Below are 57,671 nucleotides of genomic sequence, written 5' to 3'. Positions count from 1 at the left end.
ACGGAGGCGGGCGTGGTCGGTTCGTCGGTGGACGCCCACGGCAGGAACAGCGCGAACAGGACCACGGTGGTGAGGATGTTGGCGATGTAGGGGGACCCGTGCCGTGCGTGCACGCGCCCGACCGTGCGCTTCAGCACGCCGTCCGCGCCGAGCGCGTGGAAGTATCTCGACAGGATGCTCTGCTCGGAGATGACACCGGCGAGATAGCTCATGACCAGCATCACCGACACCACGTGGACGGCGACGGAGCCCAGATACGTCTGGACCGAGGCGGTGAAGAACTCGTCCGGGTTCTGCTGGGCGGCCCCGGTCACCGAGCCAGGGCCGTACGCGACGACCGCCGCCCAGGACGCGAGGACGTAGAAGAGGCCGATGGTGCCGATCGCGAAATAGGTGGATCGGGGAATCGTCCGGTCCGGATCCCGCATCTCGTTGCGGAAGACCGCCGTTGACTCGAAGCCGATGAAACCGATCGCGGCGAATGCCACGCCGAGCGAGAGCGAGCCGTCGCTCAGACCGGCCAGCGCGAAGGAGTCCAGCGGCCTGCCCTCGGGGCCGCCCTGCAGGAAGACGGCGGTGTCCCAGATCAGGATCGCGATCACCTCGATCACCATCAGCGTGCTGAGGATCCTGGCGGACAGCGTGATCCGGAAATGCCCCAGCGCGGCGGTCAGCACCAGCGAGCCGATGGCGAGGACCTGCCAGGGGACCGCGGGGCCGCCGTATTCCGCGATGAGGACCTTCAGCACGATCGCCAGACCGGCGTGATAGCCGACGCCGAGCAGGCAGTACGTGAGAATGGCGAGGAACGCCGCGGACAGGCCGGCCGGGCGGCCGAGTCCGGCGGTGACATAGGTATAGAGAGCGCCGGGTCGGGGGAGATGGCGGCTCATCGCGACGTACCCGACCGCGAACACGAACAGCCCGGCCGCCACGAGCGCGAAAACCAGGGGAGTCGCCGGTCCGACACCGAAGCCGATGGCGAACGACATGAACAGCCCGACCATCGCCAGCGGACCCGCGTAGGCCAGGACCATGGTGACGATATCGAAGGTGGAGAGCTTTCCGCTCAGCTGGGTGCCGGACCCCGCCGTCGCGGCGGGGCGCGCATCGAGTTGCTCGGTCATGGCCTGACTCCTCTGTGTCTCACCGCGTTCTCCGGGCGTCTTCCTGGTGGCGGCCCGGATAGCTGGGAGAAGGGTTACACTCGCGCCCGCCCCGTGAACGGGGGAGAAATACCTGTGTGCGTGCCCGGTCGCCCGATTGTGGGGTGGCGGGATCGGCATCGCCTCAGCCAGCCAGTCCTGCCAGCACGGCGGCCACGGCGAGCACGGTCCTCATGGTCCTGGAAGCGAGCATGGGCTCAGATTCGCGCGTCACCCGCCGTCCGCGATTCCCCCGAACGTGCTGACCTCGCCACCCATATCGGGGGGATCGACAGAACGGCGGCCGTCCGCTAGGCGCTGCGAGCCAACGCTTGCGTACCAGGTGCCTGTCCAGGACTGGTGCTATGTGAGTTCTATGGGCCATGGTGTCTTGATTGCCGGGTTCTTGATGTGGCGTCCACCTTCACCGGCGTTGGTCGCTATGCGTGAACACAAACACTCGCCTGGTATCGGCTAGGTGTTGATTTCACGGGGTGTAGAGGCCATAATCCAAAAATAGCCGAGCCAATACCCCGGAAACGGTGAATATAGCGCTCGGTAGGTGCTCTGCCTGCCATCCCGTGAGGGGGCGGAAGCGCGAGACCGAGTCTGGGTTACCAACCAGCTCGTGTTCCGGCCTCCGCACCCCGGCTGAGGGGATCTTCCCTGGCCGCTGGCATGAGCCCTTACGAGAGGAACGAGGTATGGCGGAAAGCACGCGAACGACCGGAACGGCCGTGACCGACGCGCTGCGGGCCAACGGTGTGACCCTGGCCTTCGGCATCCCCGGCACGCACAACCTGGAGTTCTACCGGGGGATGGCCGCCTGCTCGATCGATCACGTGGTCACCCGGCACGAGCAGGGCGCGGGGTACGCCGCCGACGGATACGCCCGATCCACCGGCAGGCCCGGCGTCGTCGTCGCCACCAGCGGCCCCGGCGTCATGAACGTCATGACCGCCGCCGCCACGGCGTATGCCGACTCCGTGCCGATGCTCGTGCTGTCGCCCGGAGTTCCCACCGGGTTGGAGCGTTCGGGTTTCGGATGGCTGCACGAGATGAAGGACCAGCGGGCCGCCGTCGACGCCGCGGTGACCCGCAGCCTCCGTCCCGGCACTCCCGAGCAAGCCGTGGACGCCATCCACGAGACCTTCTCCCGGTGGGCGGTGGAGCGGCCTCGTCCCGTGCACATCGAGGTGCCGCTCGACGTGCTGGAGACGCCCTGGTCCGGACAGATCCCTCCCGTCTGGCCGTCGGCCTGCCCGGCCGCCGCCGCGCCGGAGGCCGTCGACGCGGCGGTCGCCCTGCTCGGCGCCGCGTCCGCCCCGCTGATCGTCGCCGGTGGAGGTGCGGTGGCGGCCGCCGCGGCCCTGCGTGCCCTGGCCGAGCGACTGGATGCCCCCGTCGTGACCACGATCGGCGGGAAGGGCGTCCTCGACGAGGAACACCCGCTGGCGGTCGGCGCGTTCATCGGCAATCCCGGGGTGAAGAGCCTGGTCGAGGCGGCCGACGTGCTGCTGGTGGTCGGCAGCGAGTTCGGCGACGCGGAGATCCCCCGGGGCAGCCTGACCCCCGCGGCCCAGGTCATTCGCGTGGACCTGGATCCCGGGCAACTCCACCGGAACCTCCGGGCCACGCTGCCGATCCACGCCGATGCCCGGCTGGCCCTGCGGGCACTGCTGGCGGGCCTGACCACGACGGCGGCCTCGAACACCTCGGGAGGCGCGCGACGGGCCCAGAGCGCCCGGGCGAACTGCCTGACCCGGGCGATGGAGTCGGGGGGCCGCTGGCGGGCGATCCAGGAGGCGCTCCGCGCGGAGCTGCCCGCCGATGTGATCGTGACCGGTGACAGCTCGCAGGTCTCCTACCTCGGCACCGCCCCGTTCTGGCCGTTCGCCGCGCCGCGGCGGTACCTGGCGCCGATCGGTTTCTCCACACTCGGGTACGGCCTGCCGGCCGCGATCGGCGCCAAACTGGCCGATCGCGACCGTCCGGTGCTGGCGCTCATCGGCGACGGCGCCCTGATGTTCAGTGTGCAAGAGCTGGTCACCGCGGCCGAACTCGGCCTCGCGCTGCCGGTCGTCGTCCTGGACAATCACGGGTTCGGCGAGATCCGGCAGGACATGATCGACCGCTCCATCACTCCGTACGCCGTCGACCTCACCCGCCCGGACTTCGTGCGGCTGGCCGAGTCGATGGGCGCGCACGGAGTCCGGGCGGCCGACGAGACCGAGGCCGCCAAGCAGGCGGCCGCGGCCCTGGGCGCGGACCGGCCGACGCTGATCGTCTGTGAGGTCGGCGCATGACCGTCCTGAACCTGATCGGCGGACGTGCCTGCCCCGCCGCCGACGGGCGCACCAGCGACATCGTGGACCCCGCCACCGAGGAGGTCGTCGCAGCCGCACCGTGTTCACTGGGCGCGGATGTCGACGCGGCCTGCCGCGCGGCGGACCAGGCGTTCGCGACCTGGCGGCGCACCACACCCGCCGAGCGGCAGGATCGGCTGTTGAGGCTCGCGGACGCGGTCGGGAACCACTCCGCCGAGCTGACGGAGGCCGAGGTCCGTAACACCGGCAAGCCGTTCTCGGCGGTGCGCGAGGAGGTCGCCGCGGTCGTCGATGTGCTGCGCTTCTACGCGGGCGCGGCCCGGCTGCTGGAAGGCCGATCGGCGGGTGAGTACACGGCCGGCCACACGTCCATGATCCGCCGCGAGCCCGTCGGGGTCTGCGCCCAGGTGACGCCCTGGAACTATCCGCTGCTGATGGCCGCGTGGAAGATCGCTCCCGCGCTGGCGGCCGGTAACACCGTGGTGCTCAAGCCCGGCGACACCACCCCGGTGAGCTCGGCCCTGCTGGCCGGACTCGCCGCGGAGATCCTGCCTCCCGGCGTGTTCAACCTGGTCTGCGGTGACCGTGAGACCGGTCGCCAGTTGGTCGCCCACCCCATCCCGCAGCTGGTTTCGGTCACCGGCTCGGTACGGGCCGGCGTGGAGGTGGCTCAGGCGGCGGCGCCCGGGCTCAAACGGCTTCACCTGGAGCTCGGCGGCAACGCGCCGGTCCTGGTCTTCGCCGACGCCGACCTCGAACGGGCCGCCCGGCTGATCGCGCAGGCCGGATACGCCAACGCGGGCCAGGACTGCACGGCCGCGGCCCGGGTGCTGGTGCACGGCGACGTGCACGACGCGTTCGCCGAGGCGCTCACCGCCGCCGCGGCCGCCCTGCGCCCGGGGCCGCCAGCCGACCCGGGGGCAGCGTTCGGGCCGCTCAACAATCCCGGGCAGCTGGCCCGGGTGGCGGGCCTGGTCGACAGGCTGCCCGGGCACGCGCGCGTCACCACCGGCGGTCGCCGACTGGACGGAGCCGGATACTTCTTCGCCCCGACCGTGGTCTGCGGCCTGCGCCAGGACGACGAGATCGTGCTGGAAGAGGTGTTCGGCCCGGTGATCACCGTGCAGCGGTTCGACTCCGAGGACGAGGCCGTCCGGCTGGCCAACGACACCCCGTACGGCCTGGCGGCCAGCGTGTGGACCCGTGACCACGCCCGCGCGCTGCGGACCACGGCCGGGCTGGACTTCGGGGCCGTGTGGGTCAACAGCCACATGACCATGGTCTCGGAGATGCCGCACGGCGGTTTCAAGAAATCCGGGTACGGAAAGGACCTCTCGGCCTACGGATTTGATGACTACACGCGCGTGAAACACGTCATGAGTTTCATAGGGGAACCCTAGGAGAAATCATATTCCGGTTGCTCGGGGCTCGCTGCCGGAGTCCATCCCCCCGAACTGCTCCGGCATTCGGGAGGCCGATACGTCGTCATCCTTGAATGCGTGAAGGGAAAGAAAGTGAAAATAGCACGTCTCGTGTGGGGAGTGCCCGCGCTCGTGGTCACTCTCACCGCGACAGCCTGTGGCGGCGGCGGTGCCGCCTCGGACGGCAAGGGCAGCGTCACCTACGCCGGATACGGCGGTTCGGGCCAGCAGGCCATCAGCCAGGCGTGGCTGGAGCCGTTCGCCGCGGCGAACGGCGTCAAGGTGGTCCAGGACGACCCGGTCACCTACGCCAAGGTCCACCAGATGGTGGACGCCAAGAAGGTCACCTGGGACATCGCGCAAGGTGGCGTGGATTTCGGTCTGGACGACAATCCGCGGCTGGAGGACATCGACTGCGCGGTCGTGGCCTGCGACGAGTTCGCGGGCGGGCCGTTCGAGCTCAAGAAGCAGGGCGTTCCGTTCTTCGTCTTCTCGATCGTGCTCGCCTACAACACCGAGAAGTTCCCGACGCCGCCGACCAGTTTCGCCGACTACTTCGACACGAAGAAGTTCCCCGGCAAGCGGGCCATCGACGGCGGCAACGGAATGCAGGGCATCCTCGAGGCCGCGCTGCTGGCCGGCGGCACGCCGCGCGACCAGCTCTACCCGCTCGACGTCGAAAAGGCGCTGAAGCTGATCGAACCCGTCAAGCAGGATTTCATCGTCTTCAAGGACGCGTCGGAATGCATCAATCTCGTCTCGTCCGGCGAGGCGGTCATGGGCAACTGCTACAACGGCCGGGTCGAAATCGCCAAGAACGAGGGCCGGCCGATCGACAATATCTGGTCGCAGCAGATCTATTACTGCGACTACCTGTTCGTGCCCAAGGGCGCGCCCAACAAGGACAACGCGATGAAACTCATCGCGTACATCGCGGCCAACGCCAACAACGGCAGGCTCACCGACTACATCCCCTACGGCCCGGCCAATCCCAAGGCCGCCGCGACCGGAAAGTACGCGGCCGGCGCGCCGACCGGCCACGTGCTGGACGGCGCCGACGCCCCCATCGTGCCCGACCCCGGCTGGTGGACCGCCAACCGCGAGCAGACCATCGAGCGGACCTCGCTGTGGCTGTCGTCCTGACCGGGCCCGGCGTCCCGGTGACCGCCGGATCCGGCGGTCACCGGGGCCCCAGGACAGAGGGCGAACGGTGAGCGCGACCACCGGACTGCCCCCGGCCGCGCGCCGCCGGTCGCCGCTGGCGCGGCTCGCCTGGTCCGACTACTGGAGCGCGGTGGGCCTGCCAGGTCTGATCTTCGTGATCCTCGCGTTCGGCGTGCCGGTCCTGGTCATCGTCGTCAAGAGCCTGACCGACCCCTCCCCGGCGAACTATTCGGCGATCTTCGACAGCGGGATCTACCGCCAGTCGGTCGGGAACACGGTCCAGATGGCGCTGGTGGTCACCGGGCTGTGCCTGCTGCTCGGCTACCCGTACGCCTACGTGATGGCGCGCTCCGGCCGGATCCTGCGCACCACGCTCATGGTCGCGCTCATGCTGGCCTTCTGGACGAGCCTGCTGGTGCGGACCTACTCCTGGCAGATCCTGCTGAACGACACCGGCGTGGTGAACCAGGCGCTGATGGAGTGGCTCGGCGTCGTCGACGAACCGATCCACATGATCAGGACGAAGTTCGCGGTGTACGTCGGAATGGTGCACATCCTCCTCCCGTACTCCGTGCTTGCCCTGTACGCACAACTGCGTGCCATCGACCCGGACCTGGAGCGTGCGGCCCGGGGGATGGGCGCTCGCCCCTGGCAGGCGTTCTGGCGGGTGACCTGGCCGCTGTCGTTGCCCGGAGCGGTGGCGGGGAGCGTGCTCGTCTTCGTGCTCGCCCTGGGTTTCTACATCACGCCGCAGATGCTGGGCGGGGCCCAGAACATCTACATCGGCCAGGCGATCGTGCTGCAGGTCGAGGAGTTCCTCAAACCCGGGGTCGGCGCGGCCATGGCCGTCCTGCTGTTCGCGGTGGTGCTGGTCGTCCTCGGCATCGCCGCGCGCTTCGTCGGCCTGGGACGGATTCTCGGCATCGGTGAAGGGCGCGGGAAATGAAGGCGGGCATCGGAGTCCGGCTGTTCGCGTGCCTGATAGCGCTCCTGTTCGTCACGCCCACCCTGATCGTCGTCGCGACGTCCTTCACCTCGGGCACCATGGTGGTCTTCCCGCCCAACGGCCTGTCGTTGCGCTGGTTCGAGGAGGTCTTCGCCGACCCCGAATGGCTGGACGCGTTCGCCAACAGCCTCCAGGTCGGCCTGCTGGCCGCGGTGATCGCCATGCTGGCCGGGAGTTCGCTGGCCTTCGCCGCGGGACGGGGCCGGGGCATTCCGCCCGGGCTGGTCACGGCTCTGGCGGTGCTGCCGATGATGGTCCCGCTGGTCGTCGCCGGTATCGGCTTCTACCTCGTCTACGTGACGATCGGCATCTCCGGCGGGGTGGCCGGGCTGGCCGTCGCGCACGCCGTACTCGGGCTGCCGTTCGTCTTCGTCAACGTCCTGGCCGCGCTCAAAGGCGTGGACCGGCACGTCGAGGAGGCGGCCCGGGCGTGCGGGGCGAGCCAGACCAGAGCCCTGGTACGGATCACCGTCCCGCTGATCGCGCCGGCGGCCCTCGTCGGCGGAGTGCTGGCCTTCGTCTCCTCGTGGGACGAGGTCGTCATCGCGCTGTTCCTGAACACACCCGAATTCCGGACGCTGCCGGTCGTCATGTGGGGACAGGTGCGCTCGGGCATCGAGCCCTCCATCTCGGCGGTGGCGACCCTGGTCACCGCCGTCTCGCTGGTGATGGCGGGGCTCATCCTGCTGGGGCCGGTCCTTCGCCGGAAGCTCCGGAGTCTGTGGAGGCAGCAATGATCGAAACCAAGGCGCTCCCGAAGTTCGCCACCGGCCGCGTGGACGCGTCCGCACCGGGAGCGAGCGTCCGCCTTGAACACATAGTGAAGCGGTACGCGGACACCGCCGCCGTCGAGGGGGTGTCGCTGGACATCGCGGCTGGCCAGTTCGTCACCCTGCTCGGCGCCTCCGGCTCGGGTAAGACGACGCTGCTGCGCATCATCGCCGGGTTCGTCGAGGCGACCTCCGGGCGGGTGGTGCTGGACGGGGAGGACATCTCCCGGGTGCCGGTGCACCACCGGCACATCGGCATGGTCTTCCAGAACTACGCGCTCTTTCCGCACATGTCAGTCGCCAAGAACGTCGCGTTTCCCCTGGAGATGCGGAAGGTGCCGCGCCGGGCCAGGCCCGCGCTGGTCCAGGAGGCCCTGGAGGCGGTCCACCTCGGCGAGTTCGGGCGCAGGCTGCCCCGCGAGCTGTCGGGCGGCCAGCAGCAGCGGGTCGCCCTGGCCCGGGCCATCGTGGGCAAGCCCCGGCTGCTGCTCATGGACGAGCCGCTCGGCGCGCTGGACCGCAGGCTGCGCGAGGCGATGCAACTGGAGATCCGGCGGCTCAGCCACGAACTCGGGCTCACGGTCGTCAACGTGACCCACGACCAGGAGGAGGCGCTCACCATGAGCGACCGGATCGCGCTGCTGGCCGAGGGCCGCCTCGTGCAGTACGGCACGCCGGCCGACCTGTACACACGCCCCAACAGCGAGATCGTGGCCAAGTTCCTGGGTGAGTCCAACATGTTCCGCGGTCCCGTACGCGTCGAGGACGGGCTGCGCGTGCTCGACCTTCCGCACGGGCGGGTCGTCGTCCCGCCCGGGGCCTCCGATGACGGGCCGGAGGTCATCGTGGCGGTCCGCCCGTCCGCCGTGCGGATCGGACCGGCCGGCCCCGACGCCCCGGCCGGGGGATCGTTCATGCCGGGCGAGGTCACCGCATGCGTGTACGCCGGGGACTCCCACAAGATCATCGTCACCGCCGCCACCGGCGCGGAGCTCATCGTCCGCTGCGACAGCGCGGCACCGCCGCCCTGCGAGGTCGGCGACAAAGTCATCCTGACCTGGCAGGAAGCGGCGGGAGTGGCGATCCCCGCGGACCGGTAACCAAGAAATCAGCCCGCCGTGAATCATCGGCGGAGCCTTGCCATCGAAAGAAGGACATCAGTGGGACTGAGTGATCTGCAGCGCGGCGGAGTCGAGGAAGTCGACAAGGCGCGTCGGGACCTGTCGGACTTCCACCGGCGCATCTGGTCATACGCCGAGCCCGCGTGGCGCGAATACCGCTCAGCCAAAGCGTACGTCGAGCTGCTCCGCGCCGAGGGATTCGAGGTCGAGGAGGGATCGGGCGACATGCCGACGGCCTTCCACGCCCGCTGGGGCGACGCGGGCCCGGCGATCGGCATGTACGCCGAATACGACGCCTCGCCCGGATACTCCCAGGACACCGTGCCGTACCGCCAGCCCCGCCCCGGCTTCCATCCGTGGGCGCCCGGTTTCACCGACGCGCACAGCGCGCTGGGCGTCGGCGCGCTGGCCGGCGCCCTCGCCACCAAGCGCGCGATCGAGCGCACCGGCGGCACCGGGCAGATCCACTTCTTCGGCGAACCCGCCGAGAAGGTGTGCGGCTCCAAGGCGGTGCACGCGGCCAAGGGCTACTACGACGTGCTCGACGCGGCGATCAGCTACCACCCGCTGGTGGAGAACACCGCGCTGTGGGACATCCAGAACTGTCTCTACTGGTCGGTCGTGGTCATCTTCCAGTGCTTCGAGGCGCAGTCGGCGGAGCCGGTCCAGCCCTGGGTCAGCGGGGAGACCCTGGCCGGGACCGGGCTGGGCGCGCACAACGTGGTGCGCTCACCCGGCGCGATCGACGCCCTCGGCCTCATGCTCACCGCGACCAAGTACGCCAAGGAGAACATGTTCCCGCGTACCGGGCTGTGGTCGCTGAACGAGGCCATCCTCGGGTCGGCCAACGCCACGGCGGACAACCTGCCGCCGCGCATCACCCAGATCCAGTTCAGCTGGCGCTCACCGGCGCTCGGAATCCAGGAACAGATCCTGGAGGTGCTCAAGCGGAACGCCAGGCACGTCGCCGGGCTGACCAACTGCCAGGTGTCGCTGCGGTGGGTGACCCGGACCCGGCCGGGTCTCAAGAACCACGTGATGTCCGAGGCCACCTACGCCAACCTGGCGGAGCTCGGCCCCGCCGAGTTCGGCGCCGAGGCGTACGAGTTCGGCAGGGAGCTCGAAACCGCGCTGGGCCTGGAGCCGAGCGGCAACCCCTTCCAGCCGCACATCGGGCGGGTGGTGCCGCCCCGGGAGCAGGACGCGGTCACCCGGGCCACCCTGCCGCCCTGGCAGGACTGCACCGGGGCCGACGACTACACCGAGTTCAGCTGGCACGCGCCGACCGTCCGGTTCTTCACCGCCAAGCCGCTGCTGAACGCGTGCGGGGACGACATGAACCACTGGGCGAACAACGCGCTCAACGGCCTGTCCGCCGCGATCGACCCGACCTGGAGCTACGCCGGCGGCGTGATCGCCGCCACCGCGCTGCGGCTCATCGAGGACGCCGACCTCCTCCGCCGGGCCAAGGAGGAGTTCAAGCGCAACCGGGAAGCCGCCCCCACCGGCTACCTGGAGCCGCTGCTGCCGAAGGACTTCGCGCCCCCCGTCGAACTGCCGTGGCCCGAGTACGTGCAGACGGCGCGGGGCTACGAATGGCAGCTCCCGACGACCGCCTACTTCGGCGAGACGCTGTGAGGACAGCTTTGGGCCTCCGGTGACCGGCGACTCTCCCCGCCGGGCCGCTCCCACGCGGCCCGGCGGGGCGGGCCCGATGGTGCGGGCGCTGTCCATGGTCGTGCTCCTGTTCACGACCGAGGCCATGTTCCAGACCCTGTTACCGACGGCCATGAAGGCCGCCGGCGTGTCGTCGGGCCTGCTGGTCGGCGTGTTCATCGCCGTTTCCCAGGGCGCCGGACTCCTCGTGGCGCCCCCGGCCGCGGCCCTCGGTGACAGCCGGGGCCGGGGCAGGGTCCTGGTCGCGGGCGGGCTCGCGGTGGCGGCCACCGCCGCGCTGCTCGCGGTGCCGGCGGCGGGCGGGCCGGTCTGGCTCTGGTCGCTGCCCATCCTCGGGTACGGGCTGGCCCGGGGCATCACCGTGATCACCACGCTCGGTGTCGTGGCGCGGTCCGGGGATCCGTACCGGACCCAGGGATTCAACGGCGCGGCACAGCGGCTCGCGTCCGCGCTGGCCGCGCTGCTCACCGCGCTCCTCGTGCTCTCGGAAGGCTGGTCGGCCGGCTTCCTGCTGATGGCGGCGCTGGCGCTGGCCTTCGCGTGGCTGGCCAGGGGAGTCCACGGCCGCGCCGACCGTGATGCCGGGGTCGCCGTCCCGGCTCGGGCGAGTTACCGGGAGTCGCTCCGCATGCTGCGCCGGGACCCGGCCCTGCGGGCCTCGTCACTGCTCAACCTCAACCTCAACACCCTGGTCATCCTCGGCAACGCCTTCTATCCGCTCACGCTGGACGTGCCCACCGGCGAGCTGGCCGGCTGGCTGCTCATCCTGCTGCTCTGCCGGGACCTGACCTCGGTGCTGACCGGGCCATGGTTTCACGCGGTGGCTGCGGTTCTCGGCCTGCGTGGGGTCGTCCTGCTGTCCGGCGCGTGCGCGGTCGCCGGCCTGCTCGTGGTGGGCATCGGGGGAGGCACCCTCGCCGGTGTGCTCGCCGGGTCGGTGCTGCAGGGTCTGGCGATCAGCATGGGGATCGGTTCGACGAACATCCTGGCAACCTCCGGCGGCGACGGCGGCACCGCGCTCCGGCTGACCGCGACGAACTACGCGAACTCCATCGGCTCGTTCGTGCTGCCGCTCGGTTTCGGGCTCCTCTTCGATCTGCTCGGGCCGGGCAGCGTCTTTCTGTCCGGGGCCGGCGTGTCGCTGCTGCTGGGCGCGCGAGTGCTCATGCTCACCAGGGTTCGGTGAGATCCGTGCGGGGCTCAGCCGGTCGTGATGTCGAAGCGCCAGGGGCGGGGCAGGACCAGGGTCCGCGCGTAGACCAGGACCGACACGTCCCGGACGCAGTCGATCGCCAGCATCCGCAGCATGAGCCCCGCCAGATCCTCCGGCGAGGCGCAGGTGACCTCGGCCGACGCGTGGAAGCGCCCTGCGGTCAGCAGCAGTATGGCCACCTCGGGCAGCGCCGCCAGGGCGGCCAGCCCTTCGGCCGTGTCGCCCGCCAGCTGGATGCGGATGCACGCCATGGTGACCGGGTCGGTCGAGACCCGGTCCAGGACCGCGGTGGCGTGGATCAGGCCGTTGGCGAAGAGCGCCTGGGTGCGCTTGCGTACGACCCAGTACGGCGCCTCCACCTTGGCTTCCAGCTCGCGGAACGTGGAGCGCGGGGCGTCCACCAGCACGCGCAGCAGTGCGACGTCCAGATCGTCCAGCTCGGTCCGGGCCTGCTCGACCGGCGCGGTGGCCGGTGGGCGCGGACGCCCCTGGCTCTCCCATTTCAACGCCTTGAGCTGGCGCGACACCTCGTACTCGCGGACGCCTTCGATGGCGCCGAAGGCCTCGGCGACGGTGTCGGCCAGATCGATGTCGTCGCGAGCGGCGACCTCGCAGATCACGTTCAGCTCGCCGACGGTCTGCACCATGAACGTGATCTTGGGATGGCCGTTGAGCGTCTTGACCAGTTCCTCGATCGGGCCGTGATAGCGCAGGCCGACCGTCGACAGGCAGCCGTAACCGAGGCTCCGGGGATCCACGAACCCGATCACCCGCAGGATGCCGTCGCCGCTCAGCCGGGCCAGGCGCGCCCGTACGGCGTCGGCCGACAGGCCCACCTGCTCGCCGATCCTGGCCAGCGGCGCACGGCCGTCCTGCCGGAGCATGGTGACGATCGCCTTGTCCTGATCATCCAGGTCGTAGTGCTGATTCAACACGTCAGGTCCTGTCGTCCAGCCGTAGCGCCCCACACGGGCGGCGGTGGGGGTCGTCGTCCTGCGCATTAAGTGCGCCATCCTGCCCGTCAGTGTGTGACATCGCGCGCCAAATCGAGAGTTCTAGTCAATATTAGAGGAAAAAAACATGAGTTTGCGTCAATTTCGCGAGTCCGATCCGCCGGGTGAGCTGCTGCGGCACCGGCCGTGGCTCGTCTGGATCGGCAGCTCGGCCATGGCCCGCCTGCCCATGGCGATGACGTCGCTGGCCATGGTACTCGTCGGGGAGGCCGGCACCGGCTCGCTGGCCGTCGGCACCCAGCTCGCGGGCATCGTAAATCTCTGCTCGGGGGTCTTCGGCCCGCCGGCCGGCCGGGCGTTCGACCGCGTCGAACTCCGCGCCGCGGTGCGGCTGACCCTCGCCGGGTTGGCGTTCATCCTGCTGGCGATGCTGCCGGTGGTGTGGCTGGGCGCGCCGCTCTGGGCCCTTTACGTGCTCAGCGTTCTGCTGGGCCTGGCGATGGCCGGACTCTGGGGCGGGCTGCGCGCGCTGCTGCTGGTGACCGTGCCCGCGGCCCAGCTTCGCCGGGCGCACTTCGCCGAGTCCCTGCTGGTGGAGTTCGCTGCGGTGGTGGGGCCCGCCCTGGTGGCCGTGCTGGTCATGGTGGGGCGGGTCGCCGCCGCGATCATCGTCATGGCGGTGCTCTCCCTGCTCGCGGCCTGGGGCATGCGACGCATTCCCGCCCTCCCGCCGGCTTCGGGTACGCGTACGAGCCTGCTACCGCCACGTGATGTCGGGACTGTCGGGATCCTCGTCGCCATCGTCGGAATGGGCTACGGCCTGCTCGTCGCCGCGGCTCCGCTGCGGATGGGCGAGTACGGGCTGGACGCCGGCGCCACCGGATGGTTCATGGCCGCGCTGTCGGCGGGCGCCTGTCTGGGCGGGCTCGCGGTCAGTGTCCGGCCCGTGCCCGCGCGCCGGGCGAGGCCGGTCGCGGCCGCGCTCCTGTTCGGCACGGCGTTGCTGGTGCTTCCGTCCGCCGTGGCGACGACCGGCCTGGCGTACGGCGCGGCACTGTTCGTGGCCGGTCTGGGCATGGTCCCGCTCAACGGGCTCCTGGCCACCGAGATCGAGAGCCGTCTCGGGCTGAGCCGCCGCGCCGAAGGGTTCTCCTATTTCGGCTCCGCCTCGGTGGCCGGCGGCGCCATGGGGTATTTCGCCGTGGGCGCGCTGTCGGGCTGGTGCGTGCCCGCCACCGTGTCGCTCCTGTCCTCCGCGTTGTTCGCCGCGCTCGCGATCACGCTGACGTGCTCCCATTTGAAGAGCCGCAGGCCAACCCTTGCCGGTTAATTTATACGTATGATAAGGATTAACCGGACAGGTGTAGTAAATGTGAGGCGAGGTGTCCTGTGGCGCTCAAGGAGTTCGAGGATGGATGGCTGGACCTGGACGGTCTTAAGATCCACTACACCGAGTGGGGTGCTCCGGCCGCTGAGCCCGTCGTGATGTTGCACGGCCTCAACGTGCAGTGCCATACCTGGGATCCGATCATCGAGAGCCTGGTCGGCGACTATCACGTCATCGCGATGGACATGCGCGGTCATGGCGACAGTGGCTGGGCCGCGTCCGGTTATCGCGTGCGTTCCATGGCGCGCGATGTGCACGGGCTCATCGATGCGCTCGGGCTCGGGCCGGTCAACCTCGTCGGGCATTCCGCCGGGGTCAGGGTGGCCATCGCGGTCGCGGGGGAGCGTCCCGAGACGATCCGGCGCCTCGCGCTCTCGGACGCCGGGCCGGCCAACTCGCCGTCGGGAGCGGTGGCGATGCGCGACTTCATCCAGGCCACGACGAACCTGAAGGGCTTCCGCAACGAGGCGGAGGCGTGGAAGTTCTACAAGGGGTACCACCCGGAGTGGCGCGAGGACTTCATCGATCTGCACGTGAAATACCAGCTGCGGCGCAACTGGGCCGGGAAGCTGGTGCTGAAGGCCGACCCCGACGTGCAGTGGATCACCGGCTCCGTGAGCCTGCCCGATGTCGAGTACCTGTGGCGGATGTCGGAACTGCTGACCATGCCGACCCTGCTGATGGTCGGACGCAGGAGCAACGTCATCGACGAGGCGGTCGTGGACAAGATGCTCGCGGTCATGCCGAACGCGGAAGCCCGCTGGTTTGACACCGGCCACTATGTCCCGCGGGAGGCTCCGGAGGAGTTCACCGGGGTGCTGCGTGACTTCCTGGCGAAGGCGTGAGCGCCGTGTCGGGGCGGGAGCGCTTCGAGCGGATGCGCAGCGTCCTCGAGGTGCCGATCCTGAACGAAAAGTTTTGGTCGAAGGTGCCCGAGGTGGCTGCCGACGCCATCATGGTGGACCTCGAGGATTCGGCGACTCCCGCTGACAAGGAACGGGCGCGGGAGCGAGTCCTGGCCGCGCTGGGAGCGCCGACGCACTTCGGTGGCCGCAACGTCATCGTCCGTGTCAACAACCTGGACACCCCATGGGGCCGAGACGATCTGGCCGAACTGGCCGGAGCCCCCGGCGATTTCCTGGTCTGCTACCCGAAGGCGCAGGGCGCGGCGGAGCTAGCCGAGGTCATGTCGATCCTGAACAGAGGCACCTCGGCACGTGGACTGCACGTGATGATCGAAACCGCGCGCGCCGTGCAGTCGCTCGACCAGATCGCCGGCGCCGACGGCGTGCAGGGCCTGCATTTCGGATATGTCGACTACGCCGCCGACGTCGGCTCGAAGGTCTTCGACGACGAAGGCGCGGACCTGTACGGCCCGGCGAACCACTTCGCCCGCTCGGCGATCGCCGTGGCGGCCGCCGCGCACGGATTGTTCGCCACCGGCGGGTCTCTCATCCCGGACTACCGGGACCTGGCCAAGGTCGAGCGTTTCGTACGGACCTGGGCGGATGTCGGCTACACCGGGTGTATCGCGGTGTCACCGGCGCACCTCCAGATCATCAACGCGCGGATGGCGCCAGCGCCGGAGGAAGTGCGGGCCGCGCTCGAGGTCTGCGACGCCTACCAGAGGGCGGTGGAACGCGGCGAGCCGGCGGCCGTACTCAACGGGCGTGCCATCACGCTGCCCGACTATCGCGTGGCGAGCAGGCTCGTCGCGCGCGCCCTGCCGGTCGACGTAAAGGGCGCGTAGATGCGGAGCGTGGTGATCGCCGGCGGCGCGATCGCGGGGCTGAGCGCCGCGCGGGAACTGCGCAGGGCGGGCTTTCCCGGCCGGATTCAGGTGGTCGATCAGGACCGGCGTGGGCCCTACCGGCGCCCTGAGGTCTCCAAGGGTCTGCTGGAGGGGCGGCTCGGCCTGGATTCCGTGGCCACGCCCTGGCCGGCGGACCTGAACGTCGATCGAATACTCGGGGTCCGGCTGACGGGTCTGGACCTGGCGGCGAGGACGGTTCAGGTGGAGGGCGGTGCGGTGCCGTTCGACGGGCTGGTCATCGCGACCGGGTGCGCCGCTCGCCGCTCGCCGTACGAGGCGATGGCCGGCGTGCACACCCTGCGCTCGGCCGACGACGCGGAACGTATGCGGCCGGAACTGGCCGCGGCCATGAAGATCGTCATCGTCGGAGCGGGATTCATCGGACTTGAGGTCGCGTCCGTGGCGCGCAAACTCGGCAAGTCCGTGACCCTGCTCGAAGCCGCGGAGATCCCGCTGGCGCGCGTCCTGGGGGACGACTTCGGCGAACACATCGCCGGTACGCACCGGGCGCACGGCGTCGACCTGCGGACCGGAGTCACGGTCGCCGGCGTGACCGCGGGAGCGTCCGGGCGGGTCTCGTCCGTCGAACTGACCTCCGGCGAGACCGTCGCGGCGGACGTGGTGCTGGTGGCGATCGGCTCTGAACCGGCGACCGGCTGGCTGCGCGACTCGGGCCTCGACCTGTCCATGGGAGTCGTCTGCGACGAGACCTGTGCTGTGGCGGACGGAGTGGTCGCGGCCGGGGACGTCGCGAGCTGGATCAATCCCCTCTACCGGCGGCGCATGCGCGTCGAGCACTGGACCAACGCCGTCGAGCAGGGCGCCTATGCCGCTCGGCGGCTGATGGGCACTCATGACCCCACCGGGTTCGCCAGCGTGCCCTACTTCTGGTCCGACCAGTACGGCGTGAAGCTGCAGTGCGTCGGTTCGACCCTCGATCACGACCAGTACGCCGTACTCGACGACAGCGACGGCAGATTCCTGGTGGCCTACGGCCGCGCGGGCCGGCTCGTGTGCGTCGCGGGCATGAACGCGGGCGCGGCCGTGATGAAGCATCGGGCGCTGGTGCTCCGTGCTGTCCCGCTCGCCGAGGTTGCCGCGGCATCCCGTACATAACGTTCGATTCATCAGTATGAAACGGACCATTGCCCTGGTTGATATGGCCGTGTAACGTCCCGTGTGTCAGGAAGAAGCGGTCTCTGTCACGTTCGGGATCGGCCTCATCCGGATGAACCACGACCACGAGAACGGGTAGCAGAGATGTCATCAGCTCAGCAGCGGGGCCTGTCGCACCTGATCGATGGAGAGCTCGTCGCCGGCAGCGGATGTTTCGAGATCGTGTCTCCCTGGACCGAGCAGACGATCGCCGAGACCCCGCGCGCGACGCCCGAGGAGGCCGCCCGCGCCATCGCCGCCGCCCGCCGCGCTTTCGACGAAGGCCCCTGGCCGCGCATGGCGCCCGCGGCGCGCGCGGCCATCCTCCGCCGGTTCGCCGAGCGGCTCCAGGCCCGGCGGGACGAGCTCGTGCACATCGCGATCCACCAGGCCGGCGCGGTGCGCTCGCTCGCGGAAGGGCTCCAGACGGACGCGCCCCTGGCGGCCGCCTCCGGCTACGCCGACACCGCCGCGACGTTCGAGACGATCGAATCCCAGACCCTCGAAGGAACCCCGCTCCCCGGCGCGTCCGGGCGGCGCAGGTCGCGGCTCGTCCAGCGGGTGCCGGCCGGTGTGATCACCGCCATCACGCCGTTCAACTACCCCTTCCGGGTCAGCGTCCAGAAGGTCTTCCCCGCGCTGGCCGTGGGCTGCACCGTCATTCTCAAGCCGCACCCGACCACCGCCTGGGACTCCGCGCTGATGGCCCAGGCGGCCCAGGAGGCCGGGGTGCCGGCCGGGGTGCTCAACATCCTGCTGGGCGCGGGCCCGGAGGTGGGCGAGCTCCTCGTCGCGGACCCGCGCGTGGACAAGGTGAGCTTCACCGGCAGCACGGCCACCGGCCGGCGGATCATGGAACTCGCCTCCGCGACGGTGAAGAACGTGATCCTGGAACTGGGCGGCAAGTCGGCCAACATCGTCTGCGCCGACGCCGACCTGGAGAAATTCTTCGCCACCGAGCCGGGCAACCTGAAGCACGCGGGCCAGGGCTGCGGCCAGCTGACCCGGGTGCTGATCGAGGAGGAGATCTACGCCGAGGTCACCGCGCGCATCGCCGAGCAGATGCGGCGGATCCCGCTGGGGGAGGCCGAGGATCCTTCGACCGGCCTGGGCCCGCTCGCCAACCGAGCCCAGTTCGAGCGCGTTCTCCAGTACATCGAGATCGGGCGGAAGGAAGGCGCCACCCTGATGTGCGGCGGCGAGCCCGTAGCCGAGCGGTCCCCGGGCTTCCGCGTCCAGCCGACCCTCTTCACCGACGTACGCAACGACATGCGGATCGCCCAGGAGGAGATCTTCGGACCCGTGCTTGTGGCGATCCCGTTCTCCGGAGCGGAGGAGGCGATCAGGATCGCCGACGACTCCATCTACGGAATCAACGCGTCCGTGTGGAGCCGGGACACCGAGAAGGCATGGCGCATCGCCGCGAGCATCCGCACCGGCAGCGTCGGCGTCAACTGCCTGGCGAACGTGACCGCCGGACCGCACGGCGGCTTCAAGCAGACCGGCATCGGACGCGAGTGGGGCAAGTACAGCCTCGATGAGTACGTCGAGCTCAGGGCCTTCGAGGTCCACGAGTAGAGCCCGCATCTACGTGAACGGAACAGGGAAATGAAAGAACTCGACGGCAGGATCGCCTTCATCACGGGCGCCGCGTCCGGCATGGGACGCGCGACCGCCCTGCTCATGGCGGCGCACGGCGCCACCGTCATCGTCGCCGACATCGACGAGGCGGGCGCGAAGGCCGTGGTGGACGAGATCGCCCAGGCCGGTGGCTCCGGCGTGGCCAAAGCGCTCGACGTCACCAGCCCGGAACAGATCACGGCGTGCCTGGACTCCGTCGGCGCGCAGTTCGGCCACCTCGACGTGCTGTACGCGAACGCCGGGACCCCGGGCGCGACGGGCCACAACGTCAGCCAGGCCGAGTACGACTTCTCGGTGGGCGTGAACCTGACCGGAGCCTACTTCGCCGCCCAGCAGGCCATCCCGCTGCTCAACAAGTCGCCGCACACCGCGTCGATCCTCTTCACGGCCTCCACGGCAGGGCTGGTCGGCTCCTTCCTCTCGCCGCTCTACTCGATGTCCAAGGGCGGTGTCGTGATGCTCGCCAAGGCGCTGGCGCTCTCGCTCGCGCCCAAGATCAGGGTGAATGTGATCTGCCCGGGGCCGATCGACACGCCGATGCTCCCGCGCTTCTGGTCACGGGAGAAGCAGGAGGGGGTCGAGGAGCGGCTCGACTCCTGGGTCGCCAACGACATTCCGCTCAAGCGCCGCGGCCGGCCCGAGGAGATCGCCGAGGCGGCGCTGTTCCTGGCCGGTGACCGGGCCAGTTTCATCACCGGCGTCGCGCTGCCGGTCGATGGGGGTTTCACGGCTCGCTGAGCCTGGATCACATCCATCTCGGACTGGGCGGGGGCCTGTTCGATCGCATCAGTTCAACCCGCAAAGTCAGAAGGCACGAGCACCATGGCACATAATTCATCCGTATCATCCGCCGATATTTCTCGCCGGAACCTCCTCAAGTTCGCCGGAATCGGCGGGCTGGCCATCGCCGGCTTGCCCGCGCTGGCCGCGTGCGGCGCGGAGAGCCAGACGGCCGCAGGCACCGACCTGCTGATGAACCACCTCATCGCGAACGTGGAGGCATTCGAGTCCACCGACCGCGCCTTCAAGCTGGCGGTCCAGGCCCTGAAGGGCTCCGCCTCGTTCACCTCGCACGACGGGGACATGCAGAAGGCGTTCGCGCAGGAGCTGCAGTTCCCCTCGCTGGGGGTCAAAGGGGTTCACTCGTACCTGGTCGCCGACGCCGCCCTGGACCGCTACACCAAGGTCCTCGCCGACGCGAAGATCGCGCACAGCAACCTGTCGAACCGGCTGCCCTGGTTCGCGCCGAGCGACCCGAAGTTCAACGGCTACTTCATCGGCAACGTCGGCGGCCCCTTCGCCGAGGAGGCGTACCTCGTCACGAAGGTGCTGCTCGAGCGGGGTGACGGCAAGGGTGAGGCGATCCTGCTGGGCGGTCCCAAGGGCGGCCTGTCGGAGACGGCTCGCCGGTTCGGCGTGAACCGTGCCGTGGCCGAGTTCCCCGGCGTCAAGGTGGTCGCCAACGCGTACACGGACTGGGACCCGAAGAAGGCCGAGTCGGAGCTGGCGGCGCTGCTCCCGGCGCACCCGAAGGTGAAGTACGTGATCGCGTTCAACGACGGGGTCGCGCTGGGCGCGCTCGCGGCCCTGAACGCCGCCAGGAACACCACGGCGCTCGTCATCGGCATGGACGGCGACCCGGCCTTCCTCGAGCGGATGCAGAAGGAGGAGCGGATCGTGGCGACCTCGGCCGGGCTCATCGCCTTCTCCGGCGTGCTCGCCGCGGTCCGGCTGTACGACTTCCTGAACGGCGTCAAGTTCCACCCGCTCGAGGTGTTCATCGACACCGATTCCATCATCGTGGACACGCCGGAGGCGGCCGCCGAGCTGCTCAACATCACCGGCCCCGACGCTCCGCTGCTGTGGGACGCGACCAAGATGTCGCGGCACCTGCAGGGCGACAAGTGGATCCTGCCGCACCGATGCCTCGTCTCGGACCCGACGGATTTCGCCTGGGGCGACAAGCCCGGCACCAACCCGACGCCCCGTCCCGCCGGTTTCGCGTGGCCGCCCGCCTACCAGACGGCTCTCGCGAACGGGGAGATCGACGTGGTGAACGCGGACTGGGAGAAGCGGTTCGTGGATCCGTACCTGGCGGTGCGCGCCAAGGCCACGACCAAAGAAGGTGCGCTCGGCACGTTCAAGCGCATCGGCCTCATCTGAAGGAGCTTGGAAGGCAATGCGACGACTTGCTGGGAAGACCGCCCTGGTGACGGGCGCCGCCCACGGCCAGGGCCGGGCACACTGCGTGCGCCTGGCGTCGGAGGGCGCGGACATAATCGCGATCGACCTGTGCGCGCAGGCGCTCAACGTCGCCTACCCGCTGGGATCGTGGGAGGCGCTCCAGGAGACGGCGCGACAGGTCGAGGAGCTGGGGCGGCGCTGCTTCATCGCCAAGGCGGACATCCGCGACCGGGCAGCGCTCGACCAGGTCGTCTCCGACACCGCGGCCGAATTCCCGCGCCTGGACATCCTCGTCGCGAACGCGGGGATGGGGTCCTACGGGCGGGTTCTCGAGACGCCCGCCGCGGTGTGGGAGCAGGTGGTGGCCGTGAACATGACCGGCACCTTCCACACCATCCAGGCGTTCACCCCACGTATTCTCGAAGGCGGCAACGGCGGCTCCATCATCATCATCAGCTCGGTATCGGGCATCAAGGGGCTGCCGTTCACCGGCGCCTACGCCGCGTCCAAGCACGGACTGCAAGGACTGGCGGCCGTGCTCGCGCAGGAACTGGCCGCGCACGGCATCCGGGTGAACACGGTCAACCCGGGCCCGGTGGCCACACCGCTGACCAGCGACGAGACCGGTCCGGCGCTGCTCGCCGGAGATCACCCGGACACCTTGCTGTTCAAGGGCTCCTTCTCGCCGCTGCTGCCGCTGGCGGGCGGCTTCCTGGAGGCCAAGGAGATCAGCGCCACCGTGGCCTGGCTGGCCTCGGACGACTCCAGGTTCGTCACCGGTCTCGCCGTGCCGGTCGACGCGGGCGTCATGGCCCGGTGACCGTACAGAACCGAATGGGAAGTGCTCCAATGTCGAAGATCGCTCCAAGGCTGGCGGCGTACGCCGGCAAATATCAGCGCGTCAGGCTCGAACGCGACGACGCGGGTGTCCTGCTGGTCACCCTGCACACCGATGGCGAATCCCTGATCTGGGACACCACCGCCCATGATGAGCTGGCGTACTGCTTCACCGACATCGCGTGTGACCCGGAGAACCGCGTCGTCGTGCTGACCGGCGCGGGCGAGGCGTTCTGCGACGCCATCGACTTCACCAGCTTCACCCTCAACACCCCCGGAGACTGGGACAACTCCGTCTTCGAGGGGCAGCGCCTCCTCAACAACCTGCTCGGCATCCGGGTCCCGGTGATCGCCGCCGTCAACGGGCCGGCGTCCGTGCATTCGGAGATCCCGATCATCTCCGACATCGTGCTGACCTCGGACACGACGTACTTCCAGGACGCCCCGCATTTTCCCGGCGGAATCGTTCCCGGCGACGGAATACACACCGCCTGGCTGTACGCGCTGGGACCGAAGCGGGGGAAGTATTTCCTGCTCACCGGGCAGAAGCTCACGGCCGCTGAGGCCAAGGACGCCGGCGCCGTCGACGAGGTGCTCGCTCCCGATCAGGTGCTGCCCCGCGCCCTGGAACTCGCGCATGAGATGGCCCAGAAGCACACCCTCACCCTCCGCTACACGCGTGAGGTGCTGACGCGGGAGCTGAAAGGCCTCATGCACGACCAGATCGGCTACGGCCTGGCCCACGAGGCCCTGGCCGCGCTGGACATGTGACCGATCATGACAGCGGACCCACTGCCCCCGCCCGTCCTCGAGGCTCGCGGCGTGACGATGACCTTCCCCGGAGTCAAGGCACTCACCGAGGTGTCCCTGACGGTCGGCGCGGGTGAGGTGATCGGGCTGGTCGGCGAGAACGGCGCCGGGAAGTCGACGCTCCTCAGCATTCTCTCCGGGTCGTTGCGGCCCGGAGCGGGGGAGATCGTGGCCCGTGGCCGTACCCTGCACCTGCATAACTACGCGCAGGCCAACGAGGCGGGCATCTTCCGGGCGCATCAGGACCAGGGCCTGATCGACAACCTGACGGTCGCGGCGAACCTCTTCCTGGGGCACGAACGCCGCTTCTCCCGCGGCGGGCTGCTCCAGCACCGGAGGTTGCTCGCCGCCGCGCGCCGGCAGATCCAGGCCGACACGATGCTGGCCGGCCGGGTCAGCGAGATCGACCAAGTGGGCGATCTGCCGCTCGACGTGCGGCAGCTGGTGGAGATCGCCCGGGCGTTCGCCGTCGCCGAACTCCTCGAGGTGAGCCGGCCCGTCGTCCTGCTCGACGAGACCACCGCCTCGCTCAACCAGGACGAGGTGACCGAGCTCTTCGCGCACGTCCGCGACCGCCGCGACCGCGCGTCCTTCGTCTTCGTCAGCCATCGGCTCAACGAGATCCTGGAGCTCTGCGACCGCGTCTACGTGCTCAAGGACGGCGTCGTCGTGGCCGAGCGCAAGGTCGGCGAGACCAGCGAGGCGGAGCTGCACCGGCTCATGGTGGGGCGGGAGCGCGAGGAGAACCACTACCTGGAGGACCGCAGGCGCACGCAGTTCGGCGCGGTCCGGCTCAAGGTCGACGACCTCAGCTCCGGGGACGAGTTCCACGGCGTCTCCCTCGACGTACGCGAGGGGGAGATCCTCGCCGTGGGCGGCATCACCGGCTGCGGGAAGTCGCATCTGGCGCGGGCGATCGCCGGTGACGTGCGCGCGTCGGGGACCGTCGAGGTCGACGGACGCCGGCTGCCGAACCATCGACCGGCCGCGCGCCGGGGACGGCTCGCCTTCGGGCCGCTCGACCGGCATGCCGAGGGAGTGAGCCTGCTCCAGAGCGTCCGCTGGAACATGACGTGGTCGAGCTTGCGGGACCACAGCCGCGGCCCCTTCCTGAGCCCGCGCCGGGAGAAGCGGGCGGTCGCGGCGGGAATGGCCAGATACCGGGTCGCGGCGCCGTCGATGGACACCCGGGTCGGCGCGCTGAGCGGCGGCAACCAGCAGAAGGTCATGCTGGCCAGGCTCGCCGGTTCCGGCGCCCGGGTGCTGGTGCTCGACAACCCCACCCGGGGGGTCGACGTCGGAGCCCGCCAGGAGATCTACGGCCATCTGCGCGACCTGGCGGACGCCGGGTTCTCGATCCTGCTGGTCAGCGACGACCTGCGCGAGCTGATCGGCATGGGCGACCGGGTGGCGGTGATGCGAGACGGCCAGGTCGTCCGCGAATGGGAATCCAGGGGGCTCACCGAAGAACAAATCATTGTGGGGATGGTCTAGCGATGCCGGAGCAAGTGATCGAGAAGCCGGTTGCCCCGGTCGCGAGGCGATCCGGGCGGAAGCCGGGTAAGAGCGGGTTCGGAGTCTGGGTGCCGCGGCTGCTGCCGTACGCGCTGCTCGTGGGTCTGGTGGTGTACTTCACCGCGCGCAGCGCCCTGTTCCTCACCCCGGACAACATCCTGATCATCCTGAGGTCGTCGTCGGTGCTGGCCGTGATCGCCTTCGCCGCCACCTTGGTGATCATCGCCGGCAGCATCGACCTGTCCGTGGGCGGCATCGCCGCGCTCACCGGGACGATCGCCGCGTACCTCACCGTGGAAGGGCATCCTGGGGCGATCTGGGTGGCGCTTCCCATCGGGCTGGTCTGTGGCCTGCTCAACGGGGCCCTCGTCGCGTACGCGAAGCTGCCGTCGTTCCTGACGACGCTGGGCGTGCTGTTCATCCTGAACGGGATCGCGTTGCGGATCACCGGCGGCGCCTCGCAGCTGATGGACAACGAGCTGCTCGACGAGCTGGTCAACGGGGCGAGCGTCCTGAACATCCCCAACATCATCTGGTGGGCCGTCCTGGTGGGCGGGCTGGTGTCCGTCCTGGCGTACCGTACGCCTTTCGGCCGGTACGTCTACGCGATCGGGGGCAACGAGCGGGTCGCGCGCCTGTCGGGCCTGAAGGTCGAACGCACCAAGCTGCTGCTGTTCGGACTCTCCGGGCTGCTCTCCGGGGTCGGCGGCCTGATGCTCATCGGCCAGGGCAGCGGCTCTTCGCCGGGCATGGGCGACTCGTTCCTGCTGAACGCGATCGCCGCGGTCGTCATGGGCGGCACCGCGCTCAACGGCGGCAGCGGCGGGCCGCTGCGCACCATCGTCGGCGTTCTGACGCTGGGCATCGTGACCAACGGCATGACCCTGACCCAGGTGGATCCGAACTACCAGACGGTGATCTTCGGGGTCATCGTGCTGCTGGCCGTGATCGTCACCGTCCGCCGTGCCGAGACCGGAGTGGTCAAGTAGCCCTCGTATGAAGGAGAGGTAGCCATGACAAGCGTACGTTTCGACACCCGGGTGGCACTCGTCACCGGCGCGGGCGGCGGGATCGGCCGGGCGCACGCCCTCGCCCTGGCCGAGCGGGGAGCGAGGGTGGTGGTCAACGACTACGCGGTCTCCATCAAGGGAGACCACGAGCAGGACGACCGCGCCCAGTCGGTCGTCAACGAGATCAAGGCGCTCGGCGGCGAAGCCGTGGCCAACCGCGACAGCGTGGCCGACCCCGAGGGCGCGGCCGCGATGGTGACGCAGGCCCTCGACACGTTCGGGCGGATCGACATCATCGTCAACAACGCCGGGATCAACGCCTCGGACGCCATCCAGCACGAGCCGGGACCGGCGTACCAGCAGCACATGGCGGTGCACCTCGAAGGCCAGCTGCTCACGGTCCGCGCCGCTTGGCCGCATATGGAGCGTCAGCGGTACGGCCGGATCGTGAACACGAGTTCCGCCGCGGCCCTCGGGTTCGTCCAGCCGGACGGCACCTGGTACGGGTCGTACGCCATCGCCAAGGGCGGCGTGCTCGCGGCGACGAGGCAGCAGGCCGGGGCGGGCGCAGCGCACAACATCAAGGCCAACGCCATCCTGCCGCTGGCCATCAGCCGCATGGTGGCTCCACTGATCCCCGGGACGACCGTGCTCGACTACATGGAGCGCCACACCGGCCCGGCGCACGTCGCGCTCGCGGCGGCCGTGCTCGCCTCCGAGCAGTGCCCCGTGTCCGGGCAGGCGTTCAGCCTCAGCGGAGGCCGGGTGGCGCGACTCGTCTACGCGTCCCCGCTGGGCTACGCGAACCCGGACCTGACGCCGGAGAGCGTGCTTGCGAACTGGGATCAGGTGATGGGCGAGTCCGACGCGGAGCACCGCCTGCTGAACTTCTACGAAGCCGTGGACAACGCCTTCGAGTACACGCTCCTGCAGCGGGCGGGCATCGGCGCGGAGGTGGCCCTGTGATCCGCCACATCGCGGTGATCAAGCTCAAGCCCGGCTGCACCCCGCAGCAGGAGCAGACCTTCATCGACATGGTCGAGGACCTGGTCCACCACGTGGACGAGATCGTGTCGATGAGCGTCGGCCGGAGCGTCGGCCTCGACGGCTCGCCCACCGGCGCGGTGGCCCTGGCCGCGGACTTCGCGAACCTGGCCGACCTGAACACCTACCTGACGCATCCGCGCCACCTGGCGGTGTCCGCCTACGTGGCGGAGATCAAGGAAACGGCGATGGGCGCCGACTTCGAGGTCGGCCGTGAGCGATTGGACCAGCCGTGAAACCCGACGTGCCCACGTGGCCCTTCACCCGCGAAGATCCGCTCCTGCCGCCGCCGGAGTTCGACGAGCTGCGGGCCAAGTGCCCGATCACCCAGGTCGAGATGTGGGACGGCTCGCGCTCCTGGCTCGCGACCCGGGCCGACGACATGCGCGCCATCCTGCGCAACCCGGTGATGTCAGCGGATTCGAGCCTGGCGGGCTATCCCAACTCCAGCGCGAACCACGCGGCCTCCCGTGGCGGGCAGAAGGGCTTCATCCGGATGGACGCGCCCGAGCACGACGTGCAGCGCCGGATGCTCACCACGAAGTTCTCCATCCCCAAGGTGGCGAAGCTGCGGGAGTTCGTCGAACGGCTGGTCGACGAGCTGCTCGACCGGATGGAGGCGCGCGGGGGACCGGTCGACCTGCTCGAGGCGCTGGCGGCGCCGCTGCCGTCGATGGCCATCTGCGAGATCATGGGCCTTCCCCCGCAGGACGCGCCGTTCCTGCTGGGGCGGGTCAACCAGTGGATGGATCTGAACAGCGATCCCGGGCGGTCGGCCGCCGCCGCGGCCGAGCTGTCCCGCTATCTCGACGACCTGATCACCGAACGCCTCGAGAACCGGGGTGAGGACTTGGTGAGCCAGCTTCTCACCGAGCAGTTCGAGCCGGGGAACATCTCCCGCCTCGACCTGGTGGGCATGCTGAACCTGCTCATCGTGGGCGGATTCGACACCACCGCCAACATGATCGGCCTGGGCACCGTGCTGCTGCTGCGTCACCCGGACCAGATGGCGGACCTGCGGGAGAACCCGGAGCTGATGCCGGGCGCGATCGAGGAGATGCTGCGCTATCTGAGCGTGGCGCACCACGTGGCCTCGCGCGTGCCCAAGGAGGACGTCGAGATCCGCGGCGTCTGCATCCATGCCGGTGAGGGCGTGATCGCGCCGATTCCCGCGGCCAATCACGATCCCGGCGTCTTCGCGGAGCCCCAGCGGTTCGACGTCCGCCGCGACGCTCGCAGCCACGTCGCGTTCGGGTTCGGGATCCATCAGTGTCTCGGGCAGAACCTGGCCCGGCTGGAGCTGCAGGTCGTCTTCACCAAGCTGCTGTCCCGCTTCCCCACGCTGCGGCTCGCCGTGCCCGAGCACGAGCTGGACTTCCGCAACTCGATGATCTACGGGGTGAGCGCCCTCCCGGTCGCCTGGTGACCCCCGTCCCCCTTGGAGAGAGACTCATGACCAAGATCGAAACCTTCCAGGAGCGCTGCATCGGCGCCGGCAACTGCGTCGAGGTGGCCGCGAAGTACTTCGACCTCGACGAGGACGGCCTCGTGGTCGCCCGGCTCGACGAGGTGGCGGCCGGCGACGAGGAACAGGCGGAACGCGCCGCCGACATCTGCCCTGCCGTGGCCATCGTGCTCCACCAGACAGCCGGCTGATCGTGATGAGAAAGGGTGCCATGGAAAGCACGGGGGGAGCCCTGTCCGGGCTGAAGGTCGTCGAGTTCGCGCACGTGATCGCGGGCCCGCTGGCCGGCGCGCTGCTGGCCGACCTCGGCGCCGAGGTGGTGCATGTGGAGGATCCGGGCATCGGCGACCCGCAGCGCAGCGCCGGTCCCGCCAAGGACGGTACGCACCTGTGGTGGAAGGTGGCGGGGCGGAACAAGCGGTCCGTCACCCTTGATCTGAGAACCGACGCGGGTCGTGAGGTCGCCCGCGAACTGGCCGCCTGGGCCGACGTCGTGATCACGAACTTCCGGGTTTCCACCCTCGAGAAGTGGGGGCTCGACTATGAGGCCCTGCGGGAGGTGAACCCCAAGGTCGTCCTGCTCCAGGTCACCGGCTACGGGGCCAGGTCGGGCAAGCGCAACCAGCCGGGATTCGGCAAGGTCGGGGAGGCGATGAGCGGCGTCGTCAACATCACCGGATTTCCGGACAACGCCCCTGTGCATACCGGTTTCTCCCATGGCGACTCCGTGACCGGGCTGATGGGCGCGTTCGCGATCCAGGCGGCCCTGTACCGGAAGGCCACCGATCCCGATTTCGCGGGCGAATGGATTGACCTGGCGTTGTACGAGAGCCTGTTCCGCCTGATCGAGTGGCAGATCGTCTTCTACGACCAGCTTGGTGAGGTGCCGAGCCGGGCGGGGAACCGGTTGGCGGCCGCGCCGGCCGCGGTGATCAACACGTTCCGGACCAGCGATGATCGCTGGATCACCGTGACGTCCGGGACACCCCGGTCGGTCAGCAATGTCGCGGCGTTGGTCGGTGAACCGGCTGAGCACTATCTGACCCGGGCCGATCAACTCGAGCGCAACGCCCGGCTTGACTCACTGGTGCGGGCGTGGATCGCCGAACGACCGCTTGAGGCGTGCATGCAGGCGATGCGGGAGTGCGAGGTGGTGGCCTCCCCGATCTACTCCGTGGAGGACATCCTGGCCGACGAGACGTACGCCGAGAACGGAAATGTCGTGACACTCGATGATCCGGATTTGGGCAGGGTGCGGATGCAGGGGGTCGTCCCGCGGCTCGCCAATCACCCGGGCAGCGTGCGGCACACGGCTCCCGCGCTCGGGGCGGACAATGACCACGTCTACCGGGAGTATCTCGGGATGACCAGCGATCGCCTCGAGGAGCTGCGCTCGTCCGGAACCATCTGAGCATGGGTCAGCGAGCGCGTAGACCGGCCCGGTCGTCCGGGTGGGCGATGCCGATGAGAGCACGGGCTCGTTCGTCGGCGCTGCGCCCCCGCAAGTCGGCCGTCCCGTGTTCGGTCACCACGAAGTCCACATCGCTCCCCGAGGTCGTGACCGTGTGTCCGGCGGGAAGGTACCGGACGATCCGTGACACTCCAGACCGCGAGCGGGCGGGGAGCGCCAGCACGGCCGCGCCGCCGGGGTTCGCGTGCGCGGCCCGCATGAAGTCCGTCTGCCCGCCGCCGTTCGCCACCCGGCTGCCGTGCACGTACTCGGCGTTGACCTGCCCGGCCAGGTCGATCTCGAAGGCGGAGTTGATCGCCCAGAGCGAGTCCAGCTCGCGCAGGCGCTGGGGATCGTGTGTCTCGGTCACCGGTCTCAGCAGCACGTCCGCACCCCATCCCCGGGGATCGCCGCCGAGGATGCCCGTCGCCACATGCCTGCCGCGGTCGCGCCCTTTGCGGCTGCCGGTGACGGCTCCGGTGGCGAGCAGCGCCTGCAGCTCACCAGGCAGGATCCCCGAGTGAACGCCGAGGTGGGATTTGACCGACAGCGCGTGGATGACGGCATTGGGGATCATACCCAGCCCGAGCTGCAGCGTCGCCCCATCGGGGACCAGCGCCGCGACATGATCGGCGATCCGTCGCTGAACGGCGTCAGGGGGACCGGCGCTCGGCTGGCGCGCGACCAGCGGAGCCGCCGCGATCACCTGGGCGGCTCTCCGGAGGGGTACGCCCCCGGCTCCTGGATACGGGAAGGCATGGGCCACTTCGAAGCCGACCCGCGCTCGCGTGGCGAGGGCGGCATCGCTGAAACCGATCATGTCGCCGTGCGTGACGTAACCCGGATCCGTGGTGAGTCCCACTCTCTCGACGAAGATGTCGAAACCGAGCTCACCGCTGCGAATCAGCCGGTCGAAGTCCCAGAGCGAATTGGGGATGAAGTCGACGTGCCGGGCGAGCCGGCGGGGGATTCCACCGCCGACGGTGACCAGCCGCAGCGTTCCGGCGGTGACGTCGGACATCGCGTCGTCGATGAAGGCCCACGCTCCGGAGAGGTCGGCGATCAGCAGGGTGAGCCTCCGCTGCGATGCCCGGGCCTCCCGGATGAGCGCGGTGACCAGGGTCTCCGGCAGCTGGGGCGACATGGCCGCCAGCACCACGGGCTCGGCGAGCCCGGACATGAGCTCCCGGGCCGCGTCGCCGGCGGAGATCGTCATCGTCATCGTTGTGCCTTCAGGGGTTGCGGAAATCTTAACTTATGAACAGAATCATAAGTATGAATTTCGGGGCAGGGGAAGGGGCAGAGTCCATCGAGCGCCTGCGGGCAGCGCGATCTCTCCTGTTCGTGCCCGCGGATGATCGGCGTAAGGTGGCGCGGGCCTGGACGAGCGGTGCCGACGCGGTCGTGCTGGACCTTGAAGACGCGGTCGCGCCTGCCCGCAAGGACGCGGCCCGGCAGCTGGTGAGCGAGGTTCTCCCGGCCGCCGCGCTCCTGATCCTCCGGGTCAACGGTACGGACACGCCATGGGCCGCCGAAGATCTGCGCATGCTGGACGGTTTGTCCGTGGACGCGGTCATGCTGCCCAAGGCGTCACCGGAGTCGCTGGTCGCTTTGGGGGACGAAGGTCCTCCCGTCATCGCGCTGATTGAGACCGCGGCCGGGCTGCGCCGGGCGTACGAGATCGCTTCCCACACCCGTGTCGTCGCGCTGGCTCTGGGCGGCGCCGATCTGGGCGCCGAACTGGGCTGGGCCGAGGATCCGGCGGCGGCGGAGCTTCTGCACGCGAGATCGGTCCTGGTGGTGGACTCGGCGGCCGCCGGGATACGCGCGCCGTTCGACGTCGTCCATCTCGCCGTCGGCGACCCGGATGGCGCCCGCGTCGAGGCGGAGCAGGCCCGGCGGCTCGGCCTGGGGGGAAAGCTCTGTATTCACCCGCGCCAAGTCCCGGTCGTCAACACCGCCTTCGCGCCGTCCCAGCGGGAGCGAGAGCAGGCAGCTCGGGTGGTTCAGGCCCTTGATGAGGCTATGGACCTTGGATCGGCGGTCGCCGTGGTCGACGGCAAGCTCGTCGACGCGCCCGTCGCACGCCGGGCTCGCGCCACGCTCCGGGCCGCCGAGGTGCATTCAGTGACAACATCGAAAGAGGCGCAATGCAACTGACAACCGAGCAACGGGACATCCTCGCCCTGGTTCGCGACTTCGTGGACGCCGAGGTCGCCCCGTACGCGTCAGAGTTCGACCACCGGGACGAGTTCCCTGAGGAGATGGTGGAAAAGCTCAAGGAGATGGGCCTGTTCGGCATCACGATTCCTGAGGAATATGGCGGGCTCGGGCTGGATCTGCTGACGTATGCCCTGGTCGTGAAGGAGCTGTCGCGCGGCTGGATCAGCCTCTCCGGCGTGGTGAACACCCACTTCATGGCGGCTTGGATGATCGAGCATTTCGGCACCGAGGAGCAGCGCGGCAAATACCTGCCGAGGATGGCCACGGGCGAACTCCGGTCGGCGTACTCCATGACCGAGCCGCACGCGGGGTCCGACGTGCAGGCGATCCGCACCCAGGCGGTGCTCGACGGCGACTCCTACGTCGTCAACGGGCAGAAGATGTGGGTCACCAACGGCCTGCGCGCGGGCATGGTCATGTTGCTGGCCGTCACGAACCCGGCGGCGGAACCGCGCCACCGCGGGATGACCGCGTTCATCATCGAGAAGGAGCCGGGGGCGCACGAGCAGCCCGGTCTCACGGTCCCGCCCCAGCTCCAGAAGCTCGGATACAAGGGCGTCGAGTCGACCGAGCTGGTCTTCCAGGACTTCCGTACCCCGGCGTCGTCGGTTCTCGGTGGCGAGGACGGGGTCGGGCGCGGCTTCAAGTACTTCCTGGCGGCGGTGGAGCTGGGGCGGGTCAATGTGGCCTCCCGGGCGCTGGGGCTCGCGACCGCGGCGTTCGAGGCCGGGATCAGGTACGCGCAGCAGCGGGAGACCTTCGGACAGCCGATCAGCGACCACCAGGCCATCCAGATTAAGCTTGCCCAGATGGGCACAAAGATCCGGGCCGCGGAGCTGATGGTGGTGGACGCCGCCCGGCTGAAGGCGAGCGGGGCCCGCGCGGATCTTGAGGCCGGCATGGCGAAGTTGTTCGCCACCGAGGTCGCCCAGGAGGCGACCCTGGAGGCGATGCGTATCCACGGCGGGTACGGCTACTCGAAGGAGTTCGTGGTCGAACGCCTTTACCGCGACTCGCCGCTCCTTATCCTTGGCGAGGGGACGAACGAGATTCAGCAGTTGCTCATCGCGCGCCGCCTCATCGAACAGCACAAGGTGTGACGCATGGATCACGAAGTCGAAAGCCGGGACGTACTCATGAGTGCCGACGAGGCCGTAGTCTCACGAGTTATGCCTATGGGGTTCCTGACCACGACGCAGGGTCAGTTGTCTCGTCCCGTGAAAACGTCCGAGCGCATCGCCGCCGCGCTCGTGGAAGACGTGATCCGCGAGGGTCTTCAGCCGGGTGACCGCCTGCCGAACGAAGCGGCGATGGTCGAGCGCTTCCGGGTCGGCAAGGGCTCGCTCCGCGAGGCCTTGCGAATCCTGGAGGTCTACGGCCTCATCAGCCTGAAGTCGGGGCCCGGTGGCGGGCCGATCGTGCAAGCCGTGGATCCGCGGGAGGTCGGGCGGACCTTCTCGCTCTACCTGAGCCTCCGCGGCGCCACCATCACCGAGCTCATCGAGACGCGCATGTTCATCGAGCCGATGGTGGCCCGCCTGGGCGCCCAGAATCGCGACCCGCGGGCGCTCAAACGGCTGGAGAAGGCCCTTGAGGCGGAGGCGGCCGTCTCGGAAGGGGACACCCGGTACGTCCAGGCGGCCAACGACTTCCACTACGTGGTGGCCAGCATGACGGGCAACAGCGTGTTCGACCTGGTGGCGACCGCGCTGAAGGAGCTGTACACGACGAAGGTCGTCGAGGCCGGGATCACGGCCACGACGGTTCAGAAGACCATCTGCGCGGAGCACAGGGAGATCGGCAAGGCCATCCTCGACGGCGAGGCCGACGAGGCGGAACGGCTGATGCGTGAGCACATGGCCTTCTACCTGGGCCGGCTGAAGGACACCAATCCGGCCTTCACGGCGTTGCGGATCTCCTGGGGTTGATGCCCTCCGGGGTCGGCCGTACGGCTGACCCCTTTTCAGGCCGTCATCGGCCCCGTCTTGGCCGTGGGGAAATAGTCCTGGCCGTAGCCGCTCTCCCGGCTGGGCAGCATGACCGACCTGTCCCAGGACAGGACCTCGTCGCCGTCCTGGTTCAGGCCGCGCGTGCTCATGGAGACGATGCCGAAGCCGGGGCGGGACGCGCTGGCGCGGGTGCCGGTGCAGATGCTCTCCGCGTACAGGGTGTCGCCCACATAGACCGGGTGTTTGAGCCTCAGGTCGGTCATTCCGAGGTTGGCGACGGCGTTCTGGCTCATGTCGATGACCGACAGGCCGAGGACGAGGGCGATGGTGAACCCGGAATTGACCAGGATGCGCCCGCCGGACACGGGGTTCTGCTGCGCGAGGTGCGCGTTGAAGTGGTACTGGTTGGTGTTGCACGTGAGCAGCGTGAACCACGCGCAGTCGGCTTCGCTGATCGTGCGTCCGAACGGATGCTGGAAGACATCGCCGGTGACGAAGTCTTCGAAGAACCGGCCGAGCTCCGCCTTGTGAACTGTCATGGATCAAGCCTTTCTTATTCATGCGTATCATACGCTCGATGCGTATAAATTGCCATCCGGGGATGCGTGCTCTGCCATACTCACCACCCGTGAAGGACAAACCGGAGGGTGTAGACGAAACCCACCTGGCCGCCGTGCTGGCCGACGTCTGGGGGCTCGACATCCGGGGCCTGAGACATCTCCCGCTCGGGGCCGGAAGTCATCACTGGTCCGCCATCGAAACCTCCGGCCGGACCCGCTTCGTCACCGTGGACGACCTCGGCGATGACTCGTCCCGGGAGTTCAGCGAGCTCGAACAGGCTCTCTCCACTGCCCAAACCCTCGGACGGGACCTCGACTTCATCGTCGCCCCCATCCCCACCCGAATCGACACGCCCCTCTGGTGGCTCAACCCCCGGTACGCCGTCTCGGTGTTTCCCACCATTGACGGCGAATCCGGCGACTTCGGCGCTCACCCCCCGCAGGACCACCCCGAGGTGACGGCGCTGCTCGCCGAACTCCACCAGGCCACTCCGGTCGTGGCGGCGACCGCCCCGCACGCCGACCTCGCCCTGCCAGGCAGGGACAACCTCCATGACGCCCTGAACAACCTCGGCCACCCCTGGACAGGCGGCCCCTTCTCCGAACCGGCGCGCCGCCTGCTGACCACCCACGCGCCCCACATCGAACGCCAGCTCAACGAGTTCGACCAGCTGGCCGCTGAGGTACGGCACCGCTCCCAGGTCATCACCCACGGCGAGCCTCACCCGGGCAACTTCATCCGCACCCGTACCGGCCTGAAACTCATCGACTGGGAGACCGCGCGCCTCGCCCCGCCCGAACGCGACCTGTGGATGCTCGACACCCTCGACGCGTACACGGAAATCACCGGCTATGTCGCCGACTCGGCGGGACTGTCCTACTACCGCCTTCGCTGGCAGCTCACCGACATCGCCATCTTCGTGCGCGAACTCCGCGGCCCGCACCAGGCCACCCAGGACATCACCGACTCGTGGACCTACCTCAACAGCTACTTCGACTAAGACCGGTTGCACTGACGCGCGTCCGCGCGGCTCGCGGGCTAGCCTCGATATGACGGCGTGTCCGGCATTCTCGTGGAGCAGAGATGAAACTCATCGAAATCGCGAGGTCATACGCGGAAGCCGACAAGGAGGACCCGGAGGCCACGACAACGATCCGGCTTCACCATTACCTCGAGGCCTGCATGGTCGAAGACACCCGCGCCCGGAGGCTGCTGACGGAAACCGGATTCACGGTCCCCGAACGCGGCAAGCCGGAACCGCTCGGCGACGGCGGCTTCCGGCTGGAGCATGGCCTCAACCACGCCATCGGCTGGGCCCGAGGCATGCAAGCCGGCCTTGGCGGCGACGCGGACTGGAGCCTGTGCTTCCTCGTGGGCGGCCTCGCCGGATCGGGCTCCTTCGACCGGTGGCTGCGTCGCCGGGGCGTGGACTTGGACGCCCTGTCCGGCAGACTGCGCGAAGAATTCGGCGAGGCCGCAGCCGTATGCGGCACAAGACCCAGATACTCCCTGGATCCCCCCATCCGCCTCCCGAAGCCGGAAGCCGAAGCCCTGATGCGCGACCTGCGCTCCCGCGGCCTGAAATTCATGATGAACTACAAGGACGACGGCACAATAATCATCATCCCCGAGGAAGATCCTGTTCCGGGAATGTCGGTGTCGTGAGGCAGGATGGGTGACCGTCTGATCGCCGTCATGACGGGAGCCCCGTGGTGCCGCTCACCAACCAGCAGGTCGTGGATCGTGCCTTCCTCAAGGGGATGTATGCCGATGGCTACTACCCCGACGAGGTCGTCGACAAGGGCAGGGAGATCCTGCTGAGGTTATGTGCGCGCATCGAGGCCCAGCGGCCCGCCGACCTGACCGCTCTCTACGTCTTCACCCACGCGGCGACCTGCGAGTTCAACGACCTTCAGGACGACTTCTGGGAAGCCGGCAGCGAGATCGAGACCGTCGCGCGGGAGTTGATCGCCGAGGAGTTCTGGTTCGTGGCCGACGCCTACGGGTTCGCGGACGCGGACGCCGAAGAGCTGATCGGCACTCGGGACTGGTGACGACACGGCGCGGAGTTCATGGACGGGTCGCGGCCCAGGCGGCGCGAAGGAGGGTCCGGAGGTTGATCAAATCGGATGCGGGGATGGCGCGCATCGCGAACAGGTAGACGCGGCGGGCGAGCTTGGGATCGCGGTGGGCTCCTTTGTTGATCAGTTTCTGCACCGGGTTCATGGGCCGGGCCAGGGCGTCCTGCCGGCTGAACCGGTCATGGCTCACGATGAAGCCGAGCGCTTTGCGATAGGCGGCGATGCCGGCTTCGAGGTCCCAGCCGTCGAGCAGCGCCGGAGTCGTCGACTCCACCAGCCATTCGGCGGCCCGGAACGCCCAGCCACAGCCGACGGCCGGGGTGGGATCGCCGGTGATGGCCGCGTCCCCCACCAGCACGAGCCCGGGCCTCGGGGCCGGATCGCGTTTCACGCACGGGTAGTCGTTCGTCCCGATCACCTTGGAGACCCGCTCGGCCGAGGACAAGTCCGGCGCGTCCGGAAGGGACGCCATGAATCGCTCCAGCGCGCCGGCCCGGTCGGCCTGGAAGTCGGCGAGCCTGGCCTTGGCCGGGAACGCCACCAGCATGTGAAGGTCATCGTCGGTCCGGACGAGGATGCCGACGTCCGGGTCCAGCGACCAGATCTGGCTTTCCGCCGGACCACGTGGGACAACCCCGCGATAGTACGCCCATAGTCCGAAACGCTCGTTGGGCGCCACGTCCTCGGCGACTCCCGCGAACTGTGCCACCGGCGACCGGTGCCCGTCCGCGCCGACGACGAGCCGCGCCGGGATCTCCTCGTCACCCACGCGCACACCGGTGACTTGCCCGCCCGATTCCATCAGCCCGGTCACCGTACGCCCAAGCACAAGGTCGACACCGGGGGTGCCGGCCGCGAGCGTCCGCAGGAGGGGGTCCAGTTTCTCCCTCCGCAGGCTGATGCACTCGGGCAGGCCGGGTTCCGGCACGGCCCACCCGGCCGCGGTCCAGCGCGCGATGCCGCCCACGGCCGCGCCCTCGTCCACCATGGCCTGCCAGAGGCCGGTACGCCGCAACATCGGCTGCGTCCCGCCCAGCACGAAGTGCCCACACAGCGCCTTGTGCGTGGAGATGTTGTGGTGTTTCTCGATGATCGCGACACGCAGGCCGGCTCTGCCGTACAGGATCGCGGCGGTGCATCCCGCCACACCGGCGCCCACGATTACCACGTCGTATGTCATGGGACCACCGTGCGGCACCTCGGAATCCATCACATCGGTAGTGGATTACTGCATTCTCGGCGTACGGCATGCGCAGTACCCTGCGGCCATGAGCTCCTGGCCGCTGGTGGGGCGCGCGGGCGAACTCGATCGCATCGTGGCCGTGATGACCGGACGCGCCGGAAACGGCCTGGTGGTCACCGGCCCGGCAGGGATCGGCAAGAGCCGGCTGCTCTCCGAAGCACGGTCCAGAGCCGAGGCCGGGGGAGCGGGCGTGAACTGGGTCTTCGCCACGCCGGGCGGGATCCCACTGCTGCCCTTCGCGCACTTGCTGCCCGCCGCGGATGGTGAACTTACGCGTACGCTGACGGCGGCGGCCGCGCACATCACCGGCTCTGGCGCGCTGGTGATCGACGACGCTCACCTGCTCGATCCGGCGTCGGCCGCCCTGGCGCGGCATCTTGTCGAAGGCGCCGCGCTGCCCGTCGTGCTGGCCGTACGAGGCGAGGGAATCGCGGGGTGGTGGCGGGACCTTGAGCGAATTGCCCTGGAAGGGCTGACCGAGAGCGATACGGCCGAGTTGCTCTCGACCGCGCTCGGCGGTCAGGTGGAGTCGACGTTGCCCGCCCATCTGCTGCGGTTGAGCGGGGGAAATCCGCTCTTACTCCGCGAGCTCGTGGATGCCGCGACCTTCACCGAGATGAACGGCGTCTGGCGGCTGCTTCAGCCGATCTTCGAAGACACGAACCTGCCCGCGACCATCGCCGCCCGGCTGGACCGGCTCGCTCCCGCCGTACGGGCCGCGGCGGAGCTCGTGGCGCTCGCCGAACCGGTCGGCGCGGCCATCCTGGAACGCCTCATCGCCCCCGAGGTGATCGCCGAACTCGAGTCAGAGCGGCTGCTGACCGCCCCTCCCGACCGGCGCCGACACCTCGTCGCACTCGTCCATCCCCTGTACGGCGAGGCGTTACGCGCGACGCTTCCGCCGCTGCGGGCCCGCGACCACCGCAGAAGGCTCGCCGACGCGGTGGAAGCCGCGGGAGCGCGCCGCCGGCGGGACCGGGTCAGGATCGCGGTGTGGCGCGTCGAGGCGGGCGTGGCCGCCGACCCCGCGCTGCTTCGCGAAGCGGCCAGGGAGGCGTCGGAGGCGCTGGACCACCAGCTCGCCGGGCGCCTGATCCAAGCCGCAGTCGACGCCGATGGATCATTCGAATCGCGGCTGGCGCTCGTCGCCGAACTGCCCTACCTCGGAGAGGCCACGCGCGCCCTCGAACTGGCCCGGGCACTCGAAACCGATGCGCAGGACGACACGTCGCGGGCCCAGGTGCTCTCGGCACTGGCGCGCGTCCACCTGATCCGCGGCGAGATCACCGAGGCGAGGAACACGCTGGCGTTCGCCGCGCAGACGACGGCCGATCCACGGGTCAAACTGCGGCTGGAGATCAGCCGGGCTTCCCTGGCGTTCGCGGTCGGGTACATCGAGGAGTCGGTGGAGCTCGCGGATCGTATCCTCCAGCGGCATCCGGCGGATCGCGAGGTGCTCGCCGCCCTCGCGGTCACGCAGGTACGCGCGCTCGCGTGCGCGGGCCGGACCCGGGACGCCATCGAACTCGCCCATGTCGCGCTGGACGGCAGCGACGGCCCGCGCGCGGAGCTCATCCGCATGGCTCTCCTCCAAGCGCTGGCTCTCGACGGCCAGATCGCGAATGCCATCGAACTCGGTCAGTCCGCCCTGGAAGCGGAGGCGACGGGGACCGCCGCGACGTGGCGCGCCTACTGGGCTCACGATCTCGGGCAGGTATTCCTGCTCTCCGGCCGGCCGGCCACCGCCCGGCGCTGGCTGCGCGAGGCGCTGGCCGTGATGCCGATCCAGGGCATCGCGGCGAGCCCGCAGATGTGGGGTCTGGACGCGCTGAGCGAGGCGGAGTCCGTGCTCGGCGACGCGTCCCGGGCGGGGAAGGCGATGGAGCGGCTGCGGGCGGGCCTTCCCGGCGGGTTCGCGGCCCCGCGCCGGAGCGGCTCCGTCTGGGCCCGGTACGCCGAGGGCGATCTCACGGCCGCAGTCAACCTCGCCCTCAAACAGGCCGCCGAGCTGGAACAGGTCGGGTCACTGCTGATGGCCTCCTGGGTGCTGCACGACGCCGCACGCCTGGGCGCCGCCGCGACGGTCGCCGACGATCTGCGGCGTCTCGCGTCCTCCAGCCAGAGCGCTTTGCAAGCACTCATGGCCAGAAACGCCGCCGCCCTGTCCCGGCGGGACGCGGCCGCTCTCGACGAGATATCCCGCGAGGCCGCCGCGACCGGCTGCGTGCTGTGGGCCGCCGAGGCGGCGTCGACCGCAAGCCTGATCCACCGCGCCGAGGGCCGCCTCGGATCGGCACTGGCGTCATCGGCCCGCCTCAACGACCTGTCCCCGGCATGCGAAGGCGCCCGCACCCCAGGCCTCTCCTCGCCACCCGCGATCCTCACCCGCAGAGAACACGAGGTGGCCGGATTCGCATCACGCGGTCTCTCCGACCGCGAAATCGCTGACCGCCTGCACCTTTCCGTACGAACCGTCCACAGCCACCTGTACCGGATCTATCGCAAACTGAACATCGAACATCGAAGCCAGCTTCCCGACATAATCTCCCCCTGAGATCGTCCCTCGACCGCCTCAGCCGACGGGATTCCAGCCGTCGCCGCCGACCAGATACTTCTGCGGCGTGTAGTTCGCGGCTTGCGAGTCGCTGAGCTGGGGCCTGTTGGCGTTGACGCCCGCCCCGGAGCCCGTGTTCCGGTACTCGAGGAAGCGGGCGTTCCGCCACGAGTTCGATGACATGTCCGTCCACGGCTGCGAGGTGTTGATCGTCGCGTTGAGCGTCGACTCCCGGTACAGCACCTGCGCATCGGGCCGCCAAGGGCGCCCCAGAGTGGTCACATTGTTCGCGGCACCCGTGACGCGCGACCGGTAGAACAGGAACCCGTACGTCTTGGCCGCGGCGGTGCTGGCCGCGGTGATCGGCCCCCCGGTGCTGCGCTTCTCGAAGATGTCGCAGTCGTGGAACACGATGGTGCCGCCCCCGAAAATGAAGTCGACGGTCCCCTCCACGTAGGAGCCCCGCACGTACGCGCGCGCGGAGTCGTTGACCAGGAGGGTGTCCTGGTCGCCCAGCACGCGGAGGTTCGTCAGCGTCGTACGGTCGCCGTCCAGCCGGAGCGCGACGGCCTGCTGGCCGCTGCTGACGGAGTTTTCGTCGAAGTCGTTGGAGATCGTCAGGTTGGTGGCGGTGACGTCGCGGCCCGACACGATCGCGGTGTAGCTGCCGGAGGTGCCATGGCTGTACGCCGACCGGTTGTTGACGATCACGGTCTGGGACGGCGACGACCCGAGCCCCTGGAGCGTCACGTAGGGCTTGTTGACGGTGACGATCTCACGATAGGTGCCCGGCTTGATCGTGATGACGATCCGGCTGGCGTTGCCCGACGGCACCGCGTCGATCGCGGCCTGCACGGTCCGGTACCGCCCGGTGCCGTCGGACGCCACGGTCGGGGTGCCTGTGGTGGGCGTGGCCGTCGGTCCGGAGACCTGGTTGAACGCCCATTGCATGCGGGCGATGTCGGAGCAGGTCTCCTGGACGATCGGGTTGTTGCCCGCGGTCGAGCTGTCCTTGTTGCTGATGCACAGGCCGGTGGCCACGCTTCTGATCAGATACTTGCCCGAAGCGGCCGAGGAGGGCGTGAACGTCCACAGTTGGTTGGGTTTGGTGCCGTCGCCGCAGCCCCACTGCTGGAGCTGGGTGCCGGAGACGGTTGAGGAGCTGGGCACGTCGGCGCAGCGGCCGCCGTTGCCGTTGACGAGGTTGAACTGGCCGGACCCCTGCGCCTGCGCCCGCCACTGCTGGTCGGTGGCGGCGGCATTGCAGGCGACCTGCACGAGCAGGGCGCCGTTGGCGGTCGAGGCGCCGGCCACGTCGGCGCACTTGCCGCTGGATCCGGAGGCCAGCGTGTACACCCCGCCCGCGACCGGACCCGCAGTCGCCCGTGACGGCCACGAGGCGGCCACGATCATCGTCGTGGCCAGCAGGACCGCGGCGATGGGAATGCCGATGGTTGATCGCGAAGCCATGGTGATCCCTCGTTTGGAAGTCTGGTTTGCCGGTGGCACCCAGGGCCGGCCGGGGGAGCGCCCGGCCGGCCCTGGGGGATCGATCACACGCCGATGTTGGCCTGTGGTCCCGCGTAGGTGCGCAGCAGCGCGGGGACCTGGGAGGCGGGGTCGAGCGTGTAGGAGTAGAAGGAGCTCGGCGTGAAGGCCGAGCCGCCGGTCTCCTGCTGGCCGGTGGAGTTGACCACGACGCTGCCGGACTGCCGCAACTGGGCGGCATCGTCGCGGTAGTAGGGGTCCCTGACGTTGTCGTAGTAACTGTTCTCGATCACCATCTTCGTGGCGCCACGGGAGTAGTTGCCGTAGCCGGTGATGTTCTGCAGGTAGTTGTTGTAGAGGTGCGCGTACGCCACGTTGTCGGTGCTCGGGTTGCGTGAGTTGTTGTCGTGGATCCAGTTGTGATGGATCGTCATCCGCGAGGTGACGTTCTCGGTCCAGCCGATGCCGAAGGCCTTGTTGTTGTTCGACAGCACGTTCCAGGACACGGTCAGGTAGGAGGTGTCCTTGCGGCTGTCGATCAGGCCGTCGTTCATCCGGGCGATCGTGTTGTGGTCGATCCAGACGTGATGGGCGGTGTCCAGCTGGATGCCGTCGTAGTCGTAGGCGTCGTCACCGGGGTCGTCGTCGGCCATTCGCGTGTCCCGGATGGTCAGGTTGCGGATGATGACGTTGCTGACGCCCGAGCCCAGGAAGAAGCCGCCGTTGACGATGTGGCCCCGGGTGCCGACGCCGACGATGGTCTTGTTGGAGGCCACCCGGATCTCGGTGCCGTACGGGGTGACGGTGATCGTGCCGTTCACTCGGATGACGTAGGGCGTGCTCGCCGTGGCGTACCTGACCAGGTCGGCGTAGGTGGAGACGGTGACGGTGGCGCCGGCGGCGCCGCCGGTGGTGGTGGTCAGGCCCATTCCGCTGGTGGCGGCGAACCCGTCGGCGTTGCCGGACCAGACCCGGTCCGTGGGGGGCGCGGTTGGCCCGGAGACATAGTTGAACGCCCACTGCATGCGGGCGACGTCCGAGCAGGTCTCCTGGACGATCGGGTTGTTGCCCGCGGTCGAGCCGTCCTTGTTGCTGACGCACAGGCCGGTGGCCACGCTCCTGATCAGGTACTTGCCCGAAGCGGCCGAGGCCGTGAACGTCCACAGTTGGTTGGGTTTGGTGCCATCGCCGCAGCCCCACTGCTGGAGCTGGGTGCCGGAGACCGTCGAGGAGCTGGGCACGTCGGCGCAGCGGCCGCCGTTGCCGTTGACGAGGTTGAACTGGCCGGACCCTTGCGCCTGGGCCTGCCACTGCTGGTCGGTGGCGGCGGCATTGCAGGCGACCTGGACGAGCAGGGCGCCGTTGGCGGTCGAGGCGCCGGCCACGTCGACGCACTTGCCGCTGGATCCGGAGGCCAGCGTGTACACGCCGCCCGCGACCGGTGCCGTGGCCGCCCGTGACGGCCACGCCGTCACCACCAGCGCGGTCGCGGCGACGAGGGTCGCGGCGGCCGGAATGCCGATTAATCGGGCTCTGGACCATGCCCGACGGATGGGGAGTGTTGAGCTTGCATCCATCGATTCTCATCCTCGAAGGTCAGTGGGAAGTGCCATTGCCGCCCTGGCGCGATGGTCGGCGACTGGAGCGGAGGCGGGATCATCCCTGCCTTGGCCAGCGCGTGCCCGGAAGGTAGACAGCTGCGAGTAAGTTTGTCAACCATACAAACTTAATCGAGCATTCGGCCTGCTCGGATGGATGAAAGTAAATGCGCTAGCGGGTGCTGAGCGGAAGCGCGGCCCGCACGGCGAAGCCCCTCTCGGGCAGCGGACCGGCGGTCAGGTCGCCCCTGAACAAGGCCACCCGCTCGCGCATGCCGATCAGTCCGTGGCCTCCCGCCGCGGCGGGCGCGGCGCGTGTCCTGTCGCGGGGACCGGCGTCGGTGATGTCCAGGGACAGCTCGTACGGCCGGTAGCCGATGGTGACGGTGACCGCCGTGGGCCCGGCGTGCTTCAGGGCGTTGGTCAGCGACTCCTGTACGATGCGGTACGCCGACAGGTCCAGCCCGGCCGGGAGCGGCACCGGCTCGCCCTCCACGTCGACCTTGACGTCCAGACCCGCCGAGCGCGCCTGCTCCACCAGATCGTCCAGCCGGGCCAGGCCCGGCAGCGGCGTCAGCCCGTCGGTGCCGGGACCGCGCAGCAGGTGGAGCATGCGGCGCAGTTCCTCCACCGCGCCACGCCCGGTCTCCTCGATCAGGGCCAGACCCGCGCGTTCCCTGGTCTGGTCGTCGCGGAGCATCCGCCGTACCCCGCCCGCCTGCATGACCATCAGGCTCACGCTGTGGGCGACGATGTCGTGCAACTCCCTGGCCAGCCGGGCCTGCTCCTCCGCGACAGCCTCCTTGACCAGCAACTCGCTCTGCGCGGCCAGCGTCTCGCTGCGCCTGTCCGCCGACAGGGCCCGCATCCGGTGCCGCCGTACGCCGAGTCCGGCGCCTCCGGCGATGGCGGCCATCGAGACCGCGATCGCGTACTCCGCGAACTCGTTGTGGTACGAGATCGCCATGCCCGCCAGGAACAAGGCCGTGGCCACCGGTCCGAACAGCCCCTTCGGGCTGGCCAGCGGCACCTCGCTGAGCAGGGTGAACAGCAGGAACAGCTGGGTGTACCACTGCCAGGCGCCCGCTTCCTGCCCCGCGAGCAGGAAGACCGCGAGGGACACGCCGGTGTAGGCCGCCATCACCCCGAACGGAGCCAGCCGCCGGACCAGCACCAGCAGCGCCGTCACGATCCCGGCGGCCACCCACAACGCGAGACTGGGCCGCTCGGGGAGATCGGTCCCTCCGATGAGCTCCTCGGTCACCGCGAACAGCCCGACGGCCCCCGCGACGAGGTAGTCGACCGCGCCGACGCGGGAGAGGGCTTGACGCCATCGCATGAGCCGAGCGTAGTTGCCCACCGACCTCTATGCCCGCTTCGACCAGGACATCTGTCAACACTTAGGGATTGACCTAAGTATCACTCGTTGCGCATACTTAGGTAGGTACCTAAGTGAAGGGGGCGGTCGTGATCGACGCGGATCTGGACGGTGTGTTCCATGCGTTGTCGGATCCCACCCGCCGCCGGGTCGTCGAGCGCCTCAGCCAGGGGCCCGCGACGACCAGCGACCTGGCTCGTCCGTTCGACATGGCATTGCCGTCGTTCACTCAGCACCTGAGCGTTCTCGAACGCTCCGGCCTGGTGACGTCCCAGAAGAAGGGACGGGTGCGGACCTACCGGCTCGCGCCCCAGCCGTTGGAGGCAGTCGACACCTGGCTCGCCGCGCGGCGCGCGCTGTGGACCCGGCGCCTCGATCAACTCGACGCGTTTCTCTACGACCTGAAGGAACAGCAGACATGACCGTCTACACCCTGAACCCGGAACTCGATCTCGTTCTCGAGCGCACCGTCGACGTCGCCCCCGAACTGGTCTGGAAGGCCTGGACCACCCCCGAACTGCTCAAGCAGTGGTTCGCCCCGAGGCCCTGGTCGACCCCCTTCTGCGAGATCGACCTGCGGCCCGGCGGCAGGTTCAACACCACCATGCGCTCGCCCGAAGGCGAGGAATACCCGAACAGCGGCTGCATCCTCCTGGTCGAGGAGGGCTCGACGCTGATCTTCACCTCAGGCCTGGGCCCCGGCTTCCGCCCGCAGACCACCGAGGGCGAGGCCGACTTCCCGTTCACCGCGGTGATCAACATCAAGCCCGACGGCAACGGCACGAAGTACACCGCCATCGCAATGCACGCCGACTCCTCAACAAGAAAGACACACGAGGACATGGGCTTCGCCGAAGGCTGGGGCATGGCACTGGACCAACTGGTCGAACTCGCGAAGTCCCTCTGACGGACCAAACGTCCCCGATCGAGTACGACCAAAGCGGCAACCGCACCGATCACGATCGTCAGCCGGATCGATCCGGTTCCTCGACCGTCCTGCGCTGGACTTCGCCGTCGAGGGCGCTGGCCACGTCTGTCAGAGGACGGTCGCCGTTCCCTCGGCGACGGTGGTCAGGAGTGCCGGGAGTTGTGCGACGCTGTCGATCACATGTGCGCCTGGCACGGTGCGCAGTTTTGCCGCGTCGTGTGAACCGGTGAGCACACCGGCCAGCAGGCCCGCTCCCGCTCGTTCGCCGGCGAGCAGGTCGTTGACGGTGTCCCCGACGACGACGACACGCCGGCGATCGGTGACACCGAGATTTTCGGCGGCGTGGAGGATGACGTCGGGGTGCGGCCGGCCCTGGGGGACTTCGTCGGAGCTGACCGACAGGTCGATCAGCTCGTCCCAGTCGAGGGCGCGAATGATCGCGTTCTGCAGGTCGGGCGGGAACCCGGTGATCAGGCAAACGCGCAGCCCGAGCTCGCGAAGCTCGCTGAAGACCTCACTCGCACCGTCGACCGGCTTGACCGCTCCGTCGCGGATCGAGGTGTGGAATGCGGCGGTGAACGCGTGGTAGGCCAGATCGGATAGTGCCGGGTCGGGGATGAGCCGCCGGAACATCTCGGCCTTCGCCATGCCGCGCAGCGGCGCCAGCACGTCGGGTTCGGGGTAAGGAAGGCTCACCTCGGCGAGCCCGTGGCGCAGCGACGACTCGAAAATGCCGCTGTCTTCGACGGTCGTGCCGTTCATGTCGAGCGCGGCGAGCCTGAAGAGGTCTCTGGGGGAAGCCATACCGAGTCCTTTGCGTATCCAGGTTCAGAGGCTGTGCTCTGCGGTGACTCGCGCCATGACGTCGAGGAACTCACGCGATCGTTTCGGCCGGGTGAGCGCGACACCCACGAACAGCGAGTCGAGCACGGCCAGATGCGCGAGACGGCTCGTCATCGCTTCCTGACGAAACCCGAGTTCGGGCCCGCCGGCGACGAGCACGTGATCCGCGAGGACGGTGAGCGCCGACCGGGCGTAACTGGTCACCGCGACGACGCGGGCGCCGTTCTGCCGCGCGACCTCGGCGGGGGTCAGGGTTTCGCGTGTCGCGCCGGTGTGGCTGATGGCTATGAGCACGTCACGCTCGTCGAGACTGTGGGCCGCGAGGTGCTGCCCGAAGGCATCGGCCGGGTTGCTGCTCACGAGGCCGAGCGTGGCCAGCCGGTAGGCGACGTCGTGCGCGGGCGCGGCGGACGTGCCGTTGCCGATGACCAGGACCCGCTTCGCGTCGGCGACCGAACCGACCGCGTCGGCGAAGGCGTTGACGTCCAGCGTCTGCAGCGCGTCACTGATGGCGATCGCGCTCTCGCGGAGCACGAGGGCCGGAATGTCGGTGCGAGGAGTGCCGGGACCCAGGTCGCGCGAGCGCTCGAGCTCGTCGTCCGCCCGCGTCTGCACCGCGGTATCGCGGGCGAGGGCCAGCTTGACGTCATGGAAGCCCTTGAATCCGATCCGTTGACACGCGCGGATGACGGTGGACTCAGCCGTTCCAGCGGCGACGGCCACTTCCGCCGCCGAGGACGTGAGGACACGCTGCGGGTCGGCGACGATCAGCTCTATCACCTTGAGTTCGCTGGGCACCAGTGTCGATCGAGCGGCCTGGATCCGCGCCGACACCTCACCCCCGCGAAGCGGGGTGGGCTCGTGCTGGCCCTTGCTGGGACGCGATTTCATACTGAGGAGTATAGATCCCGCAACAGTGAGCTAGCAAGGAATCCTCCTTGCTGCTATCAAGTATAAGGAGGATTCATCCGGCTGTAACGAGGTGGTCGACTTGGCTACACATCTGGCTCATAGCGTCCAGCGCGTGACAATTTCCGCGCCCATCGCGCTGTCGCCCACAGCGGCACTGCGAGAGAAGGCGAACGAGCTCCGTTCCGCGGGCCGCCCCGTGATCGACCTGTCCGCTGGAGAGCTCGACTTCCCGACACCCGACCATGTCGTCGCCGCCGCCGTGAAAGCCGCGGCCAATCCGGACAACCACCGGTACGGCCCGGCATCAGGCCTTCCGCGACTCCGTGACGCGATCGCCGCCCAAGCCACCGATCGGCTCGGCACGCCCATCGGGCGCGCCCAGGTGGCGATCACCAACGGCGCCAAGCAGGCACTGTTCAACGCGTTGCTCGCGGTGCTCGACCGTTCCGGTGGAGAGGTTCTGATCCCCACGCCGTACTGGGTCAGCTTTCCGTCGATGGTCACACTCGCGGGCGGGACCCCGCGCTTGGTCCCGCCGAGCACGGCCGATCTGCGGGTGACCGCCGGCGATCTCGAACACGCGGCATCCGATGCCACCGTCGCGCTGATTCTGGTGTCGCCGCACAATCCGACCGGCCACGTCTACGAGCGGTCCGATCTCGAGGCGATCGCGCGGTGGGCGGCGCGCCGGAACGTCTGGCTGATCATGGATGAGACGTACGCGCGACTCACCTACGGCATCGACGCCATCTCACCCGCGATCGCGTTTCCGCCCATCGTCGACCGGCTGATCTCGGTCGGAAGTGTGAGCAAGGCATACGCGATGACCGGCTGGAGAGTCGGCTGGCTGGTCGGACCCCAACCGATCGTCGATCGCGCTGTCGCCATCCAGTCGCACACGACCTCCAACGTCAACCAGATCGCCCAGCACGCGGCGCTGGCGGCCGTCACCGGGCCGGATGTCACCGAGCGCTTCCGGCAACGCCTCGAGCTGCGCCGGGATCGGGCCATCGCCGCACTCTCCGGAGCCCTCGCCGCGCCTCCCACCGCTACCGGCGCCTTCTACCTATATATCCAGCTGCATGGCGACGACGTCACGATCGCCGCCGAGCTGCTCGAACTGGGTGGCATCGTGACCGTCCCCGGCCGATCCTTCGGCCAGCCCGGCTACCTCCGGATCAGCTACGCGATCGACGACGCCCTGCTCGACCAGGGCGTCGCCTTCATCGCAGACCATCTCGGACGAACAGCATGACCAAGCCGCTGCGTCTCATCTTCGTCGTCGACGGGCTTCAGAAGCGGTCGATCAACTCCACCGACACACCCTGCCTGCACCGGCTCCAAACCGAGGGCACCGAGTGCACGACCGCGGTGACAGTGGTGCCGGCCCTCACCCGCCCAGCCGCCGCCGCTCTCGCCACGGCCTGCCTGCCAGGCGCCACCGGCATCATCGGCAACCATGTCTACGCTCCCGGCCACGGTGTCGCCTCCACCGGCTCGGTCACCGACCTGAACGTTCTCGCCGCGATCTACGGCGCCGTCGTCGATGTGCCCACCATCGGCGCGTTCCTCGCGGAACGCGGTCATCGCATGGCCGTCATCGGCACGGGCTCGGCAGGCTGCACGCATCTGCTCTATCCCGACGCGTCGACCTCGGGCGGTACGGTCGTGCGCGCATCGGCCTCCGCCGACGAACCCCTCACCACGCCCGCGACACTCCAGGCGCGAATCGTCCACGCGATCGGACCGCGCCCCGCGGCGACCGGAGAGACGGCATCGCTCGACCTCCTCACCTGGGCAAGCGACGTCGCCGCGACCTTGATGGTGCCTGACCCGGCGACGGCGCTGCTCGTCTTCTGGAGCGGTGAGCCCGACTCCGCGCAACACCACCACGGCATCGACCACCCCCTCACCCGGCGAGCAATCCGAGCCGCCGACCAGGCGCTCCAGCGACTGCTCGACGCCGCATCGCAGCACGGCCGGCCAATCGACGTGATCGTGACTTCAGATCACGGGGCCCGCACGACCGGCGCGACAGCCCGCCCCGATCTCGACGCCTACCGAGACCTGGGCCCGGCGGCCACCAGCCTGGCGTTCGTCCCGAACGACGGAGCGTTGCTGGTCTATCGCACCGCCGATCAGGTTCCCGTCGACGATCTGGCGCGGTGGGCTCTTGACCAGGCATGGGCGGGCACGGTGTACGCCGACGATGATCGGACCTCACCCGTGATCCCACTCGCCACGGCCGGCTGCAAGCACCCCACCCGGTCCCCTGACCTGCTCGTGACCATGGGATCCATCGCAACCGACCGTGGGCCCGCTACCTGGAACACCGCGACGGTGTCAGCGGAGCAGGATCCCACCACGTACGCGCTGAAGGCCACGCACGGCACCTCACATCGCGACGATCTCGAGATCCCCCTCATCCTCCACGGCCCATCGTTCCGGTCCGCGACACGCAGCGAGATCCCGGCCGGACTCGTGGACGTCGGGGCGACGATGGCCTACCTCGTCACCGGAGAGACCGCGCCGCACTGGGACGGACGCGTCCTCCACGAAACACTTCGGCTGGCACCCGGCCGCACCGATCCCCCTGCTCCGACTGTCACCGCCGGCACCGTAGCGCACACCGACATGGGCGTCGCCTACGTCGGCGACAGCACGTACTTGCTCGGCGTGCCGGCCTGTTGAGCCGCCGCCATCCCGATCACATCACCATGAATAGGAAACGCACCATGCGCCGTCCACCTACCAGCCTCGGCCTGTTCTCGCTCGCCGGATTGATGGTCCTCGCCGCTTGCGGCGGCTCACCCGCCAACGACACCGGCAAGCGCCCGGCAGCCGGCGGTGCCCCCACCGCCGGAGGCACGCTCAGGCTCGCCGTCCATTCCGACGCAGGCTGCGTCGACCCCCACCAGGTCACCGCGACCGCGTTCATCACGATGACCCGGAGTCTCGCCGACTCCCTCACCGACCAGGATCCCGCCACGGGCAAGATCGTTCCCTGGCTGGCCGAATCCTGGAAAGTGAACGACGACTCCACGAGCTTCGCCTTCGAGTTGCGTGAGGGTGTCACCTTCAGCGACGGCAGCCCGCTCAACGCCCAGGTGGTCAAAGCCAACTTCGACAAGATCGTCGAGCTCGGCGCCGTCAACCAGACGGGCTCCAGCTACCTCGCCGGCTACGCGGGAACCGTCGTGGCCTCGCCCACCGAGTTCACCGTGAAGTTCAGCACCCCGAACGCCCAGTTCCTGCAGGCGACGACGACCACCTCCTTGAGCATCCTGTCCCTCGACACGCTGGCCGCCACCCCAGAGCGTCGCTGCCAGGGTGCCGTGGTCGGCACGGGACCGTTCGTGTTCGAGAGCTACACGCCAGATCAGAACGTGATGGTGAAGCGGCGGGAGGGCTACGGCTGGAGTTCGGCGGCGGCGGAACACAGCGGTGATGCCTACCTCGACGCCATCAACTTCCGAATCGTGCCGGAATCCGGGGTCCGCGCCGGTGCTCTCATCTCAGGTGAGGTGGATGCCATGTTGAGCGTCGAACCGCAGGACATCCAGCGGCTCGACGCCGAAGGCCTCACCATCTACAGCCGCCCGAGCCCCGGCATCCCCTTCCACATGCACCCGAACGCCGCCGATCCGGTGCTGAGCGACCTGGCCGTCCGGCGAGCCATCCAGATGGGCATCAACCGCAGCCAGATCGCCCACACGGTGCAGGGCCCCGACGTCGAGGGCGCGCGCAGCGTTCTGTCGGCGACGACACCGATGTTCGCCGACCTGACCGCCATGCTCGCCTATCGCCCCGACGAGGCCGCGAAGCTCCTCGACGACGCCGGCTGGCGTGCCGGCGGCGACGGAATCCGCGAGAAGAACGGCAATCGTCTCACCGTGACGGTTCAGTACGAGGACAAGGTCAGCACCAGCACTCCGGCGCTCGAACTGGCTCAGCAGCAACTGCTCGACATCGGAATCGACCTCCGGCTGTCCCCGATGACCGCTGAGGCCTACGACGCGGCACGCGACACGAAGCAGTACCAGCTGCGCTGGTTCAACTTCACCCGAGCCGACCCCGACGCCCTGCGCACCTTCTTCGGTTCCGCCAACGCCAACACCACCAACGTCAACGATCCCGAGCTCGACGCCTTGCTTGAGAAGGTCGCCTCGATCAGCGATCCGGAGGGCCGGGCGACGGCGGCGAAGGAGCTCCAGACGTACATCCTCGAGCACGGGTACGCGTTCCCCATCATCGAGCTGAGCCAGACCAACGCCGCGGCGCCGGACGTGCGCGGGCTCGCGTTCGACTCCACGTCACGCTTCGTCGTCTACGACGTGTGGAAGGCAGCGTGAGCACGCGCCGCGACTCGCCCCGGGGCCGGCAGCGGTCATGACGCGATACCTGCGCCGCCGCGTCTTCCACGCCCTGATCGTCCTGTGGGCCGCGTACACCTTGGCGTTCGCCGTGCTGTACCTGCTCCCAGGCGATCCCGTTCAGGCGATGCTGTCCAGTGGCGATGGGCCGTCGGTGGCCACGGCGGCCCAGGCCGACGAGCTCCGGGCCCGGCTGGGACTCGACCGGCCCCTCTACGCGCAGTATCTGGACATGGTCTGGGACGCGGTGCGGGGGGACCTCGGGACCTCGTACCGGACCGGCGAGAGCGTGCTCGGCGCCGTCGCCCGCTCGCTGGGGCCGACGTTCCAGCTGACCGCCTGCGCGCTGGTGCTGGCCGTGATCGCGGGCGTGTCCATCGGGTTGCTCTCCACGTACGTCAAGAGCAGGGCGCTGCGATCGATCCTGCAGTCGATCCCGGCGATCGGCGTGTCCGTGCCGACGTTCTGGTCCGGGCTCATGCTGATCCAGGTCGTCTCGTTCCGGTGGAAGCTGCTGCCGGCGATCGGCGCCGAGGGCGCGTCCGGCCTCCTCATGCCCGCTGTCGCGCTGGCCATCCCCACGGCCGCGACGCTGGCGCAACTGCTCAGCCAGCGGATGGCCGACACCCTCAACGAGACGTTCGTCACGACCGCCCGCTCCAAAGGAGCGTCTCGAGCCCGGATCCACCTGCGGCACGCCTTCCGCAACGCGTCCCTGCCCGCCGTCACCGTCCTGGGGATGCTGGTCGGCCAGCTGCTGTCGGGATCCGTCGTGGTCGAGACGGTGTTCTCCCGCCCCGGCGTCGGCAGGCTGACCATCCAGTCGGTCGAAGCACACGACCTGCCGGTCGTGCAGGCCCTCGTGATCCTCGGCGCCCTGGTGTACGTCGCCGCCAACCTGGCCGTCGACGTCCTCTACCCGAAGCTCGATCCGCGCGTCGACCTTTCGGCCGGCGCGTCGACAGTGCGGAGCTCCGCATGACCATCGCCACGACCCCCGACGATATGCACGGTTCTCGTGCCGGTACGCCTCCCGCGCCCGGACCGGCGAAGCAAGGGCGCACGAGGTCGGTACCGGCGCGCTGGCTCCTGCGCAACCCCGGTCTGCTGGCGGCTGTCGCATTCATCGCCGTACTCCTCGGCTGGGCGCTCCTGCCGTCGCTGTTCACCAGCCACGACCCGTTGCGTGGCCTGGCTTCGCAAGCGAACCAGGCCCCGAGCTGGGACCACCTGTTCGGCACCGACCGGCTCGGACGGGACCTCTTCGCGCGCGTCGTGCACGGCACATCGCTGTCACTGCGGAGCGCGGCGCTCGCTGTGCTCGTCGGCCTGGTGGCCGGCTCGTCCATCGGGTTGCTCGCCGGGTTCACCGGCCGCTGGGTCGACGACCTCGCGATGCGCTTCGTCGACGTCCTCCTTTCCATTCCGGGACTGCTGCTCTCCCTCGCCGTCGTCACCGCGATCGGGTTCGGCACCACCAATGTCGCCGTCGCGGTGGGTATCGGAAGCGTCGCCTCCTTCGCCCGGGTCACCCGCTCGGAGGTGCTGCGGATCCGCGGCGCGACATACGTCGAAGCGGCCTACGCGAGCGGCTGCACGCGCCGTACCGTGCTCCTGCGCCATGTGGCGCCCAACGTCGTGGGCCCGGTGCTCGCCCTCGCCACGCTCGAGTTCGGTACGGCCTGCCTCGCGGTGTCCTCGCTGAGCTTCCTCGGGTTCGGCGCGGTCCCACCGACACCGGAATGGGGATCGCTCGTCGCGGAAGGTCGCAACGCTCTCGCGACGTCGTGGTGGCTGGCGACCTTTCCCGGACTGGCCGTTGTCGCTACCGTCGTCGCCGCGAATCGCCTCGCTCGTGCTCTCGTCGCCGATCCCCGGGGCGGTGAGCGATGACCCCGCCGATACTGCGGATCGAGGGACTCCACGTCGGCTACGGCCGCCATCGGCTCCACCCCGTGGTCATCGACGCCGACATCGAGGTTCAGCCGGGCGAGGTCGTGGCGATCGTGGGGGAGTCCGGCTCGGGCAAGACCACGCTGGCGAACGCGGTCGCCGGGCTCCTGCCCGCAGCCGGCGCCATCACGTCCGGGCGGATCACCCTCGACGGCCACGACCTCGTCGCGGCGTCCGAGCGTCAATGGCGGTCCATCCGCGGCCGCCTGCTCGGGGTCGTCCCGCAGGACCCCGGCGTCTCGCTCAACCCGGTCGAGCGAGTCGGATCGCAGGTCGCCGAAGTCCTTCAGATCCATGGCCTCGCGAGAGGCAGGGCAGCCAGACGTCGAGCCGTCGAGCTGCTCGCCGAGGCCGGACTGACCAGGCCGGAGGCACGAGCCCGGCAGTTCCCCCACGAGCTCTCCGGCGGAATGCGGCAGCGCGTCCTCATTGCCATCGCCCTCGCCGCCCAGCCGCGACTGCTGATCGCCGACGAGCCCACCAGCGCGCTCGACGTCACCGTGCAACGGCGCGTCCTGGACCACCTGGGCGACCTGACCCGCGAGTTCGGTACCGCGGTCCTGCTCATCACGCACGATCTCGCCGTCGCCGCCGATCGCGCCGCCCGGATCGTGGTGATGTCGCAGGGCCGTATCGTCGAGACCGGATCGACGGATCACGTTCTCCGGGCCCCTCAGCATCCGTACACGAGGCAATTGATCAGCTCGGCTCCCAGTCTGACCATGGTTCGGCCGAGGCGGCGGCGAACGGACGAGGCGTCTGCGCCGCGAACTCCGGTCGTCGCCGCGGCCAAGCTGGTCAAGGCGTTCCCCGCCATCGAGGAAGGCCGCCGCCGGATGACACCGGTCGTAGCGGATGTGACTTTCGACATCTCGCCCGGGGAGACCTTCGCGATCGTCGGTGAGTCCGGCTCGGGCAAGACGACCACGGCCCGCATGGTCATGGGTTTGACCCGTCCGACCGGAGGCATCGTGACCGTCAACGGTGTGGAGATCGGCGAGCTACCACCGAAGCAGGCACGTGCCGCTCGACGCGGCATCCAGATGATCTACCAGAACCCGTACGCGTCGCTCGATCCCCGATTCACGGTGAGCGACATCATCCAGGAGCCGCTGCGGGCATTCGGTATCGGCCACCGCACCCACCGCCGCCGGCGGGTCGCCGAGTTGGTGGAGCGCGTCGCGCTGCCCGCGCATGTCCTCGACCGCCGGCCCGACCAGCTCTCGGGCGGGCAGCGGCAACGTGTCGCCATAGCGCGGGCACTGGCCCTCGATCCCACCATCGTCGTCTGCGACGAGCCCACCAGCGCCCTGGACGTGACGGTGCAAGCACAGATCCTCGAGCTTCTCCTCGATCTCCAGCGCGACCTCGGCACGGCGTACCTGTTCATCTCTCACGATCTCGCGGTCGTACGCCAGGTCGCCGACCGGGTCGCGGTCATGCACAACGGCCGGATCGTCGATCAAGGAGCGACGGCCACGGTCTTCGACAATCCAACGAGCATGTACACGCGCGAGCTCCTCGACGCGATTCCCGGAAAGGCACACCGATGACCGAGGCCACCTACGACGTCGTCGTTCAACGCGACGTCATGATCCCCATGCCGGACGGAATCCGCCTCGCCACGGACCTGCACCGGCCGGCGGCCGACGGCACCGCGCTCGCTGGTCCTCGTCCGGTCGTGCTGTTCAGAACGCCGTACAACAAGCGCGTCAAGGAAGCCGATTGGGCGCACTACTTCGCCGCCCGCGGCTACGTCGTCGCCGCCCAGGACTGCCGCGGCTGCTACCGCTCAGAAGGCGAGGTCGACTTCCTGTGGCCGGAGGCCGACGACGGCCAGGCCACCATCGAGTGGTTGGTCGAGCAGGACTTCTGCGATGGTCGCGTCGTGCTCCGCGGCACATCGTGGTCCGGTTGGGCACAGACCGCCGCCGCCGCGGCCGGTGCGAACGGCATCGCCGCGATGATCCCGACGATGAGCGGCGCCAACGCCCACGAGTCATCGGTGCGGCACGGTGGCGCCGTCGAACTCCGGTTCATCGCCTGGGCGTTCTGGCACTCCGCCAAGAACTACCGGCCGCAGGTGCGCCCACGATCCACCGATGAGGCACTCAACGACGCACCCATGCTGATGTCAGCGTGGCTGCGCCGCCTTCCGCTCAAGCGGGACGTCACGCAGCTGTCCCTCGTCGAACCGTACGAGCGATGGATGCTCGACATCGCCACGCGTGCCGACCTCGATGAGCGGTGGATGCACCCCAGCGTGAATCCGCTGGCCCACATAGCCAAGTTTCCGGACGTCCCGGTACTGCTCGTCGGCGGCTGGTACGACTCCTACACCCTGGCCACCCTCCAGCTCTTCACCGCTCTCGCCGAGGCCAAATCGGCGGCCGTGCATGCCGTGATCGGACCCTGGGTCCACGGCACCAAGAAGGTCGCACTCAGCCATGCCGGCGACATCGATTTCGGGCCCCAGGCGGCCATCACCGACTTCCGGCAACTTCACCTCGACTGGTACGACCAGCATCTCTTCGGGCAGGAGCGCGGGCTGGGCGACAGCCGCCGAATAAGGATCTTCGTGATGGGCGGAGGCACCGGACGCCGGCTCCCGAGTGGGCGAATGGACCACGGTGGGCGCTGGCTCACCACCGACCGGTGGCCCCATCCCGACGCGACGACCACACAGCTCTATCTGACGGCGGACAACCGCCTCGACAGCGAGCCCCCCACCACGGAATCCACGCTCAGCTACACCTTCGATCCACGCGACCCCGTCCCCACCATCGGCGGGAACGTCTCGTCGCTCTACGACCTCATCCCCCTCCGCCACCAAGACCGCGTCGCCGCGGTCGACAACCCTGATATCTCCCGCACAACCCCAATCGTCCACCCCGGCGGCTTCGACCAGACACCCGACGACAACATCTTCGGCGCCCGCCGCCCGCACGTCCCCCTCGCCGCCCGTTCCGATGTCCTCGTCTTCCAGACTCCTCCGCTCAGCGAACCGCTCCAGGTAATCGGGGACATCACCGTCACGATCTGGGTGTCCACCGACGCGCCCGACACCGACTTCACCGCCAAGCTCATCGACGTCTACCCACCCTCCGTGGACTATCCGAACGGCTACGCGCTCAATCTCACCGACTCCATCATCCGGCTCCGATACCGCAACGCCCCCGAGGCCAGCAGCTACGAACCAGGCACAGTCGTCCCCGTCACCATCACGCTCTATCCGACGGCCAACCTCTTCGCCCGCCATCACCGCATACGCGTGGACATCTCCAGCTCCAACTTCCCGCGATTCGACGTCAACCCGAACACCGGCGACCCACTCTGGTCCAACGGCCGGTGGTCACCGGCCCACAACACAGTCCATGTGGGCGCCTCAACCCCCTCCCACCTCGCGGTCACCACCGTGCCCCGCGGAATGTCAGCCGTCTCTGCTGGGATGAGCGGGACATGACCGAGGTGTGAGGAGTGCCGCGTGGACCGTACCGCCTGGAAGCCGTTCCTGATGCGCTGGAGTGAGGAATGGCAGATCGCCAATCCGGCCGAGGAACCGGGCGCCGATCCCTGGCTCGGCTTCCCCGCCGCGTCTCCTGAAGAGGTAGAAGCTCTTGAGAGGCGGCTGGGATGCGCGCTCCCGCCATCGTTTCGGGAATTCCTCCTGGTCACCAACGGCTGGCGAGACGCGGGCAACTTCGTATCGCAGTTACGCAACACCGACGAGATCGGCTGGATGCGCGACCTGGATCCCTTGATGGCCGAACTCTACGAGGACACGGAGGACTTCGAGACGAGGGAGCGGTTCTCGCGCGGTCGCTGCTGATCTCCCTGGAGGCGGACGCCGGCGTCGTGTTCCTCGATCCGGGAGACGTGGACGAGCGCGGCGAATGGGCCGCCTACGACATGTTCTCGTGGACGGCCATGGGCCCGGACCGGTACGACTCCTTCTACGAGAAGATGTACGACTTCTACGCCGGTTTCCACGCTCTCGACCGCCCGCAGTGCCAGACCCAGTGCGAGTGAGACGCGAAGGTCGAGCAAGCCCGGCGGGCGAGCCTGGCAGGCGAGCTGGACGAGCCCCTGACGATGCTGAAGGAGGCGTCCCGCTTCGGCCGAGATCGCGCCGACCTCCTGCTGTTCCAGATGTCGGCCATGCTGGGCCACACCGACCAAGACAACAGGCTCGACCATCTCCTCGGCCGGGGCCACCACCTCTCCTGGCCTCTTGACGAAGCCCTCTTCACGGCGGAAATCCTGCCCTTCCTTTTCGTCCAGCACCAGCGCTCCCGTCACTGGGGCACCGAGTCCACTGTCACCGGCCTGATGAAACGCGGCTCCGACCGCGTCCAGCAGCTGATCGCCGACTACCGGAAACGCTCGGCAGAGCCCGGCTTCCAACCCCGGTTCGGCAACCCGGAGTTCGACACCGCGGTCCGCGCCATCCTCACCAACTCCAGCCCGGACGACGCCTGG

The 57,671-nt window shown here is 68.9% G+C and carries 53 protein-coding genes (2 of these 53 running past the window's edge); 43 read left to right on the top strand and 10 right to left on the bottom strand.

The window, feature by feature from the left end; all coding sequences use genetic code 11:
* Positions 1–1,127, bottom strand: partial view of an APC family permease gene (locus Amac_RS03860; protein WP_170322300.1) — the 5' portion only. The gene continues 325 nt to the left of window position 1, outside the view; the window shows 1,127 of its 1,452 coding nt (coding positions 1–1,127); the start codon lies at positions 1,125–1,127; the stop codon falls past the left edge of the window.
* A gap of 722 nt (positions 1,128–1,849) precedes the next feature.
* Here Amac_RS03860 and Amac_RS03855 point away from each other — a divergent pair.
* From Amac_RS03855 to Amac_RS03820, 8 genes are all read left to right on the top strand, one after another.
* The gene (locus Amac_RS03855; protein ID WP_155352897.1) at positions 1,850–3,451 is read left to right on the top strand and encodes a thiamine pyrophosphate-binding protein; all 1,602 of its coding nucleotides are present in this window, start codon (positions 1,850–1,852) and stop codon (positions 3,449–3,451) included.
* Positions 3,448–4,872, top strand: coding sequence for a gamma-aminobutyraldehyde dehydrogenase (locus tag Amac_RS03850; protein ID WP_155352896.1), 1,425 nt, complete (start codon positions 3,448–3,450; stop codon positions 4,870–4,872). Before Amac_RS03855 ends, Amac_RS03850 begins: the two co-directional genes overlap by 4 nt.
* A gap of 114 nt (positions 4,873–4,986) precedes the next feature.
* On the top strand, positions 4,987–6,036 hold the full coding sequence (locus tag Amac_RS03845; protein ID WP_170322299.1) for an extracellular solute-binding protein: 1,050 nt from the start codon (positions 4,987–4,989) through the stop codon (positions 6,034–6,036).
* A 67-nt stretch (positions 6,037–6,103) separates the two neighbouring features.
* Positions 6,104–7,003, top strand: coding sequence for an ABC transporter permease (locus Amac_RS03840; protein WP_155352894.1), 900 nt, complete (start codon positions 6,104–6,106; stop codon positions 7,001–7,003).
* The gene (locus Amac_RS03835; RefSeq protein ID WP_155352893.1) at positions 7,000–7,800 is read left to right on the top strand and encodes an ABC transporter permease; all 801 of its coding nucleotides are present in this window, start codon (positions 7,000–7,002) and stop codon (positions 7,798–7,800) included. Before Amac_RS03840 ends, Amac_RS03835 begins: the two co-directional genes overlap by 4 nt.
* A complete protein-coding gene (locus tag Amac_RS03830; RefSeq protein WP_155352892.1) occupies positions 7,797–8,933 on the top strand; it encodes an ABC transporter ATP-binding protein in 1,137 nt (378 codons plus the stop codon). The genes Amac_RS03835 and Amac_RS03830 overlap by 4 nt, the downstream gene beginning before the upstream one ends.
* A gap of 60 nt (positions 8,934–8,993) precedes the next feature.
* Entirely contained in the window at positions 8,994–10,592 is a 1,599-nt protein-coding gene (locus Amac_RS03825; RefSeq protein ID WP_218040865.1) for a zinc-binding metallopeptidase family protein, read from the top strand.
* A gap of 19 nt (positions 10,593–10,611) precedes the next feature.
* Entirely contained in the window at positions 10,612–11,817 is a 1,206-nt protein-coding gene (locus Amac_RS03820) for an MFS transporter (protein WP_155352891.1), read from the top strand.
* 14 nt (positions 11,818–11,831) lie between these two features.
* Here Amac_RS03820 and Amac_RS03815 read toward each other — a convergent pair whose 3' ends face one another.
* Entirely contained in the window at positions 11,832–12,845 is a 1,014-nt protein-coding gene (locus tag Amac_RS03815; RefSeq protein WP_170322298.1) for an Lrp/AsnC family transcriptional regulator, read from the bottom strand.
* Between the two features lie 79 nt (positions 12,846–12,924).
* On the opposite strand from Amac_RS03815, the gene Amac_RS03810 reads away from it, so the two are divergent.
* The 16 genes from Amac_RS03810 (at position 12,925) to Amac_RS03735 (ending at position 29,069) form a co-directional block, all read left to right on the top strand.
* Positions 12,925–14,127: an MFS transporter gene (locus tag Amac_RS03810; RefSeq protein ID WP_155352889.1), complete on the top strand. Its 1,203-nt coding sequence runs from the start codon at positions 12,925–12,927 to the stop codon at positions 14,125–14,127.
* Between the two features lie 59 nt (positions 14,128–14,186).
* Positions 14,187–15,029 (top strand): alpha/beta fold hydrolase, encoded by an 843-nt coding sequence (locus Amac_RS03805; protein WP_155352888.1) that lies wholly within the window; start codon positions 14,187–14,189, stop codon positions 15,027–15,029.
* Positions 15,026–15,934: an HpcH/HpaI aldolase/citrate lyase family protein gene (locus Amac_RS03800; protein WP_155352887.1), complete on the top strand. Its 909-nt coding sequence runs from the start codon at positions 15,026–15,028 to the stop codon at positions 15,932–15,934. Before Amac_RS03805 ends, Amac_RS03800 begins: the two co-directional genes overlap by 4 nt.
* Entirely contained in the window at positions 15,935–17,113 is a 1,179-nt protein-coding gene (locus Amac_RS03795; RefSeq protein WP_155352886.1) for an NAD(P)/FAD-dependent oxidoreductase, read from the top strand. It abuts the gene before it with no gap.
* A gap of 144 nt (positions 17,114–17,257) precedes the next feature.
* Positions 17,258–18,730, top strand: a complete 1,473-nt coding sequence (locus tag Amac_RS03790) for an aldehyde dehydrogenase family protein (RefSeq protein ID WP_155352885.1) — start codon at positions 17,258–17,260, stop codon at positions 18,728–18,730.
* Positions 18,731–18,760: 30 nt separating this feature from the next.
* Positions 18,761–19,531 carry an SDR family NAD(P)-dependent oxidoreductase gene (locus tag Amac_RS03785; RefSeq protein WP_155352884.1) on the top strand — a complete coding sequence of 257 codons (771 nt, stop codon included), beginning with the start codon at positions 18,761–18,763 and terminating at the stop codon, positions 19,529–19,531.
* A gap of 84 nt (positions 19,532–19,615) precedes the next feature.
* Positions 19,616–20,956 carry a sugar ABC transporter substrate-binding protein gene (locus tag Amac_RS03780; protein ID WP_155352883.1) on the top strand — a complete coding sequence of 447 codons (1,341 nt, stop codon included), beginning with the start codon at positions 19,616–19,618 and terminating at the stop codon, positions 20,954–20,956.
* Positions 20,957–20,972: 16 nt separating this feature from the next.
* The gene (locus Amac_RS03775) at positions 20,973–21,797 is read left to right on the top strand and encodes a mycofactocin-coupled SDR family oxidoreductase (protein ID WP_155352882.1); all 825 of its coding nucleotides are present in this window, start codon (positions 20,973–20,975) and stop codon (positions 21,795–21,797) included.
* A 29-nt stretch (positions 21,798–21,826) separates the two neighbouring features.
* Positions 21,827–22,585, top strand: coding sequence for an enoyl-CoA hydratase/isomerase family protein (locus Amac_RS03770; RefSeq protein WP_155352881.1), 759 nt, complete (start codon positions 21,827–21,829; stop codon positions 22,583–22,585).
* Positions 22,586–22,591: 6 nt separating this feature from the next.
* Positions 22,592–24,118, top strand: a complete 1,527-nt coding sequence (locus Amac_RS03765; protein WP_155352880.1) for a sugar ABC transporter ATP-binding protein — start codon at positions 22,592–22,594, stop codon at positions 24,116–24,118.
* 2 nt (positions 24,119–24,120) lie between these two features.
* Entirely contained in the window at positions 24,121–25,128 is a 1,008-nt protein-coding gene (locus Amac_RS03760; RefSeq protein ID WP_170322297.1) for an ABC transporter permease, read from the top strand.
* Positions 25,129–25,152: 24 nt separating this feature from the next.
* Complete coding sequence (locus Amac_RS03755; protein ID WP_155352878.1) at positions 25,153–26,115, top strand: SDR family NAD(P)-dependent oxidoreductase; 963 nt, start codon at positions 25,153–25,155, stop codon at positions 26,113–26,115.
* Positions 26,112–26,429 (top strand): Dabb family protein, encoded by a 318-nt coding sequence (locus Amac_RS53490; RefSeq protein ID WP_170322296.1) that lies wholly within the window; start codon positions 26,112–26,114, stop codon positions 26,427–26,429. The genes Amac_RS03755 and Amac_RS53490 overlap by 4 nt, the downstream gene beginning before the upstream one ends.
* Complete coding sequence (locus Amac_RS03745) at positions 26,426–27,619, top strand: cytochrome P450 (RefSeq protein ID WP_155352876.1); 1,194 nt, start codon at positions 26,426–26,428, stop codon at positions 27,617–27,619. The genes Amac_RS53490 and Amac_RS03745 overlap by 4 nt, the downstream gene beginning before the upstream one ends.
* Positions 27,620–27,645: 26 nt before the next feature.
* Positions 27,646–27,849 (top strand): ferredoxin, encoded by a 204-nt coding sequence (locus Amac_RS03740; RefSeq protein ID WP_155352875.1) that lies wholly within the window; start codon positions 27,646–27,648, stop codon positions 27,847–27,849.
* A 20-nt stretch (positions 27,850–27,869) separates the two neighbouring features.
* Positions 27,870–29,069: a CaiB/BaiF CoA transferase family protein gene (locus Amac_RS03735; protein ID WP_155352874.1), complete on the top strand. Its 1,200-nt coding sequence runs from the start codon at positions 27,870–27,872 to the stop codon at positions 29,067–29,069.
* Between the two features lie 7 nt (positions 29,070–29,076).
* Here the strand turns inward: Amac_RS03735 and Amac_RS03730 are convergent, their stop codons facing one another.
* Positions 29,077–30,324: an acetyl-CoA hydrolase/transferase C-terminal domain-containing protein gene (locus Amac_RS03730; protein ID WP_218040864.1), complete on the bottom strand. Its 1,248-nt coding sequence runs from the start codon at positions 30,322–30,324 to the stop codon at positions 29,077–29,079.
* A 59-nt stretch (positions 30,325–30,383) separates the two neighbouring features.
* Here Amac_RS03730 and Amac_RS03725 point away from each other — a divergent pair, with 59 nt between their 5' ends.
* From Amac_RS03725 to Amac_RS03715, 3 genes are all read left to right on the top strand, one after another.
* Complete coding sequence (locus Amac_RS03725; protein WP_155352872.1) at positions 30,384–31,268, top strand: HpcH/HpaI aldolase/citrate lyase family protein; 885 nt, start codon at positions 30,384–30,386, stop codon at positions 31,266–31,268.
* On the top strand, positions 31,259–32,431 hold the full coding sequence (locus tag Amac_RS03720; protein WP_155352871.1) for an acyl-CoA dehydrogenase family protein: 1,173 nt from the start codon (positions 31,259–31,261) through the stop codon (positions 32,429–32,431). Before Amac_RS03725 ends, Amac_RS03720 begins: the two co-directional genes overlap by 10 nt.
* Positions 32,432–32,548: 117 nt before the next feature.
* On the top strand, positions 32,549–33,259 hold the full coding sequence (locus Amac_RS03715; protein WP_170322295.1) for a FadR/GntR family transcriptional regulator: 711 nt from the start codon (positions 32,549–32,551) through the stop codon (positions 33,257–33,259).
* Positions 33,260–33,294: 35 nt separating this feature from the next.
* Here Amac_RS03715 and Amac_RS03710 read toward each other — a convergent pair whose 3' ends face one another.
* The gene (locus Amac_RS03710) at positions 33,295–33,819 is read right to left on the bottom strand and encodes a MaoC family dehydratase (RefSeq protein WP_155352869.1); all 525 of its coding nucleotides are present in this window, start codon (positions 33,817–33,819) and stop codon (positions 33,295–33,297) included.
* Between the two features lie 89 nt (positions 33,820–33,908).
* On the opposite strand from Amac_RS03710, the gene Amac_RS03705 reads away from it, so the two are divergent.
* The 3 genes from Amac_RS03705 (at position 33,909) to Amac_RS03695 (ending at position 35,895) form a co-directional block, all read left to right on the top strand.
* Entirely contained in the window at positions 33,909–34,841 is a 933-nt protein-coding gene (locus Amac_RS03705) for a phosphotransferase (RefSeq protein ID WP_246268065.1), read from the top strand.
* Between the two features lie 83 nt (positions 34,842–34,924).
* Entirely contained in the window at positions 34,925–35,506 is a 582-nt protein-coding gene (locus Amac_RS03700; protein ID WP_155352867.1) for a hypothetical protein, read from the top strand.
* 47 nt (positions 35,507–35,553) lie between these two features.
* On the top strand, positions 35,554–35,895 hold the full coding sequence (locus Amac_RS03695; RefSeq protein ID WP_155352866.1) for a DUF5713 family protein: 342 nt from the start codon (positions 35,554–35,556) through the stop codon (positions 35,893–35,895).
* A gap of 16 nt (positions 35,896–35,911) precedes the next feature.
* Here Amac_RS03695 and Amac_RS03690 read toward each other — a convergent pair whose 3' ends face one another.
* Positions 35,912–37,102: an FAD-dependent oxidoreductase gene (locus Amac_RS03690; protein ID WP_170322294.1), complete on the bottom strand. Its 1,191-nt coding sequence runs from the start codon at positions 37,100–37,102 to the stop codon at positions 35,912–35,914.
* A gap of 88 nt (positions 37,103–37,190) precedes the next feature.
* Here Amac_RS03690 and Amac_RS03685 point away from each other — a divergent pair, with 88 nt between their 5' ends.
* Positions 37,191–39,719: a LuxR family transcriptional regulator gene (locus Amac_RS03685; protein WP_155352864.1), complete on the top strand. Its 2,529-nt coding sequence runs from the start codon at positions 37,191–37,193 to the stop codon at positions 39,717–39,719.
* Positions 39,720–39,737: 18 nt separating this feature from the next.
* On the opposite strand, the gene Amac_RS03680 is transcribed toward Amac_RS03685, so the two are convergent.
* The 3 genes from Amac_RS03680 to Amac_RS03670 form a co-directional block, all read right to left on the bottom strand.
* A complete protein-coding gene (locus tag Amac_RS03680; protein ID WP_174900139.1) occupies positions 39,738–41,189 on the bottom strand; it encodes a pectinesterase family protein in 1,452 nt (483 codons plus the stop codon).
* A gap of 83 nt (positions 41,190–41,272) precedes the next feature.
* Complete coding sequence (locus Amac_RS03675; RefSeq protein ID WP_155352863.1) at positions 41,273–42,784, bottom strand: RICIN domain-containing protein; 1,512 nt, start codon at positions 42,782–42,784, stop codon at positions 41,273–41,275.
* A 193-nt stretch (positions 42,785–42,977) separates the two neighbouring features.
* Positions 42,978–44,144, bottom strand: a complete 1,167-nt coding sequence (locus tag Amac_RS03670) for a sensor histidine kinase (protein ID WP_155352862.1) — start codon at positions 44,142–44,144, stop codon at positions 42,978–42,980.
* Positions 44,145–44,272: 128 nt separating this feature from the next.
* On the opposite strand from Amac_RS03670, the gene Amac_RS03665 reads away from it, so the two are divergent.
* Together Amac_RS03665 and Amac_RS03660 are read left to right on the top strand one after the other, a co-directional pair.
* Positions 44,273–44,605, top strand: a complete 333-nt coding sequence (locus Amac_RS03665; RefSeq protein ID WP_246268064.1) for an ArsR/SmtB family transcription factor — start codon at positions 44,273–44,275, stop codon at positions 44,603–44,605.
* Positions 44,602–45,090 carry an SRPBCC family protein gene (locus tag Amac_RS03660; protein WP_155352861.1) on the top strand — a complete coding sequence of 163 codons (489 nt, stop codon included), beginning with the start codon at positions 44,602–44,604 and terminating at the stop codon, positions 45,088–45,090. Before Amac_RS03665 ends, Amac_RS03660 begins: the two co-directional genes overlap by 4 nt.
* Before the next feature lie 129 nt (positions 45,091–45,219).
* On the opposite strand, the gene Amac_RS03655 is transcribed toward Amac_RS03660, so the two are convergent.
* Both Amac_RS03655 and Amac_RS03650 read right to left on the bottom strand, forming a co-directional pair.
* Positions 45,220–45,915, bottom strand: a complete 696-nt coding sequence (locus Amac_RS03655; RefSeq protein ID WP_155352860.1) for an HAD-IA family hydrolase — start codon at positions 45,913–45,915, stop codon at positions 45,220–45,222.
* A gap of 24 nt (positions 45,916–45,939) precedes the next feature.
* Positions 45,940–46,845: a MurR/RpiR family transcriptional regulator gene (locus tag Amac_RS03650; protein ID WP_155352859.1), complete on the bottom strand. Its 906-nt coding sequence runs from the start codon at positions 46,843–46,845 to the stop codon at positions 45,940–45,942.
* 133 nt (positions 46,846–46,978) lie between these two features.
* Here Amac_RS03650 and Amac_RS03645 point away from each other — a divergent pair, with 133 nt between their 5' ends.
* From Amac_RS03645 to Amac_RS03600, 10 genes are all read left to right on the top strand, one after another.
* Positions 46,979–48,121 carry an aminotransferase class I/II-fold pyridoxal phosphate-dependent enzyme gene (locus tag Amac_RS03645; RefSeq protein ID WP_170322293.1) on the top strand — a complete coding sequence of 381 codons (1,143 nt, stop codon included), beginning with the start codon at positions 46,979–46,981 and terminating at the stop codon, positions 48,119–48,121.
* Positions 48,118–49,557, top strand: coding sequence for an alkaline phosphatase family protein (locus Amac_RS03640; RefSeq protein WP_155352857.1), 1,440 nt, complete (start codon positions 48,118–48,120; stop codon positions 49,555–49,557). The genes Amac_RS03645 and Amac_RS03640 overlap by 4 nt, the downstream gene beginning before the upstream one ends.
* A 44-nt stretch (positions 49,558–49,601) precedes the next feature.
* Positions 49,602–51,218 (top strand): ABC transporter substrate-binding protein, encoded by a 1,617-nt coding sequence (locus Amac_RS03635; RefSeq protein WP_170322292.1) that lies wholly within the window; start codon positions 49,602–49,604, stop codon positions 51,216–51,218.
* 37 nt (positions 51,219–51,255) lie between these two features.
* Positions 51,256–52,221 carry an ABC transporter permease gene (locus Amac_RS03630; RefSeq protein ID WP_155352855.1) on the top strand — a complete coding sequence of 322 codons (966 nt, stop codon included), beginning with the start codon at positions 51,256–51,258 and terminating at the stop codon, positions 52,219–52,221.
* Positions 52,218–53,132: an ABC transporter permease gene (locus Amac_RS03625; protein WP_155352854.1), complete on the top strand. Its 915-nt coding sequence runs from the start codon at positions 52,218–52,220 to the stop codon at positions 53,130–53,132. Before Amac_RS03630 ends, Amac_RS03625 begins: the two co-directional genes overlap by 4 nt.
* Positions 53,129–54,745, top strand: a complete 1,617-nt coding sequence (locus Amac_RS03620) for a dipeptide ABC transporter ATP-binding protein (protein WP_155352853.1) — start codon at positions 53,129–53,131, stop codon at positions 54,743–54,745. The genes Amac_RS03625 and Amac_RS03620 overlap by 4 nt, the downstream gene beginning before the upstream one ends.
* Complete coding sequence (locus tag Amac_RS03615; protein WP_155352852.1) at positions 54,742–56,655, top strand: CocE/NonD family hydrolase; 1,914 nt, start codon at positions 54,742–54,744, stop codon at positions 56,653–56,655. Before Amac_RS03620 ends, Amac_RS03615 begins: the two co-directional genes overlap by 4 nt.
* Positions 56,656–56,676: 21 nt before the next feature.
* Positions 56,677–57,021 carry an SMI1/KNR4 family protein gene (locus Amac_RS03610; RefSeq protein WP_155352851.1) on the top strand — a complete coding sequence of 115 codons (345 nt, stop codon included), beginning with the start codon at positions 56,677–56,679 and terminating at the stop codon, positions 57,019–57,021.
* 26 nt (positions 57,022–57,047) lie between these two features.
* Positions 57,048–57,221, top strand: a complete 174-nt coding sequence (locus tag Amac_RS03605; protein ID WP_155352850.1) for a hypothetical protein — start codon at positions 57,048–57,050, stop codon at positions 57,219–57,221.
* A 63-nt stretch (positions 57,222–57,284) separates the two neighbouring features.
* Positions 57,285–57,671, top strand: partial view of a hypothetical protein gene (locus tag Amac_RS03600; protein WP_155352849.1) — the 5' portion only. 144 nt of this gene lie beyond the right edge of the window; only the first 387 of its 531 coding nucleotides appear in the window; it begins with the start codon at positions 57,285–57,287; the stop codon falls past the right edge of the window.

It is taken from the genome of Acrocarpospora macrocephala (assembly GCF_009687865.1).
Taxonomy (GTDB): domain Bacteria; phylum Actinomycetota; class Actinomycetes; order Streptosporangiales; family Streptosporangiaceae; genus Acrocarpospora; species Acrocarpospora macrocephala.
This window is presented reverse-complemented; position numbering and strand designations above follow the sequence as displayed.

What these genes read in the sequence shown, in the direction of transcription:
- Amac_RS03855 (WP_155352897.1), top strand. Translation starts at nt 1,850, where the DNA reads ATGGCGGAAAGCACGCGAACGACCGGAACGGCCGTGACCGACGCGCTG.
- Amac_RS03850 (WP_155352896.1), top strand. Translation starts at nt 3,448, where the DNA reads ATGACCGTCCTGAACCTGATCGGCGGACGTGCCTGCCCCGCCGCCGAC.
- Amac_RS03835 (WP_155352893.1), top strand. Translation starts at nt 7,000, where the DNA reads ATGAAGGCGGGCATCGGAGTCCGGCTGTTCGCGTGCCTGATAGCGCTC.
- Amac_RS03830 (WP_155352892.1), top strand. Translation starts at nt 7,797, where the DNA reads ATGATCGAAACCAAGGCGCTCCCGAAGTTCGCCACCGGCCGCGTGGAC.
- Amac_RS03815 (WP_170322298.1), bottom strand. Translation starts at nt 12,845, where the DNA reads ATGCGCAGGACGACGACCCCCACCGCCGCCCGTGTGGGGCGCTACGGC.
- Amac_RS03810 (WP_155352889.1), top strand. Translation starts at nt 12,925, where the DNA reads ATGAGTTTGCGTCAATTTCGCGAGTCCGATCCGCCGGGTGAGCTGCTG.
- Amac_RS03795 (WP_155352886.1), top strand. Translation starts at nt 15,935, where the DNA reads ATGCGGAGCGTGGTGATCGCCGGCGGCGCGATCGCGGGGCTGAGCGCC.
- Amac_RS03790 (WP_155352885.1), top strand. Translation starts at nt 17,258, where the DNA reads ATGTCATCAGCTCAGCAGCGGGGCCTGTCGCACCTGATCGATGGAGAG.
- Amac_RS03785 (WP_155352884.1), top strand. Translation starts at nt 18,761, where the DNA reads ATGAAAGAACTCGACGGCAGGATCGCCTTCATCACGGGCGCCGCGTCC.
- Amac_RS03780 (WP_155352883.1), top strand. Translation starts at nt 19,616, where the DNA reads ATGGCACATAATTCATCCGTATCATCCGCCGATATTTCTCGCCGGAAC.
- Amac_RS03775 (WP_155352882.1), top strand. Translation starts at nt 20,973, where the DNA reads ATGCGACGACTTGCTGGGAAGACCGCCCTGGTGACGGGCGCCGCCCAC.
- Amac_RS03770 (WP_155352881.1), top strand. Translation starts at nt 21,827, where the DNA reads ATGTCGAAGATCGCTCCAAGGCTGGCGGCGTACGCCGGCAAATATCAG.
- Amac_RS03765 (WP_155352880.1), top strand. Translation starts at nt 22,592, where the DNA reads ATGACAGCGGACCCACTGCCCCCGCCCGTCCTCGAGGCTCGCGGCGTG.
- Amac_RS03760 (WP_170322297.1), top strand. Translation starts at nt 24,121, where the DNA reads ATGCCGGAGCAAGTGATCGAGAAGCCGGTTGCCCCGGTCGCGAGGCGA.
- Amac_RS03755 (WP_155352878.1), top strand. Translation starts at nt 25,153, where the DNA reads ATGACAAGCGTACGTTTCGACACCCGGGTGGCACTCGTCACCGGCGCG.
- Amac_RS03740 (WP_155352875.1), top strand. Translation starts at nt 27,646, where the DNA reads ATGACCAAGATCGAAACCTTCCAGGAGCGCTGCATCGGCGCCGGCAAC.
- Amac_RS03735 (WP_155352874.1), top strand. Translation starts at nt 27,870, where the DNA reads ATGGAAAGCACGGGGGGAGCCCTGTCCGGGCTGAAGGTCGTCGAGTTC.
- Amac_RS03730 (WP_218040864.1), bottom strand. Translation starts at nt 30,324, where the DNA reads ATGACGATCTCCGCCGGCGACGCGGCCCGGGAGCTCATGTCCGGGCTC.
- Amac_RS03725 (WP_155352872.1), top strand. Translation starts at nt 30,384, where the DNA reads ATGAATTTCGGGGCAGGGGAAGGGGCAGAGTCCATCGAGCGCCTGCGG.
- Amac_RS03720 (WP_155352871.1), top strand. Translation starts at nt 31,259, where the DNA reads ATGCAACTGACAACCGAGCAACGGGACATCCTCGCCCTGGTTCGCGAC.
- Amac_RS03710 (WP_155352869.1), bottom strand. Translation starts at nt 33,819, where the DNA reads ATGACAGTTCACAAGGCGGAGCTCGGCCGGTTCTTCGAAGACTTCGTC.
- Amac_RS03700 (WP_155352867.1), top strand. Translation starts at nt 34,925, where the DNA reads ATGAAACTCATCGAAATCGCGAGGTCATACGCGGAAGCCGACAAGGAG.
- Amac_RS03690 (WP_170322294.1), bottom strand. Translation starts at nt 37,102, where the DNA reads ATGACATACGACGTGGTAATCGTGGGCGCCGGTGTGGCGGGATGCACC.
- Amac_RS03685 (WP_155352864.1), top strand. Translation starts at nt 37,191, where the DNA reads ATGAGCTCCTGGCCGCTGGTGGGGCGCGCGGGCGAACTCGATCGCATC.
- Amac_RS03680 (WP_174900139.1), bottom strand. Translation starts at nt 41,189, where the DNA reads ATGGCTTCGCGATCAACCATCGGCATTCCCATCGCCGCGGTCCTGCTG.
- Amac_RS03675 (WP_155352863.1), bottom strand. Translation starts at nt 42,784, where the DNA reads ATGGATGCAAGCTCAACACTCCCCATCCGTCGGGCATGGTCCAGAGCC.
- Amac_RS03670 (WP_155352862.1), bottom strand. Translation starts at nt 44,144, where the DNA reads ATGCGATGGCGTCAAGCCCTCTCCCGCGTCGGCGCGGTCGACTACCTC.
- Amac_RS03660 (WP_155352861.1), top strand. Translation starts at nt 44,602, where the DNA reads ATGACCGTCTACACCCTGAACCCGGAACTCGATCTCGTTCTCGAGCGC.
- Amac_RS03655 (WP_155352860.1), bottom strand. Translation starts at nt 45,915, where the DNA reads ATGGCTTCCCCCAGAGACCTCTTCAGGCTCGCCGCGCTCGACATGAAC.
- Amac_RS03650 (WP_155352859.1), bottom strand. Translation starts at nt 46,845, where the DNA reads ATGAAATCGCGTCCCAGCAAGGGCCAGCACGAGCCCACCCCGCTTCGC.
- Amac_RS03640 (WP_155352857.1), top strand. Translation starts at nt 48,118, where the DNA reads ATGACCAAGCCGCTGCGTCTCATCTTCGTCGTCGACGGGCTTCAGAAG.
- Amac_RS03635 (WP_170322292.1), top strand. Translation starts at nt 49,602, where the DNA reads ATGCGCCGTCCACCTACCAGCCTCGGCCTGTTCTCGCTCGCCGGATTG.
- Amac_RS03630 (WP_155352855.1), top strand. Translation starts at nt 51,256, where the DNA reads ATGACGCGATACCTGCGCCGCCGCGTCTTCCACGCCCTGATCGTCCTG.
- Amac_RS03625 (WP_155352854.1), top strand. Translation starts at nt 52,218, where the DNA reads ATGACCATCGCCACGACCCCCGACGATATGCACGGTTCTCGTGCCGGT.
- Amac_RS03620 (WP_155352853.1), top strand. Translation starts at nt 53,129, where the DNA reads ATGACCCCGCCGATACTGCGGATCGAGGGACTCCACGTCGGCTACGGC.
- Amac_RS03615 (WP_155352852.1), top strand. Translation starts at nt 54,742, where the DNA reads ATGACCGAGGCCACCTACGACGTCGTCGTTCAACGCGACGTCATGATC.